51 protein-coding genes, 5 pseudogenes and 1 riboswitch (1 of these 57 running past the window's edge) are annotated in these 57,671 nt (G+C 61.5%); of the genes and pseudogenes, 14 read left to right on the top strand and 42 right to left on the bottom strand.

Features of this window, described 5'->3' with window-relative positions; all coding sequences use genetic code 11:
- The 4 genes from PH551_RS27665 to PH551_RS27680 form a co-directional block, all read right to left on the bottom strand.
- A partial coding sequence (locus PH551_RS27665) for a porin (RefSeq protein WP_285195876.1) occupies positions 1-439 on the bottom strand: 439 nt, incomplete at its 3' end.
- 682 nt (positions 440-1,121) lie between these two features.
- Entirely contained in the window at positions 1,122-1,610 is a 489-nt protein-coding gene (locus PH551_RS27670) for an Lrp/AsnC family transcriptional regulator (RefSeq protein ID WP_097599945.1), read from the bottom strand.
- A gap of 69 nt (positions 1,611-1,679) precedes the next feature.
- Positions 1,680-2,312 (bottom strand): uracil-DNA glycosylase family protein, encoded by a 633-nt coding sequence (locus PH551_RS27675; protein WP_285195877.1) that lies wholly within the window; start codon positions 2,310-2,312, stop codon positions 1,680-1,682.
- Positions 2,313-2,316: 4 nt separating this feature from the next.
- Positions 2,317-2,874 (bottom strand): thermonuclease family protein, encoded by a 558-nt coding sequence (locus PH551_RS27680; RefSeq protein ID WP_285195878.1) that lies wholly within the window; start codon positions 2,872-2,874, stop codon positions 2,317-2,319.
- Positions 2,875-2,980: 106 nt separating this feature from the next.
- Between PH551_RS27680 and PH551_RS27685 the strand changes: the two genes are divergently transcribed.
- Positions 2,981-4,516, top strand: coding sequence for a sensor histidine kinase (locus tag PH551_RS27685; protein WP_183704324.1), 1,536 nt, complete (start codon positions 2,981-2,983; stop codon positions 4,514-4,516).
- Between the two features lie 15 nt (positions 4,517-4,531).
- Here PH551_RS27685 and PH551_RS27690 read toward each other — a convergent pair.
- Both PH551_RS27690 and cobT read right to left on the bottom strand, forming a co-directional pair.
- Positions 4,532-4,920, bottom strand: a pseudogene (locus tag PH551_RS27690) (diacylglycerol kinase).
- 134 nt (positions 4,921-5,054) lie between these two features.
- Positions 5,055-6,071 carry a nicotinate-nucleotide--dimethylbenzimidazole phosphoribosyltransferase gene (gene cobT / locus PH551_RS27695; RefSeq protein ID WP_285195879.1) on the bottom strand — a complete coding sequence of 339 codons (1,017 nt, stop codon included), beginning with the start codon at positions 6,069-6,071 and terminating at the stop codon, positions 5,055-5,057.
- A 136-nt stretch (positions 6,072-6,207) separates the two neighbouring features.
- Between cobT and PH551_RS27700 the strand changes: the two genes are divergently transcribed.
- Genes PH551_RS27700 through PH551_RS27710 form a run of 3 tightly spaced genes read left to right on the top strand, consistent with a single transcriptional unit; the run spans position 6,208 to position 7,916 of the window.
- Positions 6,208-6,990 (top strand): adenosylcobinamide-GDP ribazoletransferase, encoded by a 783-nt coding sequence (locus tag PH551_RS27700; protein ID WP_097599951.1) that lies wholly within the window; start codon positions 6,208-6,210, stop codon positions 6,988-6,990.
- Positions 6,991-7,008: 18 nt separating this feature from the next.
- The gene (locus tag PH551_RS27705) at positions 7,009-7,224 is read left to right on the top strand and encodes a DUF1289 domain-containing protein (protein ID WP_285195880.1); all 216 of its coding nucleotides are present in this window, start codon (positions 7,009-7,011) and stop codon (positions 7,222-7,224) included.
- On the top strand, positions 7,221-7,916 hold the full coding sequence (locus PH551_RS27710; protein ID WP_285195881.1) for a TIGR02281 family clan AA aspartic protease: 696 nt from the start codon (positions 7,221-7,223) through the stop codon (positions 7,914-7,916). The genes PH551_RS27705 and PH551_RS27710 overlap by 4 nt, the downstream gene beginning before the upstream one ends.
- A gap of 14 nt (positions 7,917-7,930) precedes the next feature.
- Here the strand turns inward: PH551_RS27710 and PH551_RS27715 are convergent.
- Positions 7,931-9,212: pseudogene (locus tag PH551_RS27715) on the bottom strand (MFS transporter).
- Between the two features lie 467 nt (positions 9,213-9,679).
- Between PH551_RS27715 and PH551_RS27720 the strand changes: the two are divergent.
- On the top strand, positions 9,680-10,603 hold the full coding sequence (locus PH551_RS27720; RefSeq protein ID WP_285195882.1) for a LysR family transcriptional regulator: 924 nt from the start codon (positions 9,680-9,682) through the stop codon (positions 10,601-10,603).
- Here the strand turns inward: PH551_RS27720 and PH551_RS27725 are convergent.
- The 12 genes from PH551_RS27725 to PH551_RS27780 form a co-directional block, all read right to left on the bottom strand.
- Positions 10,566-11,294 (bottom strand): SDR family oxidoreductase, encoded by a 729-nt coding sequence (locus PH551_RS27725; RefSeq protein ID WP_285195883.1) that lies wholly within the window; start codon positions 11,292-11,294, stop codon positions 10,566-10,568. The genes PH551_RS27720 and PH551_RS27725 overlap by 38 nt on opposite strands.
- Before the next feature lie 117 nt (positions 11,295-11,411).
- Positions 11,412-12,173: an ABC transporter permease gene (locus tag PH551_RS27730; protein WP_285195884.1), complete on the bottom strand. Its 762-nt coding sequence runs from the start codon at positions 12,171-12,173 to the stop codon at positions 11,412-11,414.
- Complete coding sequence (locus tag PH551_RS27735) at positions 12,170-13,096, bottom strand: ABC transporter ATP-binding protein (RefSeq protein WP_085778446.1); 927 nt, start codon at positions 13,094-13,096, stop codon at positions 12,170-12,172. The genes PH551_RS27730 and PH551_RS27735 overlap by 4 nt, the downstream gene beginning before the upstream one ends.
- 557 nt (positions 13,097-13,653) lie before the next feature.
- Positions 13,654-15,267: a glycoside hydrolase family 43 protein gene (locus tag PH551_RS27740; RefSeq protein WP_285195885.1), complete on the bottom strand. Its 1,614-nt coding sequence runs from the start codon at positions 15,265-15,267 to the stop codon at positions 13,654-13,656.
- A gap of 113 nt (positions 15,268-15,380) precedes the next feature.
- Complete coding sequence (gene mgrA / locus PH551_RS27745) at positions 15,381-16,412, bottom strand: L-glyceraldehyde 3-phosphate reductase (RefSeq protein ID WP_285195886.1); 1,032 nt, start codon at positions 16,410-16,412, stop codon at positions 15,381-15,383.
- A gap of 298 nt (positions 16,413-16,710) precedes the next feature.
- Positions 16,711-17,844, bottom strand: a complete 1,134-nt coding sequence (locus PH551_RS27750; RefSeq protein ID WP_285195887.1) for a Gfo/Idh/MocA family protein — start codon at positions 17,842-17,844, stop codon at positions 16,711-16,713.
- A gap of 8 nt (positions 17,845-17,852) precedes the next feature.
- Positions 17,853-18,614 (bottom strand): sugar phosphate isomerase/epimerase family protein, encoded by a 762-nt coding sequence (locus PH551_RS27755; protein ID WP_085778451.1) that lies wholly within the window; start codon positions 18,612-18,614, stop codon positions 17,853-17,855.
- 39 nt (positions 18,615-18,653) lie between these two features.
- Positions 18,654-21,113, bottom strand: a complete 2,460-nt coding sequence (locus PH551_RS27760; protein ID WP_285195888.1) for a beta-mannosidase — start codon at positions 21,111-21,113, stop codon at positions 18,654-18,656.
- A 333-nt stretch (positions 21,114-21,446) separates the two neighbouring features.
- Complete coding sequence (locus tag PH551_RS27765) at positions 21,447-22,553, bottom strand: ABC transporter ATP-binding protein (protein ID WP_285195889.1); 1,107 nt, start codon at positions 22,551-22,553, stop codon at positions 21,447-21,449.
- Between the two features lie 4 nt (positions 22,554-22,557).
- Entirely contained in the window at positions 22,558-23,502 is a 945-nt protein-coding gene (locus PH551_RS27770; RefSeq protein ID WP_183704355.1) for a carbohydrate ABC transporter permease, read from the bottom strand.
- The gene (locus PH551_RS27775; RefSeq protein ID WP_097599962.1) at positions 23,495-24,400 is read right to left on the bottom strand and encodes a carbohydrate ABC transporter permease; all 906 of its coding nucleotides are present in this window, start codon (positions 24,398-24,400) and stop codon (positions 23,495-23,497) included. The genes PH551_RS27770 and PH551_RS27775 overlap by 8 nt, the downstream gene beginning before the upstream one ends.
- Before the next feature lie 151 nt (positions 24,401-24,551).
- Positions 24,552-25,784 carry an ABC transporter substrate-binding protein gene (locus PH551_RS27780; RefSeq protein WP_085778455.1) on the bottom strand — a complete coding sequence of 411 codons (1,233 nt, stop codon included), beginning with the start codon at positions 25,782-25,784 and terminating at the stop codon, positions 24,552-24,554.
- 453 nt (positions 25,785-26,237) lie between these two features.
- On the opposite strand from PH551_RS27780, the gene PH551_RS27785 reads away from it, so the two are divergent.
- The 4 genes and pseudogenes from PH551_RS27785 (at position 26,238) to PH551_RS27800 (ending at position 30,283) form a co-directional block, all read left to right on the top strand.
- Positions 26,238-27,281 (top strand): LacI family transcriptional regulator, encoded by a 1,044-nt coding sequence (locus tag PH551_RS27785; protein ID WP_285195890.1) that lies wholly within the window; start codon positions 26,238-26,240, stop codon positions 27,279-27,281.
- A 732-nt stretch (positions 27,282-28,013) separates the two neighbouring features.
- Positions 28,014-28,628 (top strand): C39 family peptidase, encoded by a 615-nt coding sequence (locus tag PH551_RS27790; RefSeq protein WP_085778457.1) that lies wholly within the window; start codon positions 28,014-28,016, stop codon positions 28,626-28,628.
- Positions 28,629-28,661: 33 nt separating this feature from the next.
- Positions 28,662-29,738, top strand: a pseudogene (locus PH551_RS27795) (D-alanine--D-alanine ligase family protein).
- Positions 29,738-30,283, top strand: a pseudogene (locus PH551_RS27800) (AAA family ATPase). The pseudogenes PH551_RS27795 and PH551_RS27800 overlap by 1 nt, the downstream one beginning before the upstream one ends.
- A gap of 339 nt (positions 30,284-30,622) precedes the next feature.
- On the opposite strand, the gene PH551_RS27805 reads toward PH551_RS27800, so the two are convergent.
- From PH551_RS27805 to gndA, 4 genes and pseudogenes are all read right to left on the bottom strand, one after another.
- Positions 30,623-31,240, bottom strand: coding sequence for a class I SAM-dependent methyltransferase (locus PH551_RS27805; RefSeq protein WP_285195891.1), 618 nt, complete (start codon positions 31,238-31,240; stop codon positions 30,623-30,625).
- Between the two features lie 71 nt (positions 31,241-31,311).
- Positions 31,312-31,832 (bottom strand): annotated as a pseudogene (locus PH551_RS27810) (GNAT family N-acetyltransferase).
- Positions 31,833-31,846: 14 nt separating this feature from the next.
- On the bottom strand, positions 31,847-32,341 hold the full coding sequence (locus tag PH551_RS27815) for a GNAT family N-acetyltransferase (RefSeq protein WP_285195892.1): 495 nt from the start codon (positions 32,339-32,341) through the stop codon (positions 31,847-31,849).
- A 167-nt stretch (positions 32,342-32,508) separates the two neighbouring features.
- On the bottom strand, positions 32,509-33,960 hold the full coding sequence (gene gndA, locus PH551_RS27820) for an NADP-dependent phosphogluconate dehydrogenase (protein ID WP_176536316.1): 1,452 nt from the start codon (positions 33,958-33,960) through the stop codon (positions 32,509-32,511).
- Between the two features lie 206 nt (positions 33,961-34,166).
- Between gndA and PH551_RS27825 the strand changes: the two genes are divergently transcribed.
- The 3 genes from PH551_RS27825 (at position 34,167) to PH551_RS27835 (ending at position 35,785) form a co-directional block, all read left to right on the top strand.
- Complete coding sequence (locus tag PH551_RS27825) at positions 34,167-34,958, top strand: helix-turn-helix domain-containing protein (protein WP_085778462.1); 792 nt, start codon at positions 34,167-34,169, stop codon at positions 34,956-34,958.
- Positions 34,959-35,026: 68 nt separating this feature from the next.
- Positions 35,027-35,425 (top strand): polyketide cyclase, encoded by a 399-nt coding sequence (locus PH551_RS27830; protein ID WP_097599969.1) that lies wholly within the window; start codon positions 35,027-35,029, stop codon positions 35,423-35,425.
- The gene (locus PH551_RS27835; RefSeq protein WP_085778464.1) at positions 35,426-35,785 is read left to right on the top strand and encodes a VOC family protein; all 360 of its coding nucleotides are present in this window, start codon (positions 35,426-35,428) and stop codon (positions 35,783-35,785) included.
- Positions 35,786-35,893: 108 nt separating this feature from the next.
- Here the strand turns inward: PH551_RS27835 and PH551_RS27840 are convergent, their stop codons facing one another.
- The 15 genes from PH551_RS27840 to PH551_RS27910 form a co-directional block, all read right to left on the bottom strand.
- Entirely contained in the window at positions 35,894-36,586 is a 693-nt protein-coding gene (locus PH551_RS27840; RefSeq protein ID WP_198175447.1) for a PAS domain-containing protein, read from the bottom strand.
- A 179-nt stretch (positions 36,587-36,765) separates the two neighbouring features.
- Positions 36,766-37,701 (bottom strand): lipid A biosynthesis lauroyl acyltransferase, encoded by a 936-nt coding sequence (locus PH551_RS27845; RefSeq protein ID WP_285195893.1) that lies wholly within the window; start codon positions 37,699-37,701, stop codon positions 36,766-36,768.
- 6 nt (positions 37,702-37,707) lie between these two features.
- The gene (locus PH551_RS27850) at positions 37,708-38,736 is read right to left on the bottom strand and encodes a zinc-binding dehydrogenase (protein ID WP_285195894.1); all 1,029 of its coding nucleotides are present in this window, start codon (positions 38,734-38,736) and stop codon (positions 37,708-37,710) included.
- A gap of 56 nt (positions 38,737-38,792) precedes the next feature.
- Entirely contained in the window at positions 38,793-40,079 is a 1,287-nt protein-coding gene (locus tag PH551_RS27855; protein WP_285195895.1) for a beta-ketoacyl-ACP synthase, read from the bottom strand.
- A gap of 10 nt (positions 40,080-40,089) precedes the next feature.
- A complete protein-coding gene (locus PH551_RS27860) occupies positions 40,090-41,295 on the bottom strand; it encodes a beta-ketoacyl-ACP synthase (protein ID WP_285195896.1) in 1,206 nt (401 codons plus the stop codon).
- The gene (locus PH551_RS27865) at positions 41,292-41,774 is read right to left on the bottom strand and encodes a 3-hydroxyacyl-ACP dehydratase FabZ family protein (protein WP_085778471.1); all 483 of its coding nucleotides are present in this window, start codon (positions 41,772-41,774) and stop codon (positions 41,292-41,294) included. Before PH551_RS27865 ends, PH551_RS27860 begins: the two co-directional genes overlap by 4 nt.
- Before the next feature lie 117 nt (positions 41,775-41,891).
- A complete protein-coding gene (locus PH551_RS27870) occupies positions 41,892-42,170 on the bottom strand; it encodes an acyl carrier protein (protein ID WP_003540486.1) in 279 nt (92 codons plus the stop codon).
- Positions 42,171-42,581: 411 nt separating this feature from the next.
- Positions 42,582-43,010, bottom strand: coding sequence for a L,D-transpeptidase (locus PH551_RS27875; RefSeq protein WP_085778472.1), 429 nt, complete (start codon positions 43,008-43,010; stop codon positions 42,582-42,584).
- Between the two features lie 150 nt (positions 43,011-43,160).
- On the bottom strand, positions 43,161-43,361 hold the full coding sequence (locus tag PH551_RS27880; RefSeq protein WP_085778473.1) for an ECs_2282 family putative zinc-binding protein: 201 nt from the start codon (positions 43,359-43,361) through the stop codon (positions 43,161-43,163).
- 94 nt (positions 43,362-43,455) lie between these two features.
- Positions 43,456-44,436 (bottom strand): adenosylcobinamide-phosphate synthase CbiB, encoded by a 981-nt coding sequence (gene cbiB / locus PH551_RS27885; RefSeq protein WP_285195898.1) that lies wholly within the window; start codon positions 44,434-44,436, stop codon positions 43,456-43,458.
- Entirely contained in the window at positions 44,433-45,440 is a 1,008-nt protein-coding gene (cobD, locus tag PH551_RS27890; protein ID WP_285195899.1) for a threonine-phosphate decarboxylase CobD, read from the bottom strand. The genes cbiB and cobD overlap by 4 nt, the downstream gene beginning before the upstream one ends.
- A complete protein-coding gene (locus PH551_RS27895; protein ID WP_285195900.1) occupies positions 45,437-46,744 on the bottom strand; it encodes a cobyrinic acid a,c-diamide synthase CobB in 1,308 nt (435 codons plus the stop codon). The genes cobD and PH551_RS27895 overlap by 4 nt, the downstream gene beginning before the upstream one ends.
- Positions 46,741-47,580 carry a uroporphyrinogen-III C-methyltransferase gene (gene cobA / locus PH551_RS27900; protein ID WP_285195901.1) on the bottom strand — a complete coding sequence of 280 codons (840 nt, stop codon included), beginning with the start codon at positions 47,578-47,580 and terminating at the stop codon, positions 46,741-46,743. The genes PH551_RS27895 and cobA overlap by 4 nt, the downstream gene beginning before the upstream one ends.
- Before the next feature lie 230 nt (positions 47,581-47,810).
- Positions 47,811-48,761 (bottom strand): nucleoside hydrolase, encoded by a 951-nt coding sequence (locus PH551_RS27905; protein ID WP_285195902.1) that lies wholly within the window; start codon positions 48,759-48,761, stop codon positions 47,811-47,813.
- Positions 48,762-48,831: 70 nt separating this feature from the next.
- A complete protein-coding gene (locus PH551_RS27910; RefSeq protein WP_285195903.1) occupies positions 48,832-49,251 on the bottom strand; it encodes a cobalamin biosynthesis protein in 420 nt (139 codons plus the stop codon).
- A gap of 99 nt (positions 49,252-49,350) precedes the next feature.
- Between PH551_RS27910 and PH551_RS27915 the strand changes: the two genes are divergently transcribed.
- Positions 49,351-50,136 carry a TSUP family transporter gene (locus PH551_RS27915; RefSeq protein ID WP_285195904.1) on the top strand — a complete coding sequence of 262 codons (786 nt, stop codon included), beginning with the start codon at positions 49,351-49,353 and terminating at the stop codon, positions 50,134-50,136.
- A 17-nt stretch (positions 50,137-50,153) separates the two neighbouring features.
- On the opposite strand, the gene cobO is transcribed toward PH551_RS27915, so the two are convergent.
- Genes cobO through cobU form a run of 4 tightly spaced genes read right to left on the bottom strand, consistent with a single transcriptional unit; the run spans position 50,154 to position 56,344 of the window.
- The gene (gene cobO, locus PH551_RS27920; RefSeq protein WP_285195905.1) at positions 50,154-50,789 is read right to left on the bottom strand and encodes a cob(I)yrinic acid a,c-diamide adenosyltransferase; all 636 of its coding nucleotides are present in this window, start codon (positions 50,787-50,789) and stop codon (positions 50,154-50,156) included.
- Positions 50,789-54,769: a cobaltochelatase subunit CobN gene (cobN, locus tag PH551_RS27925; protein ID WP_285195906.1), complete on the bottom strand. Its 3,981-nt coding sequence runs from the start codon at positions 54,767-54,769 to the stop codon at positions 50,789-50,791. Before cobN ends, cobO begins: the two co-directional genes overlap by 1 nt.
- 3 nt (positions 54,770-54,772) lie before the next feature.
- Positions 54,773-55,828, bottom strand: a complete 1,056-nt coding sequence (gene cobW, locus PH551_RS27930) for a cobalamin biosynthesis protein CobW (protein WP_285195907.1) — start codon at positions 55,826-55,828, stop codon at positions 54,773-54,775.
- Positions 55,829-55,834: 6 nt separating this feature from the next.
- Positions 55,835-56,344 carry a bifunctional adenosylcobinamide kinase/adenosylcobinamide-phosphate guanylyltransferase gene (cobU, locus tag PH551_RS27935; protein ID WP_285195908.1) on the bottom strand — a complete coding sequence of 170 codons (510 nt, stop codon included), beginning with the start codon at positions 56,342-56,344 and terminating at the stop codon, positions 55,835-55,837.
- 640 nt (positions 56,345-56,984) lie between these two features.
- Positions 56,985-57,133: riboswitch (cobalamin riboswitch) on the bottom strand.
- 226 nt (positions 57,134-57,359) lie between these two features.
- Between cobU and PH551_RS27940 the strand changes: the two genes are divergently transcribed.
- Positions 57,360-57,671 carry the 5' end (the start) of a chloride channel protein gene (locus tag PH551_RS27940; protein WP_285195909.1) on the top strand. Its footprint extends 1,479 nt past the window's final position, so only the first 312 of its 1,791 coding nucleotides appear in the window; it begins with the start codon at positions 57,360-57,362; the stop codon falls past the right edge of the window.

Raw genomic sequence — 57,671 nt, forward strand, 5'->3', positions numbered from 1 at the left:
TTTCACCCGAGAGACCATCGTCCCACCAGCTGTAGAACAGACCGGCGCGGAAGCCCGCGACGTCGAGGTAAGCGGAGTCGAGCTTGGCTTCCTGGTCGGTGGCATTGTCAGCATTGAACTGCATGACGATGACGCCGGTCAGCGGACCATATTCGGTGTCGCTCTTGGCGGTGAACTGAACCTGACCGCGGGTGACTGCATCCCAGTCAGAGTCGCCGCCGACGTCTTCGCCAACGTTAACCTGGAAACGGATGTAGCCTTCGATCTTGAGGCAGGTTTCGGTGCCCGGGATGTAGAAGTAGCCGGTGCCGTAAGCGTCGCAGACGCGAACATATTCAACCGGTTCCGGCTCAGCAGCAACAATAGCGTCAGCAGCAAGAACCGGCGTCGATGCAGCAAATGCTGCTGCTGATGCGAGCAAAACCATTCTGATGTTCATTTACCAATCCATTCCTTTGTCGATCGGGGCTGACGTCTCATCGGGTAGTCAATTTGAAGCCGGCCCAGTTTGAACAGCCATCTCGGCGTGCGGATCGATCGAACCGCCGAACCGTCATCACACAGAAGGCGCATTCAAGCAATTCTCGATATATCTGAGAGGGGTTCACTGGAGCAACTTTCGCCAGCAACGTGATTTTTATACAACAATTCAAATAATTAGATGACAAACGCACAAAACGGCCCCGCAATGGAAACCTCCATCGCAAGCCGCAAACGCTATGCCGCATTCTCAAATCTCCATCGTTCGACCCCGCCGAACACAATGGTGAAGCACATAACTCTACCGCCAACTAATGAACCTATACAAGGTAGCGGTGTAGAAAATGGTGTTCTGATTTCGACACCAACGAGTCAAAATGATGACAGGATGCTCATTGATGCCACACATCATAGCCGTGCAATCGTTACCAGGCTATATATTTTTCTAGCATTTTGGTGAAACTGAAGCTTTTTTTCGCGATTTTTCCCGCTAACTTTTGCCGCTAGAGCCACATTCTTCGAAAGCCGCTTCCAGGCGCCGCATTCCTGCGTGCGGGCGAATCGCCTCAGAGACCCGGAGGCGAACCCCACGCGGTATATGCGACTGCCGGCCAGCGGTCCGTCGCAACCTATTGGCGACTTCAATCTTCGTTGGATTTGGCGTTCTCAAGAATCATGTAGTCGAGCGGAAGCTGCGTCGAATACTTGATCTGCTCCATCGCAAAGGCGGAGGAGACGTCGCGAATCTCGATCTTGGCGATCATCCGCTTATAAAAGGCGTCGTAGGCGGCGATATCGGGCACGACGACTCGCAGGAGATAGTCGACATCACCGCTCATCCGGTAGAATTCGACAACTTCGGGGAATTCGGCGACTACCTCGGAAAAGCGGCGCAACCACTCGATCGAATGGGTGGCCGTGCGAATCGATACGAAAACCGTGACCTTGGTGTTGACCTTCTCCGGATCGAGGATGGCGACCCGACGCCTGATGACGCCATCTTCCTCCATTTTCTGAATGCGTCGCCAGCAGGGCGTCGTCGAAAGCCCCACCTTCTTGGCGAGGTCAGCAACGGCAAGGGTCGAATCTTCTTGCAGCAGACGCAGTATTTTTCGGTCGAGGCGGTCCATGCGCACGTCAGTCCTTTCGAATTATTTTCTTTGTATAACCCGATTCCGCGCGAGGAAAAGAATTTTGTTTCAGGAAAGCAGCATTTTCACCCGCTCCTGCAACACAGGAAGCAATTCTTGCTCGAACCAGGAATTGCGTCTCAGCCAGCCGCTGTTGCGCCAGCTCGGATGCGGCAGCGGCAGCACCGCCGGCGACCGGCCGGACACGAGGCTGTCACGCCAAGCCCGCACGGTCTCCGTCATATTGCCTCGTCTCTCGTCAGCCATATGCCAAGCCTGCGCATATTGGCCGACGGTCAGCACCAGCTCGATCTGCGGCATTGCCGCGATCGCCCTTTGCCGCCAGACCGGAGCGCATTCGCGGCGGGGCGGCAGGTCCGCGCCCTTGTCGTCGTAGCCAGGAAAGCAGAAGCCCATCGGCACGATGGCGAATCGGCTGCGGTCGTAAAAGCTTGCTCTGTCGACGCCGAGCCATGACCGCAGCCGGTCGCCCGATGCATCGTCAAACGGCAGACCGCTCTCATGCACCCGAAGGCCGGGCGCCTGGCCCGCGATCAGGATGCGTGCACACGAAGAGATCACCGCCACCGGCCGCGGCTCGTGCGGCAGCCGGTGCTGAGGTCCGCTTGCCGGGGCGTCGCGACAGACGCGACAGGCGGCAATTTCCCGCCGCAGAGTTTCCAGCTTGGCTTCATCTGTCATCACCTTACTCCCATCCGACGATCCGCCTGAGGAAGCGCAGCGCGTCGCCGTAACCGGATTCGTGACGGGCATGATCGCGCACATCGCGCGGCCGCTCGAAAGTCCCGGCCCACAGCCCCGCCTTCGCTCCCCTCGCCTCGGCCTCCTCCTTGCCGTAGCCACCATAGGAAACGGCCATGCCTCGGCGCACCATGCCGGCATTGATGTCGCCGCCCGTCCCGCTTCGGCAGACGACAAGCAGCCTGTCGTAGCGGTCGCGCCGATCGCCCTGGCAAAGCGTTTCCGATGCCAGAACCATCTCCTGCAACACCTCCCGCGCCACGCGCCCGCAAGCCCAGGCCTTTCCCGCCCGTTCACAGCTTTGGTTGAGCTCCGGCGCGTCAATGCCTTCGAGACGGAAGCGCTCCCCGCCCAATGTCAGACTGTCGCCATCAGCAGCATGAAAGGCGCCTGCACGCTTGATTGTTGCTCGGTCGTTGATCTTGGCGGCAATCAGCGCCAGGAGCACCAGCAGGGCAAAAGCGGTCACGCCGTCACGAATCGGGCGCAGGCCACGTGTCACGCTTTCGCCTCCTTAAAAAACAAATCCTTGGCAAAGATGGCAAACATCTTCTTAAGAATTGCCGGTTAAGCTCTTATCCACCCAGGGGTGAAGTTTCAACGTGCACATGAGTACCGGCGTAAGCACATCGACCGACAAGATTATCGTCGACAGGTCGCGCAGCCACCGCAACAAGGCCGTTTCCAAGGCTGTGCGGCAGACGCGCGAGCGCCTGCAGTCCGGTCATGCGTCCAATTCCGCCTTCGACCGTGACGTACTCAAGATGTATATAGCGTCGATGATGCAGGGCGCGACGATCATGCCGCTCTTCGTCGTCATCATCACCGCCCTCGGCGTCTATTTCACTCAAGATACCCAATTGCTCTTCTGGGCGCTGCTGACACTCACCTGTCACACCGGCAACATCCTGCTCGCCCGGCGCGCGCGCCGACAGGAGATCACCTCCGAGAGCGCCCGCAAATGGCGCCGCCTGCTGCTCGCCGGCCAATTCCTGGTCGGCTGCTGCTGGGCCGTCTTTGCGCTGCAGGGGTGCGACACCTGCGAGCCGTCGAGCTTCATTCTCTACAAGGGCGCAACATTGCTCATTGCGCTTTCCGTCACCGCGATGTCGAACTTCATGCTGACGCCAGCCGTGCTGGTGGCCTTCGCGCCGACGGTCCTGGCGCTTGGCGCCAAGAGCGGCCTGTCACGCGACCTCCTCGAAATCAGCCTGACCGGGCTCTTCACCACCACGCTCGTCTTCTTCAACTACATCAGCGACCGGCTCTTCAAATCGAACCTCAGGATCCTCTCCTACCAGTCGGAGAAGGACGACCTGATCGCCGAGCTGGAAGTGGCGAAATCGATGTCTGATGAGGCGCGCCGCCGCGCCGAAGAGGCAAACCTCGCCAAGTCCCGCTTCCTTGCCTCGATGTCTCACGAACTCAGGACGCCGCTCAATGCCATTCTCGGCTTCTCCGAAGTGATGTCGGCCGAAGTCATGGGACCACTCGCCAATCCGACCTACAAGGAATATGCCGGCGATATCCATCGCTCCGGCCAGCATCTGCTCGATCTCATCAACGAGATCCTCGACCTGTCGCGCATCGAAGCCGGCAAATACGAGCTGAGCGAGGAGGCGATCTCGCTGCTCGATATCACCGAGGATTGCATCGGCATGGTCCAGCTGCGCGCCCGCGCCAAGAACATTGCCATTTCGGATCAATTCGAGCGGCAGCTGCCGGCTATCTGGGCGGACGAGAAGTCGATGCGCCAGGTGGTGCTCAACCTCCTCTCCAATGCCGTCAAATTCACGCCGCAGGGAGGTGAAATCCACGTCAAGGTCGGCTGGACGGCCGGCGGCGGACAATACATCTCGATCAAGGACAACGGCCCCGGCATTCCGGAAGAAGAGATTCCCGTCGTCCTCTCGGCCTTCGGCCAGGGTTCGATCGCCATCAAGAGCGCCGAACAGGGCACCGGCCTCGGCCTGCCGATCGTCCAGGCGATCCTTGCCAAGCATGACGGACAGTTCCTGCTGAAATCGAAGCTGCGTGAAGGCACGGAGGTTATCGCCATCCTGCCGGCCAAGCGCGTGCTCCAGAGCCTGCCGGCCGTCGAAGAGGCTCAGGCCGTCGCGCGTAAGCGCAAGAGTTTTGCCTGATTCAGCTCGGGAATGTCACGCGGCGCCGAAGAAGAGGTGCTTGGCGATGACGAAGCCGAGATAAATAGAGCAGGCGGCGATCATGCAGGTCACCGCAAAGGAGCCGAGATCTTTGGCATGTTTGCCGACAATCGAAATCTCCGGCGAAATCCTATCGATCACCTCTTCGACGGCGGTATTCATGGCTTCCATCGAAAAAAGCCCAAGAAACAACAGCGCCGCGACGACGATCTCGCCGATGCTCGCCCCTACCAGCGCCAGCGCTGCCATTGAAATGACGAAGAAGCCGAGTTCCTGGCGGAAGGCCGCTTCTTTCAGCACGCGCAGAAAGCCTGCCCAAGAATAGCTGGCGGCGGCGATGAAATGCCGAGCCCGGTCTCTTTCGTCACCGCAGGCTTCGTCAAGACGCCCCCTCCTCTTCCCGTTGCACCACGGAGCGGGGAAAAACTGTACCATCTCCCCTTATTGACCAGCCAATAGCGAATCCACCCGGACGGCGCAAGCAAAGCCCGGTGGGTCGGCTGCGCCGGCCGCGGCCTTAATGTTTGTTGCTCACACCCGCTTGGGCAAAGGTCGCCATGCCGGAATGGCAGGCAGCAGCAGCCTTGACGATGCCGGCGGCAAGCGCCGCACCAGTGCCCTCACCGAGCCGCATACCGAGCGCCAGAAGCGGCGTCTTGCCAAGCATCTCGACCGCGCGCAGATGGCCGGGCTCGCTGGAGACATGGCCGATCAGGCAATGATCGAGCGCGGAGGGATTGGCGGCTTTCAGGATCGCCGCCGCGGCAGTCGCGACATAGCCGTCGATCAGCACCGGGATGCGCTCCATGCGGGCGGCCAGGATGGCGCCTGCCATTGCGGCAATCTCGCGTCCGCCGAGCCGGCGCATGATCTCCAGGCGATCGTCGAGATGGTCGCTATGCAGCTCGACCGCTTTTTCCACCGCCGCAATCTTGCGCTCCAGCATCTCGCCTTCCGAGCCGGTGCCGGGGCCTACCCAGTCGCGCGCCGATCCGCCGTAGAGCGCATAGTTGATCGCTGCTGCAATCGTCGTGTTGCCGATGCCCATCTCGCCAATGCAGAGCAGGTCGGTGCCGCCGGCGATCGCCTCCATGCCGAAGGCCATGGTTGCGGCGCAGTCGCGCTCGGAAAGCGCGGCTTCCTCGGTGATGTCGCCCGTGGGGTAATCGAGCGCCAGATCGAAGACTTTCAGCCCGAGATCATAAGCGACACAGATCTGGTTGATCGCAGCTCCACCGGCTGCAAAATTCTCGACCATCTGCTGCGTCACCGCGGGCGGAAAGGGTGTGATGCCCTGTCTGGTGACACCGTGATTGCCGGCGAAGATCGCCACCAGCGGCCGGTTGACGGCCGGTTGACGGCCCGTCCAGGCGGCAAGCCAGAAAGCAATCTCCTCGAGCCGTCCGAGCGCGCCCGGCGGCTTGGTCAGCTGCGCGTCGCGTTCGCGTGCGGCCACCAGCGCGCGGGCATCCGGCCCCGGCAGGTCCCGGAGCAGGGTACGGAAATCGTCGAAAGGCAGGCCTGAAACGCTCATCGGTGCGTATTCCTATGAATGGCTATTCTTGTTTTTTTGACGCAAATCAGCTTCTTTGCGGTGGCTCTCTCTTAAAGCCGGCGGGCGAAGCGAACAACACCTAAAGCGCCGTAGCCCTCCGGCAGAACGAAACAGAATGAAGATCAAGGACTATGCGGTCGACACCGCCCGCGCCGTCGCCTTTCTTAGCCGCCTTCCGATGCCGCCAGCGCTGTTCGAAGGCTATGACGGAAGGCTCGGCCGCCTGGTGCGCGCCTTTCCCCTCGCCGGTCTTGTCATCGGCTTTGTCCCGGCGCTCGCCCTCCTCCTTCTTTCAGGCCTGCGCGCCGATCCCCTGATGGCGGCCCTGCTTGCGCTCTCGATCCAAGCTCTTGCCACCGGCGCGCTGCACGAAGATGGCTTGGCTGATACGGCCGACGGCATCGGCGGCGGCAAGAACCGCGAACAAAGCCTCATCATCATGAAGGACAGCCGGATCGGCACCTATGGCGCGATAGCGCTAATCCTCTCCTTCGCGATCCGTGCGGCCGCACTCGCCGCCATTGTCCGCCAGTCCTCACCGCTCGCCGCAGCGCTTGCCGTTGCCGCCGTCGCAGCACTCAGCCGTGGCGCTATCGCCTGGCATTGGCAACGGCTGCCGGCCGCAAAGGCCGATGGCGTGGCCGCCTCGACCGGCCAGCCGAATGAGGCGGCGATGCATTTTGCGCTCGTCTCGGCCGGTCTGCTCGCAGCACTTCTGATCTGGCCGGCATTCGGCCTGCGGCCGCTCGTCGCCAGCCTGCTCGCCACCGGTGTCGCAGGATTCGCCTTCACCGCCGTCATCCGCCGCAAGCTTGCCGGCCACACCGGCGACACACTGGGCGCGACGCAGCAGATTTGCGAAATCGCCACCCTTTGCGCCCTTGCCACCACTCTTTGAAACTCCGATATATCAGCCATGCAAACACCCTGCATTCACGTCTGCTCCATGGTTTCAACCACCGGTTTTTGCGCCGGTTGCGGCCGCACTCTTCAGGAAATCGGTGGCTGGATGAACTATACCGATGCCAAAAGGCGCGGGATCATGGCGCAACTGCCGGCGAGGCTCGCAACCGCCGCGACGATGGGCCGGATGAAAACAAGCCTCGCCGAGCGGCCGGGGCGGCCTTCATGATCCGATTCACCGTCATTCTCGTCGTGATCGGCATCGGCCTTGCCGTGCTGATCCTCAACGGCGACAGCGGCCGCATTCTCGGCTTGCAAAGTGACGAGTTCGGCCGCTTCGTTTACCTGCTGCCGATCGCACTGATGTTGTCGGCCGGGATCTGGGCGCGCAGCGTCGGTGAAACCATGCGCCAGATGATGATCTGGTTGGTCATCATCCTGGCGCTCGTGACCGTCTATCTCTATCGTCAGGAAGCGATCGGCGTCGGCAACCGGGTGCTCGCTGGTCTCATTCCCGGCCGCGCTGTCGTCGTCACAACGAGCGAAGGTGGCGCGGAAATCATCCTGCACAAGCTGTTGAACGGCCATTTCGAAGCGGACGTCAATGTGAATGGCCGGACTGTCGATATGCTCGTCGACACCGGCTCCAGCATGGTCGCGCTCTCACACGAGGATGCTGAACGCATCGGCATCGATCTCACGGGCCTTACCTACTCGATGACGGTCATGACCGCCAACGGCCGCAGCCGCGCGGCCCCCATTACGCTCGACCAGGTGGCGATCGGTCCGATCGTCCGCAACAATGTTGCAGCCAGCGTCGCCGAGGACGGCCGGCTTGACCAGAGCTTGCTCGGCATGAGCTTCCTGGAGACGCTGGGCTCCTTGCAGATGCAGACGAACGAATTGCGCATGCGGGATTGATCCGACAGAACAAATCATGCCGCCGATCCGCTCTCGACCGGCTCTCCATTGGGCATACGGACCGCAAGTCGCCGGTCGATAAAAGCTGCAAAAAACGCTGCCGACAAGGCAAGTGACGCCGATGTCAGCAACATCGCGAACAGCGTCGACACTGCTCCTGCCTCTCGGAGAAACAGCCCGGCGATCGAAGCGATCAGCGCGGCGCCGGCGATCGACATGGCTGCGGCAAGGCCTGCAGCGGTGCCGGCGAGATGGGCGAACCGACATCACGCCCAGATTGGCGGCCGGAAAGGTCAAGCCATTGCCGATGCCGATGAACATACAGGGTCCGAAAAATGCCAGGACATGCGTGACGCCCGAGATCGACAAGATCAGCCCCAAAAGCAGACCCATGCACGTCGATAAACGCGCAATGACGAGCGTGGTGCTGAGCGATTTCCTCGTCAATCGGGCAGCGAGATAACTGCCCAGAATGAATCCCGCGGGAACCATTCCCATGAAGAAGCCCAGTTTCGCGCTCGACCCACCGAGTGAGGAACTGACTGCCAAGGAAGCGCCTCCGAGGAAGATATAGAGAGTGCCGGTGGAGCAGGCCATGCACAGCGTATAGGCCCAGAACCGCGCCGAACCGAGAATCTGCCTGTAGGAAGCAAGGTAATTGCCTGTTGATCTCGACGCGGGTCCGGCTGTTTCCTTCATCTCGCGCATGGAAACGGCGAGGATGGCTGCGCCTATCAGCGCAAGAGCGATGAAGATCGCCCGCCATCCGAACGCTTCGTCGAGAATGCCGCCGACGCTCGGGCCGAGCATCGGCGCGATAGCCCATCCCATGGCGGCGTAGCCGATCCTGTTGGTGGCCCCGCGTTCGCCCGCCGTCTCCTTGATGGCAACGAGAGCGACGCAGAAGCAGGCGGCGATCGACGCCTGCATCACGCGAAACAACAGGAAGATGCCGATATTGGGCGCCAGCGCGCAGCCGATCGACGCGACAATGAAAATGGAAACGGCGATCAGCGCGACCGGCCGGCGCCCATAACGATCCGACATCGCGCCGGCGACGATTTCCGTAAGGGCATTGATGATCGCGTAGCCCGCAATGGAAAGATTGACGATCGCGAAATCGGCCTGGAACGTGGCGGCGATATTTGGCAGCGCCGGCAGATATATATTGACCGGCAACACCGAGAGCGCCGTCAGCAGGAGAAGGATCGTACGTCGGGGCGCCGCAGTCGAAGTCGCCGCCGCCTTCTCGGTCAGGCGGTTGCCGGAAGTCTGCGCAGAATTGTCGCGTGACATGGTCTTGTCCATGGTGTCAGGGAGATTGTGGGAATCCGACGAGGCGCAGCGCAAATTGAGAGCACAAAAAAAGCCCCGTCAGGAGCTTGATTTACCGCGCATGGGGCTGATCGCCGGATAGTTACACCATCCTGCCCATGCGCCCTATCACCATGACAAGAACCATTGCGATCTTCATGACCGTACAGCTAGACAGAAATTTCCATCTCGTCAACGTGCGGTTTCAATGCTCGCAGAAAATGCCGCTCTCGAAACTCGCCCCGATCTGAGCGCTGCAACGTGCTGGTGACCCTAGCGATAGGCGCAGTCTTTCTCGGCGAAGCCTCCGAGCTGAACATGGCGCGGCTCGCAGCCGGCACCCTTTTCATCTGTTGCGCCCTGCTCGTCAGAAGTGCCTGACAGCCCCCGCATTGCGGCTGGATCGCCTTTGTTGATATCCTGCATTCGCGCAAATGGCGGAGCCTGACATGACCCCACGACAACTGAAGACTTTCCTGGCCGTCATCCGGCACGGAAACCTCACGCGCGCCGCTGCCGAGGTCAACCTCGCTCAGTCGAGCCTCAGTGATCAAATCCAGGCACTCGAAGAGGAGATGGGCGTTGAACTCTTCCTCCGCTCCCGGCAGGGCGTCGCTCCCACACCGGCAGGCATGACACTGAAGACCTATGCGGAAGAGATACTGGCGCTGAGCGATGAGGCGCAGACCGCCGTCCGTGTTGCCGCCGGCATTTCCGGATCCTCTATCACCCTGGGCACGCTCGAAACGATTGCCGCTGAAAGGCTGGCGCCCTGGCTCTCCCTCCTCCGCAGGCAAAATCCCGATCTCGGTCTCAAACTCAAGGTCGGTGGCAGTGGCGAATTGCATGCGAAATTGCAGCATGGCTCGGTTGATGTCGTCTTCACGTTCGATCGCGGCCAGCAGGACGAGCGCTTTGTGACACGCCGCGTCGCCAGCGAGCCGCTGGTGCTGATTGCCGCCGGCAGCTCGCAAATCTCGCCGCCGGAAAGCCTCGCAGCCCTGCACACCGCCCCGTTCATCGCAACCGCGGCCGGCTGCGTCTATCGCCACCTGCTCGATACCGCCTTTGCCGAAGCGGGTTTTGCTCCGCCGGCCGTCGCCACGGAGGCGGACAGCATCGCAACAATCATCCGTCTCGTGGCATCAGGCGCCGGCTACGGCCTGGTCCCAAGTCTTGCGGTGGGGCCGTCCATTGCGCGCGGCGATCTCGTCGAACTGCCATGGCCCGGCCGACCACTTGCTACCTCGCTGGTGATGATGTGGCGACGTCGGCGCGTCCAGCCGCCGCACATCGCTTTCCTTCTGCAATCGGCCAGCGAAAATCTTTCGCCAGTCAGACCAGCCGATGCCCGCCTTCGACATGCAGGGTAATGCCCGTGGTGAAACCGTTGCCGATCAGGAAACGGATCGCATCGGCTATATCCTCGGGCTGCCCAACCCGCCCAACCGGCAGGCGCTGCGACATCGCATCCAGCCTCGCCTGCTTGGCATCACCGGCAACGAAGCTCCAGATCGGCGTGTCAACCCAGCCCGGCGAGACCGCGTTGACGCGGATGGGCGCCAGTTCAACGGCAAGCGCCCTGACCAAGCCTTCGAGTGCCGCATTGACGGCCGCGACCATCGATCCGCGCGCGAGCGGCCGATAGGCCGCAATACCTGAAGTGTAAGTGATCGAACCTGACGACGGCAGTCGGGAGGCGCCATATTTCGCCAGCAGCAGCGGCCCGTATAACTTGCTCTGGACCACCTTTTCTGCCGCCGCCAGCTCGAGCGACGACAGCAGCTGATAGGCTCCTTCGATTTCCGCCGCCGTGCTGACGATATGATCGACCGGTCCGCACTCCCGGAACAGCGCCGCGACCTCCTCCTCCCGGCCTATATCGATGACATGGGTTCGGAGTTTCGGGTGGTCGCCGAGATGACGGCAAGCTGTCGCAAGCTTCTCCTGACCGCGCCCGGCAATCGTCACCGACGCCCCCTCCTCGAGCAGACGCCCGGCAAGTGCCAGCCCCATGCCCGAACTGCCGCCGACAATTATCACCTTCTGACCTTCGATGCTCATAACAGCTGTCTCGCCACTTCATTGGAATGAGACAGCAGATGCCTCCGCCGGACGCGAAAGAAAAACGGAAGAAGCCGATAGCACTATCGGCTTCTCCGATCATCGACGTTCAAGCGGTCAGTTGCGCAGCCGATACCCCGTCTTGAAGATCCAGCCGAGCGTTCCCAGGCAGATTGCCAGGAACATGGTGATCATCGCCAAGCTGATCGCCGGGTTGACATCGGCGATCCCGTAAAAACTCCAGCGGAAGCCGCTGACGAGGTAGAGCACCGGGTTGAAGTGGCTGACCGCCTGCCAGAATGGCGGCAGCATGCTGACGGAATAGAAACTGCCGCCGAGAAAGGTCAGCGGCGGCACCACAAGCATGGGAATGAGGTTCAGCTGCTCGAAATTCCCGGCCCAGATACCGATCATAAAGCCGAACAGGCTGAAAGTGATCGCGGTCAGCAGGAAGAACAGGATCATCATGAAGGGATGTTGGATCCTGACATCGACGAAGAGATTGGCGGTCAAGAGAATGATGACCCCGATAATCAGGCCCTTGGTGGCCGCCGCCCCGACATAACCGAGCAGTATCTCCGTCATCGCCACCGGCGCCGACAGCACCTCATAGATCGTGCCGGTGAACTTCGGGAAGTAGATCCCGAAGGAGCCGTTGCTGATACACTGGCCGAGCAGCGTCAGCATGATGAGGCCCGGCGTGATGAAAGCACCGTAGGATACACCCTCCACTTCCTGAATACGCGAACCGACTGCCGCTCCGAAGACGATGAAATAAAGTGAGGTCGAGATGACCGGCGAGATGACGCTCTGCAGCAGCGTGCGGCGCGTGCGCGCCATCTCGAAGAAGTAGATCGATTTGACCGCTTCGAAGTTCATTTGCCCGCTCCCACCAGCGCTACGAAGATATCTTCGAGCGAACTCTGCCGCGTCGAGAGATCCTTGAAATGGATATTGTTCTCGCCGAGCCGGGTTAGCAGCGTCGCGATGCTATCCTGCTCGTTATCGGCGTCGAAATCATAAGTCAGGCGGCTTCCGTCGGCTTCGAGAGTGAGGCCATTGCCTGCAAAGCAGTCTGGCAGCCGGCTTAGCGGTTCCGCCAAATCGAGGATGAGCTGCTTGCGGCCGAGCTTGGCCATCAACGCCGCCTTTTCCTCGACGAGCAGCAGCTCGCCGCCATTGATGACGCCGACACGGTCGGCGATTTCCTCGGCCTCTTCGATATAATGGGTAGTCAGTATGATGGTGACGCCCGAAGCCCGGAGTTCTTCGACGACATGCCACATGTCCTTGCGCAGAGTCACGTCGACGCCAGCGGTCGGCTCGTCAAGGAAAAGAATATCCGGCTCGTGGGAAAGCGCCTTGGCGATCAGCACCCGTCGTTTCATGCCGCCGGAGAGCTGACGCAGCGTATTGTCCTTCTTGTCCCAAAGCGAGAGCGCCCGCAGCACCTTCTCAATATGCGCTGGATTGGCCTTCTTGCCATGCAGCCCGCGCGAAAAGCTCACCGTGTTGAACACCGTCTCGAACTGGTCGGTCGTCAACTCCTGCGGCACCAGCCCGATCATCGAGCGGGTCGCGCGGAAATCCTTTACGACATCCTGGCCGGCCACCAGCACGCGACCGCCGCTCGGATTGGCGATGCCGCAGATGATCGAGATCAGGGTCGTCTTGCCGGCGCCGTTTGGCCCGAGCAGAGCCAGGATCTCGCCCTTCTCGACATCGAGGTTGATGCCCTTCAGGGCCTCGAACCCGTTGGCATAAGTCTTCGTCAGGTTCTGAACGGAAATAATGGGGGTCATGCAGGACTCTTGCAGATGCTCGAAGTATTTCGGCCCGCTATATAGTCACTCTGTGACGCTTTGACATCCTTCGGGAACATGAACACTGAATTCACGCCTCGCCAACACCCTCGCCTTCGTGAAGCCGATCATCCATCGGCGACAAGCCGGCGATAGCCGGCTTCCGATTGCCGTCGCCCGCCGGCAATTCTCCCTGAAAGAAAGGCATCGGTCCGCTCCGGATGTCATCATCCGGTGATATTCATGCTTGATAAGAGAGCCGAGGCAAGCACCGGCATCCGCCCCGCCGCCCATTCCTTTGCGGAGCCGTCTTACCGGCGTTCTCGTTGCGCCCTTTTCCGCTGCCTCGGCATGTAATGAAAGTTATTGTTCAGTCACCAAGCGTTTGGAACCGGCCAGTATCCCTGTGCAGCCGCGTTCGTCTCAGCCGGCCTCTGCGCCGGCTTTTCTTTTTGATGTGTCGTTGCAGCAGGTGGCCGCCCTCGTGCTTCGAGGCGTCGGCCAAAACCCGAAGCCTCGAAGCACGAGGGCGGTCGGGAGGCAGTAGATGCTAACCCTCACAATTCATCATAATTGAACCAATCGAAATCCGCCGTCTTCCCTCGCCCCGACGTATCGAAGGCGAACACGCCGGCAAAGGCGCCTGTGAAGGAGCCGTGCTCGCCGCGTCCGCCCTCGTCGGAAATCACGCCGGCGTCGAGGACAGGGCCGATCGGCTGCCAGGCGCCCTTGCCTTCCGTCTGCCAGAAGAATTGCAGGTCATTCTCGCGGATTTCCATCGCAAGCTGGACACGGCCCTCGGCCGGGATCGCTACACCGCTTTCAGCGGGAAAGCTCAGGCGACCGTTCGGATAGTCGCCATTGCAGGAGAGGATCGTCACGCAGCGGCCGAGCGTTTCGTGCAGCGTCACGGCAATCGCGTGGAACTTATGGCGATTGTAGTACTGCGTCAGCCCCGCAACCTGCTGATAGGTGTCGGGCGAAAATTCGATCACAGTCTCAGCGCGGAAACTATGATGCTCCTGCCGGCGCGCGACCAGCGACTGCTCGAACCAGGAGCCGATGCTCTCGCGTCCGATCAGCCTGAGATGGCCGGGTCGATCCGTCAGGCTGAAGATGCGCCCGGGCTCGGGCGTGCGCAGCCACTGGAAATCAGCCGGCAGCTTGCCTCCATCGAAACTGTACTCGCTGCGCATCGGCTTCTCCACCGGCACAGCACCGAAGGGAGCCGGCACATCGACATCGGGCACTGAGGTGCCGTTTTCCAAATAGAGCCAATCGTCGTCGCGCCAGACGCATTTCTGCAGGGACGTTTCGCGCCCCAGCGTGCATCGCCGTTTCGGCGGCAGCGGCCGGCCGCTGAGATGAGTGTGATAGGCCTGACCATTGGGCGTCTCGACATATTGGCCGTGCCCTGCCCGCTGCAGCACCGCACCCGGATGATCCTTCGAGGTGATCAGATGCATGTTTGGATGCATCTCATAGGGCCCGTCGATGAGGCGCGAACGCGCCATGGTGACGGCGTGGTCATAGCCTGTGCCGCCCTCGGCGGTCGTCAGGTAATACCAGCCGTTCTTTTTGAAGAGATGCGGGCCTTCGACGAGGCCGAGCGGGCTCCCGGCGAAGATGTTGCGGATCGGGCCTTTCAGCACCTTCGCCTCCGGATCCCATTCCTGCAGCAGGATGCCGTCGAAGGCCGGCGATTTCGGCGAGCCACCGAAGCTTTCGGTACGGTGGTTCCACTGCATGTTGACGAACCATTTGCGGCCGTCATCGTCGTGGAAGAGCGAGGGATCGAAGCCGGAAGAATTTACATAGACCGGCTCGGACCATTCTCCCTCGATCGAGGGAGAGGTCACGATGTAATTATGCGCATCCTTGAAATTGCCGTCGAAACGCTTAACGTCGGTATAGACCAGCCAGAACTGCCCGTCGGCATAGGAAAGGCACGGGGCCCAGATGCCGCAGCTATCGGGATTTCCGCGCATGTCGAGCTGCGAGGCGCGCTCCAGCGGCCGGCGCACCAGAGTCCAGTTCACCAGGTCTCGCGAATGATGAATCTGCACACCCGGATACCATTCGAAAGTCGAGGTGGCGATGTAATAATCGTCGCCGACACGGCAGATCGACGGATCCGGATTGAACCCGGGCAGGATGGGATTGCGGATCATGGCGGCTCCTCCGAAATAAAATGTGGTACGTACGTCAGATTGGCGTGGCTATCTCGCCTTCCCCTTCTCCCCAGCGGGGGGAAGAGGGAGCAAGCAGCACTCCCATCTCTCTCTTAGTCCCGCTCCGCTGACTTCGCCCAGAGATTGATATCGGCCTCCTTGGCATAGACATCAATCTCCTTCAGTTCCTCAGCCGAGAACTCGATATTATCCAGCGCCTTGACGCAATCGACGATCTGCGAGGAGCGGCTGGCGCCAATTAGCGCCGAAGTCACGCGTCCGCCGCGCAGCACCCAGGAAATCGCCATCTGCGCCAGCGTCTGGCCGCGCCGTTCGGCGATCTCGTTCAGCTTCCTGATATTGTCGATGATCGAGGGACGGATGAAATCGCGCTTGAGGAAATGATTCTGCGCCGCTCGGCTGTCGTCGGGAATGCCGGCGAGATATTTGGTCGTCAGCATGCCCTGGGCGAGCGGCGAGAATACGATCGAACCCATGCCGACGTCATCGAGCGTATTGAGCAGCTTGTCATCCTCGACCCAGCGGTTGAGCATCGAATAGCTCGGCTGGTGGATCAGGCAGGGCGTGCCGAGGCTCTTGAGGATCGCGGCGGCTTCGCGGGTGCGCTGCGAATTGTAGGAGGAGATGCCGACATAGAGCGCCCGGCCGGAGCGGACGATATGATCGAGCGCGCCGCAGGTTTCCTCGAGCGGCGTCTCCGGATCGAAGCGATGCGAATAGAAGATATCGACATAATCAAGGCCCATGCGCTTCAGGCTCTGGTCGCAGGAAGCGATCAGGTACTTGCGGCTGCCCCACTCGCCGTAGGGACCCGGCCACATATCGTAGCCGGCCTTCGAGGAGATAATCAGCTCGTCGCGAAGCCCGGAAAATTCGGTGCGCAGTATCTCGCCGAAAGCGGTCTCCGCGCTTCCAGGAGGCGGCCCATAATTGTTGGCGAGGTCAAAATGGGTGATGCCGAGGTCGAAGGCCGTGCGGCACATATCGATCTTGCGGTCATGCGGCGTATCGCCGCCGAAATTGTGCCAGAGGCCGAGGGAGACGGCCGGCAGCTTCAGGCCGGAACGGCCTGTGCGGTTATATTTCATCTTCGAATAACGGTCTGCGGCCGGTTGCCAGCTCATGGGATTTTCCTTCGTGCGATATCATTAATTGTCATGCGACAGCCTCGGCCCAAAGAGAACGCCCGACATCTGCCCCTCATCCGCCCGCCGGCACCTTTCTCCCCGCAAGCGGGGCGAAGGGACATGCCGCACCGTTTCCACTTTCTCAAGCACTCGTTTGGCCAGTACCCTCTCCCCGCATGCGGGAAGAGGGTTAGGGTGCGGGGCAGCCATGAAACGAACCGATCACAGCGGCATATGCCCCGCCGGATTATTGAGACAACCGCGCCGATCCGGCAAGCGCCAAGGCGCACGCGCTCTACCTCAACAGCGCCTGCGCCTCTTCGATACCAAGCGCGGCCGGCTGCGTGCAGGTCGTCGTGAGCTCGATGAAACGGCCCTCCTCGCCCGATTTCAGGATCGAAGTCATGACGTCGACCCCGTGCAGCGTGCGGTCGAGCGAGCAGCGCGCGTCGCGTCCCTCGATCAGCGCCATCGCCATATCGGCAAGGCCGGCCGTGCGATAGTTAGCGCGCGCCCCGTTCGGGTTTTCCTGGTTGATCTTGCCAAAGGGATGATCCCAGTTTTCCAGCGGTTTGATGTCCTTGTCGCGGCCGCTGGCTTCGACGGTGCCGCCGAAAAAGTTCGGGTCCGGCACGTAAAGCGAGCCGTCGGTGCCGTAGAGCTCCATATTGGCATGGCGGTGCGACCACACATCCCAGCTCGCCGACAGCGTCACGGTGGCGCCGCTGACGAATTCAAGCAGCGCCTGGATCGTTGTCGGCGTCTTCACCGGGATGATCTCACCATAGCGCGGCTGGCTGGTGATCGTGCGGGTTTCCGATGCCATCGAGGTCATCGCGCCGACGCGCTTCACAGGGCCGATCAGGTTGATCAGATTGGCAATGTAATAGGGGCCGAGATCGAGGATCGGACCGCCGCCCGGCAGGAAGAAGAAATCAGGGTTCGGATGCCACATCTCCATGCCGGGGCTCATGACATAGCAGGCGCCCGAAGTAACCCGGCCGATGCCGCCGTCATCGATGAACTTGCGGGCAAGCTGGTGGGCGCCGCCGAGGAAAGTGTCCGGCGCGCAGCCGATGGCTAGATTCTTCGCCTTGGCGATGCGGCGAAGCTCCTCGCCCTGCTCGAGCGAAAGCACCAGCGGCTTTTCCGAATAGACGTGTTTGCCGGCCTCGAGGATCGCCTTCGATACCGGAAAATGCGCATCCGGAATCGTCAGGTTGACGACGACGTCAATCTCGTCATTGGCGAGCAGTTCGTCGATCGTCTGCGCTTTGACGTCGTATTCCTTGGCGCGCGCCTCGGCAGCCTGAATATTGATATCGGCGCAGGCCAGCACCTTCAGCCCCTTGAAGAGCGGTGCCAGCGAGAAGTAGGTGGTGGAGATGTTGCCGCATCCGATGATGCCGACGCCAAGTTCCCTGGTCATGATGTACCTCAATAAGTCTGGAAGGATGCAATCGAACGGCTGATGTTGCGGTCGATGTCTTTCGGATTGTCATGTTCGACGACGAAGTGCTTCGCCTTGGTGCCACGAAGTGCGGCAATCAGCTTGGCCCACTCGACCCTGCCATGGCCGACATCGGCCCAGCCATCTTCATCTGTCGCCTCGCCGGCCGGCGCGATGTCCTTGACGTGAACTGCGGTGATGCGCGAGCCGAGCTTGTCGATCCAGGCGAAGGGATCGGCGCCGCCGCGGATGACCCAGGCGATATCGGCTTCCCAGGAGATGTCCGGCGCGCCTTCGAAGATGCGCTCAATCGGCAGCGAGCCGTCAGCCAGCTTGACGAATTCGAAATCGTGATTGTGCCAGCCGAACTCGTAGCCGGCATCTTTATAGGGCTTGCTCATTTCCTGCAGACGCTTGCCAAAGGCCAGCCAACCGGCTCCGTCCGAGGGGCGCTGGTCTGCCGCCAGATGCGGGGCATAGATCGAATCCATGCCAAGTATTCTGGCGATGTTGAGCGACTTCTGAACTTCCTTATCCAGGAAGTCGGGGCTGAAATGGCCGCTCGCCATCACGAGGCCGTTCTTGTCGAGATCGGCGCGAAGGCTCTTCAGTCCCGCATCGTCGAGATCGGCGTAGATGCCGCCGAAGCCTTCGACTTCGGCATAGCCTGATTTGCCGAGCTTTTCGAAAATCACAGAATAGGGCTGGAAGTTGCGCGCGCTGTAGAGCTGGTAGCTGAGTTTCGTCATCTTATTCTCCTTGGGCGTCGTACCCGTTTCTTGGAAGGATCAATCCGCCGATTGGCAGGAATGCAGGTCGTAGAAGCGGAATTCCGGCAGCTTGCCGCGTTCGAGTTGACGTGCCGGGGTGAAGGTGATGCGGCGGCTCTCGCCTGCCGCCAGATCGAACGCATTGTCGGAATATTTGCCGTCCGTCTCGCTCTCGATCATCACGAAGAGCGCAAGTCCCTTAGCGGTGATGTTGATGTCGACGACGCCGCTCTTCTCGACATATTCATGGGTAACGGTCAGGCCCGACGGATCCAGCTCCAGCGCCTTATAGGTGCCGTTGACATAGTGCCCCTCGCCGCCCATGCCGTTCGACGCGGTGAAATGCCAGGCAAGCAATGTTCCCTCGGCAATCTCGGACACATCGATTGTCGCAGCCGTCACCGCCGCATCCGGCGAACACATGGCCTGCACGTCTTTCAAATGCTTCCGCTCGCCTTTCATCGTCAGAAGCGATATCGACAGATCGATGCTGACATCTGAAAGCGTGTCGTTAACGAGCGAGAAGCGGATCGTCTTGCCGTCCTCGGCGGGAATGGCGGCGACCGCGACCGGCTGGAAGAAACGTTTGACGAGATAATGCATCGCCTTCCAGCGGCCGCCATAATCGAGGCTCGACCAGGAGGCGACCGGCCAGGTGTCGTTGAGCTGCCAATAGATCGTGCCCATGCAATGGGGCTTCAGCGATCGCCAATATTCCACCGCCGTCTTGATCGCCAACCCCTGCTGGATCTGGGAGAGGTAGACGAAATTCGGGAAATCTTTGGGAAAGCGGAAATAGCGGAACATCGTGCCGGCGATGCGCTCGTTGCCGCCAGCATTCTTCTGGTGCAGCTCCATGACGGGAGAAGCTATATTCATATCCTTCTCCTCGGCATAAGTCCTGATGACAGGCAGCGAGGTATAGGACTGGAAGCCGAATTCCGAGCAGAAGCGCGGTCGTACCGACCGGTAATTATCGAATGACTTGTTCTCGTGCCAGACCGACCAGTAGTGCATGTCGCCGGACCCGTCCGCATGCCAGGCATCGCCGAAATCGAGATAGCCGGAAGCCGGGCTCGAAGGCCACCACAGCGCACCGGGCAGCGCCTTCTTCACCGCCTGCTCGATCGTCCGGTTGAGGCGGTCGTAGGAGACGAGGTAGCGGTCGCGGTCTTTCCGTGATTCCTCGAACCAGGTCAGCGCGCCGACAAGCTCATTGTCGCCGCACCATAGCGCGATGGAAGGATGCGAGGAGAGCCGCCGCACCTGGTAATCCACCTCGAACGCCACATTGTCGAGGAAGTCGTCGGTCGAGGGATAGAGATTGCAGGCGAACATAAAGTCCTGCCAGACCAGGAGGCCGAGCCGGTCGCAGAGATCGTAGAAATAATCCTGCTCGTAGAAACCGCCACCCCAGACACGGATCATGTTCATGTTGGCGGCTTTTGCCGATTGCAGCAGATCTTCAGTCTTCTCGGGCGAAGACAGCGAATAGAGCGCATCGGCCGGAATCCAGTTGGCGCCGCGGCAAAAGATCTCGCGGCCGTTGATCCTGAAGGCGAAGCGGGCGCCTGCTGCATCCGGCGTAGTGACCAGCTCGATGGTGCGAAGGCCGATTTGCCTGGTCACCACCTCGTCGGACACTTCCACCGACAGCGTGTAGAGCGCCTGCTCGCCACTGCCGGAAGGCCACCAGAGCCGCGGCTCGTCGATATGGAAGAGATAATTGACATCAGTGTCGCCCTTGACGCCGACGTCGAGGCGCACCCGTTCGCCGTCGAACTCGAAATAGATCTGGGCGACGCCGGCGTGCTTGGAATAGAGGCTCGCGGTGACCGTCAGGTCGACCGAGCCGTCATTATTGTGGACCTGGCGGGTGACGACATGTTCGATGCGCGCAGTTTCGAGCTTCTTCAGAGCAACCGTGCCGTAGAGGCCGAGCGGCGCAATGGCGATATTCCAGTCCCAGCCGAAATGGCATTGCGGCTTGCGCAGCATGTTGCCATCGGGGATCGGCGAATTGCCGGTGCTGTAGGGAATGTAGAAGGGCTGCTTTTTCTGCCGTTCGGCGCCGACGCCGGGGTTGGAGGCGAAGACGATGCGGATGGAGTTGTCGCCCGCTTTCAGCATGCTCGAGACATCCGGCCGGTAGCGGCGGAAGCTATTGTCAGCTTCGAGCACCAGAAAGCCGTTGACGTGGACGCTGGCGACCGTGTCGAGATAGTCGATATCGAGATACCAGTCGCCTTCGACCTCCTGCAGCGTAAAACTGCGCTCGACCGCCCATTCACGCTGGGCAACCCACTGCACCTTCTCCTCGTTGCGACCGAAATAGGGATCGGGGATCAGGCCGGCCCGATGCAGCGCCGTGTGCACGTCGCCTGGTAGGGTGATGAGGCTTTTGATCTCGCCATCAACGGAGGTGAGCTGCCACGAACCGGAAAGGTCGATGCTGGAAGGAGTCGATTGTTGCGTCACGATTTCATTTCCGAATTGCAGTTTTTGAAGAGGACGGCGCATGATCGCCATCCGTTAGCTGTCGTTCGTCAGTGGCCGGCTTGGCGCCCTTTTCTCGCCGCTGGGGAGAAGTGAGGTGTAAGCAGCGCCTTGGTCTCCTTCCGTCCACCGCACACTCCGTCTTCCTCGGGCTTAACCCGAGGATCCAAACTGCATCCATCAGCAGCAGCGGGCATAGATCCTCGGGTCAAGCCCGAGGAAGACGGAGTGTGGTTGGGCTTCTCGCCATACTCGCCCCGGCCTATTGGCCTCACATCGAGCAGGCGCACCATCTCCGGCCCGCCGCAGAACTCGTTAGAGACGCAGCTCGCTCTCCGCATCGAACACCGAAGCCAGCGCCATGTCGAAGCTCAGCTTCACCTTGGCGCCGACATCAAAGCGGCGTGCGCCGTTGACGCGGACCGACATCGTGTGGCCCGCATGTTTCAGCCACAGAAGATTGTCCGCCCCCATCGGTTCCTCGATATCGACGGTAGCGTCATGTTCTTCGCCGCCGGCATTCTCGTTGACCTTGATGTGTTCGGGGCGGACGCCGAGCACCACCTTGTGGCCGGGCTGCAGCGTCTCGTTGGCGTCGTAGGCCGCGAGCGAGAAGTTGACGCCGTTTGCGGTAAAAGCGATGCCGTCACCTGTTTTGACCAGTTCGCCGCGCAGAAAATTCATCGACGGCGAGCCGATGAAGCCGGCGACGAAGAGGTTGCGCGGCCGGTTGTAGATCGTCGTCGGATCATCGAGCTGCTGGATGATGCCGCTCTTCATAATGGCGATGCGGTCGGCCAGCGTCAGCGCCTCGATCTGGTCGTGCGTCACGTAGATCATCGTGTTCTGCAGCGACTGGTGCAGGCGTTTGATTTCGACACGCAGTTCTGAACGCAGCTTGGCGTCGAGGTTGGACAGCGGCTCGTCGAACAGGAAGACGTCGACATCGCGCACCAGCGCCCGGCCGATTGCCACGCGCTGGCGCTGGCCGCCGGATAGTTCGGCGGGCTTGCGCTTCAGAAGCGGCTGGATCTGCAGGATCTCGGCCGCACGCGCCACGCGTTTGTCGATCTCGGCCTGCGGCACCTTGGCGACGCGAAGGCCGAAGGAGAGGTTCTTCTCGACGGTCATCTGCGGATAGAGCGCATAGGACTGGAAGACCATGCCGATGCCGCGATCCTTCGGCTCTTCCCAGGTGACGTTCTTGCCCTTGATGAAGATCTGCCCTTCCGAGGCGTCGAGCAGGCCGGCGATGCAGTTGAGCAAGGTCGACTTGCCGCAGCCGGACGATCCGAGCAGCACTAAGAATTCGCCGTCGTTGATCTCAAGGTTGAGATCCTTGAGCACGCTGACTGATCCGAAGTTCAGCGACAGATCTTTGATCGAGACGCTGGAATTGGAGACAGTTGAATTCATGTTCATGTGATCACCCCTTCACTGCGCCAGCGGCGATGCCGCGAACGAAAAGCCGCCCGGAGACGAAATAGACGATCAGCGGCACCAGACCGGTGAGGATCGTCGCTGCCATGTTGACGTTGTATTCCTTCACACCCTGGACGGAATTGACGATGTTGTTGAGCTGCACGGTCATCGGATAGGTATCCGGCCGGGTGAAAACCACGCCGAACAGGAAGTCGTTCCAGATGCCGGTGACCTGCAGGATCATGGCGACAACGAAGATCGGCAGCGACATCGGCAGCATGATCTTCAGGAATATCTGCCAGAAGCCCGCCCCGTCGACGCGCGCCGCCTTGAACAGCTCCTCCGGCAGCGACACGAAGTAGTTGCGGAAGAGCAGCGTCAGGATCGGCATCCCGAAGATCGAATGCACGATGACGAGGCCGGTCAGCGTGCCGTAGATGCCGATTTCACGCAGGATGATGACGATCGGATAGATCATCACCTGATAGGGAATGAACGCTCCGATGATCAGGATCGAGAAGAAGAGCTCCGAACCCTTGAATCGCCAGTTTGCCAGCGCATAGCCGTTCACCGAAGCGATGGCGATCGAGATGATGACAGACGGCACCGTGATGCGCACCGAGTTCCAGAAACCGCGCGAAAGGCCGTCGCAGTTGAGGCCCGTGCAGGCCTCCGCCCAGGCCTTGACCCAAGGTTGGAAGGTGATCTCCACCGGCGGCGAGAAAATGTTGCCGAGACGGATCTCCGGCATGCCCTTCAGTGAAGTCACGACCATCACATAGAGCGGCAGCAGATAATAGAGCGCTGCAACCGTCAACGTTCCGTAGAGCATGATGTTGCGCGCTGACAGCGTCGGGCGCGGCTTCGGACCGCTCGGCCCGTCGCCGAGCCTCCGTGAGACGGCGTCGAGGCCGACAGCCGTGGTGTTGAGAGTTTCGATATCAGCCACGCTTGCGCCCTCCTCCGAACTCCAGATAGGCCCACGGAACGATGATGATCGCGACTGTGACCAGCATCATCGTCGATGCGGCGAAGCCCTGACCGAGATTCTGCGCCTGGAACATGTAATCGTAGACGTATTTGGCCGGCACTTCCGATGATATGCCGGGACCGCCCGAAGTCTGCGCCACCACGAGGTCGTAGACCTTGACGATGCCGGAGGCGATGATGACGATCGTCGTGATGAACACGGGCCGCATCATCGGAATGACGACGAGCAGGTAGGTCTTCCACATCGGGATGCCGTCGACGCGGGCCGCTTTCCAGATATCCTCGTCGATGCCCCGCAGACCGGCAAGCATCAGGCACATGACGAGGCCCGTTCCCTGCCAAAGCGCCGCGATCAGAATCCCGTAGATGACGATTTCGGGCGTATAGAGCGGATTGAAGGTGAAGCTTGTCCAGCCGAGCGAACGCACCACCGACTGGACGCCGAAATCCGGGTTCAGAACCCATTGCCAGACGAGACCGGTCACGATGAAGGACAGCGCGAAGGGGTAGAGAAAGATGGTGCGAAAAGTGTTTTCGAAACGGATCTTCTGATCCATGAGTGCGGCGAGCACAAATCCGATGACAAGGCTGAAGATCAGCGAGAGGACGCCGTAGAGCGCCAGATTTTCGATCGCAGTAACCCAGCGGGGTGCCGCCCAGAGACGGTGATACTGGTCAAAGCCGACGAAGCTCAACCGCGGGAGGAGCTTGGAATTGGTGAAAGAATAAAAGACCGTCCAGAACGTGCCGCCGACAAAGATCACCAGCGCTGTCAGGATCATTGGGATGGACGCAATCTTGGCGTTCAGATTGCGCAGTAACTTGTTTGGCCGGCCTGCTTGCGCTTGACCCGTCATGAACACTTCTCCTCAAATCGCAGCTGCGGCCGGTGACGGCCGTCTCTCACCCCTGCCCGCTGGATCGGCCGGATGGGCCGGCAAGACCATCGAAACTTGCGGGAGGATCCGGCTCCGCGGAGCCGGATCGCAAGGGCAGTGATTCTGCCGATCAGTCAGCCGAGGCGATGATTTCGGCGAAACGCTTCTGCGCGGCCTCCGGCGTCATCGACGGGTTGGCGAAGAATTCGGAGAAGAGGTCCTCCTTCTGCTTCTGGCTGTCGGCCGAAAGCAGCTGGTCGGTGCCCTGGATCACATTGCCCTTCGCCAGGATGTCGAGACCCTTCTTCATGCAATCGTTGGCGGCGGCAAGATCGACGTCGCCACGAACCGGCAGCGAACCCTTCTTCAGGTTGAAGGCAACCTGGGTCTTGGGATCGAGCAGGGTTTTGGCGAGCACGGCCTGTGCCTTGGACTTTTCCTCATCCTTCAGCAGCGGGAAATAGAAGGCGTCGCCGCCGGTCGAGATGATCTCGTTGACGCCGAGGCCCGGAAGGCAGGTATAGTCGGTGCCGGCCTTCTGACCGGCGAGTGCGAATTCGCCCTGCGCCCAGTCACCCATGATCTGGCCGCCGGCCTTGCCCGTGATGACGAGATTGGTTGCCTGGTTCCAATCCTGGACATTGCTGCCCTTGGACATGCGGCGGGCGTCATCGGCAGCCTTGAAGACCTTGGCGATCTCGGGTCCGGCGGCGACCTCTGCATCCTTGTCCTTGAAGACCTTGTTGAACACGTCCTTGCCGGCGACCGCGACCATAAGCACGTCGAAGGCGCCTGTCGCCTGCCATGGCTGACCGCCGACAGCGAGCGGAATGATACCCGCCTTTTCGAGAGCCGGAGCGGCAGCGACGAATTCGTCCCAGTTCTTCGGAACCTCGACACCGGCCTTCTTGAAGGCAGCGTTCGAAAGCCACAGCCACTGCCAGGAGTGGATGTTGACCGGAGCGCAGTAGATCTTGCCGTCGATCGTGCAGGAATCGAGCAGGCTAGACGGACGAATAATGTCCTTCCAGTGCTCCGCGGTCGCGACATCGGTCAGGTCGCGCATCAGGCCCGCCTGGACAAGCTCTTCCGCCTGGCGGCCATGGTTGAACTGGGTGGCGCCCATCGGGTCGCCGCCGGTGATGCGGCTGATCATGATCGGGCGCGCAGTTCCGCCGGAACCGGCGATAGCGCCGTCAACCCAGTGGTTGCCGGTGGCGTCGAATGCCTTTGCCAGCTCGGCGACAGCAGCGGACTCGCCGCCGGACGTCCACCAATGGGTGACTTCAAGGTCGGTGGCGCTGGCGCTGATCGGAAGTGCTGCTGAAGCGGCGAGCATAGCCGCCATCATACGGATTTTCATGAGTTCTCCTCCCTCACTGAAACGTTGCCGGAAAAACTTAGATCAATCGATTTCCCCACGCAACTGCCCGCCCGTAAATTTTTCTTTAAAGATCCTGATTGCTACGTCTGACTGTTTCGGAAGGCGGCTTCACACCCGTTGAAACGGCGGACGAGCAGACTTTTCCGCAGGCGCTGTGTCTAACCAGTGCGATGAAATTTAACATTAATTTTTATAAATCAATCTCGAGATCCCCATTACCTTTTTCGCAGCTGCAGAAAAATCCTATAGGAATCACCGATTCAACCTGTGCGAATAATGTTGCGACGCACACAAGAAAAACCACTCGACATTTCTACTGTATCGTTACAGATTGAATTCCTCAGGGAGGCGCGATTTTGGCAGGCGGCGGGCTTACGGCGCCTGAAAAAGCCTCTATAAGCGAGACCAATTCGCGCAAGGCGGCCTACAGGGATGGAAAACAAGGGAAATTTCGGACAGGCGACATCGACGGCGGTGACGCGCGAGCGCCCGACATTGAAGACGATCGCCTTCATGACCGGCCTCGGCGTAACCACGGTATCGCGTGCGCTGAAGGACGCGCCGGATATCGGTGCCGAAACCAAGGAGCGGGTGCGCATGGTCGCCCGCCAGCTCGGCTACCAGCCGAACCGGGCGGGCGTGCGCCTGCGCACTGGCAAGACCAACGTCATCGCCCTCGTTCTCAGCATCGACGAGGAGATCATGGGCTTCTCCAGCCAGATGGTCTTCGGCATATCCGAAGTGTTGTCTGGCACGCCTTATCATATCGTCGTGACACCGCATTCGCACAGCAAGGACCCGATGCTGCCGGTGCGCTATATTATTGAAACCGGCTCGGCCGACGGCGTTATCATCTCGCGCATCGAACCGGACGACCCGCGCGTGCGGCTCTTGTCCGAACGTGGCATGCCCTTTGCCACGCATGGGCGCACCGATGCAGGACTCGTCCACCCCTTCCACGATTTCGACAACGAGGCCTTCGCCCATCAGGCGGTGGAACGCCTCGTCCAACGAGACCGGCGCCGCATCGCCCTGCTGCAGCCGCCGAGCAAGCTCACCTATTACGCCCATATTCGCATCGGCTTTCAGACCGGCCTGCACGACTACGGCGCGGAGGAAGTGCCGCTGCGCGTCAACACCGACGCGCCGCTCGCCGACATTCGTGACGCCGTCGAATTGATGATGCGTTCGGCCAATGCACCTGACGGCATCGTCTGCTCGGCCGGCAGCGCCGCGATCGCCGTCAATGCGGGCATAGAGGCCGCCGGCAAGGCGCTCGGCCGCGATCTCGACATGGTCTCCAAGCAGTCGGTACCGATCCTCAACTGGATCCGCCCCGAAATCATCACCGCCCAGGAGGACGTGCGCCAGGCCGGCCGCGAAATGGCCAAGGCCGTCATCGCCCGCATCGACGGCGTCGAACCGGAACTGCTCCAGAGCATCAGCCAGCCGATCTGGCCGGAAAACACCAGATAGGGCGATGGCGGAATAAGAGCGGAGAAAAGCCGCGGCGCGGTTGACTGGCGGCTGCGGTGTAGTTCACCGGCCGTTAGTGGTAAAACCCGCCTGTGGCTACTCTCGGCCCGAGGCGGACTGCTCAGTCCGAATGAGACGGAAATTTAAACCCTGCCCATTCAACCCGTTCCTGCCAGTCCGGAAGACCAGCAGTTCGGATACGGTCAATCTGTCTGTGCTTCCGAGCAATTTGGCGTGGGTCACCACCATCCCTTTTCATGTGACGTAGCTGCTCACGGGCGACCCAGAGTGCGTCACGCCAAACTTCTTCTGAAATCCATTTGCCACCCATGGCTTTCTACCTGTTATTTTCATCCCTGTATCGATGCACCAGACCACACTGTCCGCTACTGGCGCAAACGGACCATCGCCAGATCGCAATGATCGGCTTTCATCGACGTCAAGGCCGACCTGGAAACCCTATATCAACCTCGCCTGCATCCCTCGATCCGCTCCTCGCCAATTGCTCCTGCACAGCCTTGATCTTCGGATTGCAGCCCTCGCCGCGGCGTCGCGTGATCGAGTGGATGCCGCGATAAGCAGGTGGGGCAAGCGGTTTGACGATCACCCTGCCGCGGAAATCGCGAAGCGCCAGGCCCGGCACCACCAAAATCGAGCAGCCGGCTTCGACAAGCGCGAAAAAAGCCTTGATTGCCAGCCATCCCGCATACGAGCCACGGGGAAATCGACAGAATGCATGAAAGCAGCGTGCCCTATTTCAGCCAATGGGAAACACCCGGCATGACGCTGCCGGTGCTTGCCGAGGGATCGCAAGCGCTGCTCAGCGACCCGCTCTGGCGCCATTCGGGAGCCGTGACCATCGAGGAATATGCGTGCTGGGCGGTGAATATCTGCGGCATGGCCTGCCTGAAGATGATCCTTGCTGCGCGCGGTGAGATCCATCCTACTCTTGAGCTTGCCCGCGCCTGCACGGTTTACGGCGGCTATGTCGTCAACGAGATCGACGCCTCGATCAAGGGACTGATCTACGCTCCCTTCGTCCGCTTCGTGAGCGAACGTTTCGGCCTCGGCGCCGAGACGATGACCAATGTCGAGACGTCAGCCATCCCGGAACTTTTGTCGAAACGCCGCTTCTTCATCGCCTCGGTGCATTCGGCCATCCGCTGGCCGGAGCAGGAGCCGCCGGCAAAGGGCGGTCATCTCGTGCTGGTGACATCAGCCTCGCAGGAGACGATCCGATTCCACAATCCGTCCGGCCATGACGCGGCGAGCCAGGCCGATGTCACGCTGCCGCTTGCCGTCTTCGATCGTTTCTTTGCCAAGCGCGGCATATCGATCGAGGCCTGATCTCTCAGACATCCCATCGCTTCGGAGGCTTTCATGACCCCTTCTCCCAACAGGCTGCGCATCGCCGTGCTCTTCGGCGGGCGTTCGGCCGAGCACGAAGTTTCCATCCTCTCGGCGACCAACGTGATGGCCGCCCTGGAGCCTGAGAAATACGATGCCTTTCCCGTCTTCGTCACCCGCCAGGGACAATGGCTGCTGAGCAGTTTCAAGGACGGTAGGCTCGCCACGCCCTCGTCAGGCACGGAAATCTGCCTCATGCCGGGCGGCCGCGGGCGTATGCTGGCCACCCCCTCTCATGGCGCGCCGCATGAATTGCCAAAAATCGATGTCCTGTTTCCCGTGCTGCACGGCCCGCATGGTGAGGACGGATCGGTGCAGGGCGCAGCTGAAGTGGCGCGCGTGCCGCTCGCCGGCTGCGGCATTCTCGGTTCGGCCACGGCCCTTGACAAGGATATCGCCAAGCGCCTGCTGCGGGCGGCAGGCCTGCCGGTGGCGCGCGCCGTGACGATCCACGAGGGTGCGGCCCCTTGATTCTCCGCGCTCGAAGGCGAACTCGGCCTGCCGCTCTTCATCAAGCCGGCACGGCAGGGATCGTCGGTCGGCGTCGCCAAGGTCCATGCCAGCCAGGAATTCGCCGCAGCGCTCGAGCAGGCCTTCCGCCACGACCGCACTCTGCTCGCCGAGGAATTCGTCGCCGGTCGCGAAATCGAATTCAGCGTGCTCGAGGATACCGACGGCAAGCTCTTCGTCTCCCGCCCGGGCGAGATTGTGCCGGCCGAAAGCCATGGCTTCTACAATTACAACGCCAAATATATCGATGAGAACGGCGCCGCCTTGAAAGTGCCGGCCGACCTGCCGGCGGAGATCGAGGCCGCCATGCGCGACGTGGCCGCAAGGGCTTTCCGGGCCGTCGGCTGCGACGGCATGGCACGCGTCGATTTCTTCCTGACATCGGACATGCGCTTCGTCATCAACGAGCTCAACACCATTCCCGGTTTCACCGATATCAGTATGTATTCCAAGGCGATGGCGGCAAGCGGCGTCAGCTATGCCGAGATCATCGACCGGCTGGTGGACCATGGAATGGCGCGCGCCCACAGGGAAGGCTAGTGTCGGTTCTGATTTCCGGATGTTCCGGCGGCGGAAAATCGACGCTGCTTGCTGAGCTTGGCCGTCGCGGTCATAGGATCGTCGAAAAGCCTGGCCGGCGGATCGTCAAGCAGGAGCTCGAGAGTAGTGGAACCGCCCTGCCCTGGATCGACGCGATTGCCTTTGCCCGCCGCGCGATCGAGATGGCGATGGCCGACTACACGGCAGCGTGCGAATGGACGGGCTGGAGGTTTTTCGACCGCGGGCTGATCGATGCCGCCTCGGCCTGCAGCACATGACCGGCGAACCGGTCCTGGAACGAATGACCGCCGCCCATCGATATAACGGAAGCGCTTTTCTGACGCCGCCATGGCCCGAGATCTACACGACCGACCCCGAGCGCCGCCGTGGCTTCGAAGAGCCGTCGCAGAATATGATCGGCTCGCCGCGACCTATCCGACACTCGGTTACGAGGTCGTCATACTGCAAAAATCGGGGTTGCCGAACGGGCCGATTTCATCCTCGATTGCCTTGGGGCGAATCAGAGCTTTTCCGGGTTAGATTGAAGCATTCTGTTGGCTCAAACGGAGTCGGATGGTCGACCGGCAGGCGCGTGTCGTAGCCCAGTTCTACGGCCAAGCCGGCCGGTCGATCAGCCGGCCCGTTTCAGCCAGCCCTCCCGCAGATTTGCCTGGCAAATCTGCAAGACTTCAGAATCGCCGGATGCACTTATCGCTTCGCCACGGCGAAGCGGTGCGGCCGGTGGGTCGGGCATCTCTAGCCAGGATCAAAGGCGATCGGCTCGGACGTACCTCGGGGGTATGCCCGTCGCCAATCGCCTTTACCCTGACGAAAACCTGCTCCGGCAGAATGCTTCAATCTAGCCCGGAAAGGCTCTAGTCGCCTTAACGCCGACGAAAGACGCACCACTGAAACGACTGCCGGCCCCCGGCAGGCGTCCTATGCTCCTCACGCCACTCGCTTTCCAGGACGAATGCGGAAGAGAATTCCGACGCGAGCGCCGCCGCATCGTAACGCTGAACCGGCAGACCGCTGCACCGCTCCGGCCCGTCAGGTGCGAAGGTGGCGATGATCACGACGCTGCCCGGCGCCGTGCCGGTTTCCAGGGCGCGGCGATAGGCGATCCGCTGCTCCGGCTCGGTGAGGAAATGAAAGACGGCGCGGTCGTGCCATATGTCGTAGCACCGCCCTGGTCGCCATTCGGTGACATCGGCCATGAGCCAGGCGACCCGGGCGGCGTCACCATGCAGCCGTGCCTTGGCGACATCCAACGCCGGCGCAGCGATATCGAGAACCGTGAGGTCGGACCAGCCGCGCTCGAGGAGACGGTCGACAAGGCTCGACGCGCCGCCGCCGACATCGATCAGCGCGGCCGTAACCGGCACATGCAGCTCGTCAAGCGCCCTGAGCGAAGGCACGGGCGTCGGCTGATACCAGCTGACTTTGTCAGCTGCTTTCGTGCGGTGAACCTCGTCCCAATGTTCCTGTTTTGCGGCCGTCATCCGCTATTCCCATTTCTTGCAGCACCGATCCTGACCTATCAAGATGTAAGGATTGAGACATGCCTCATCGCTTACCGCCCGGTCTTAGGAAGTAGGTGACGATAGACGAGATCGGCAGGATCAGTTCGAGGCGCTGCCGGATCAAGACGCGCCCCCAGCCGTTCGGCAACGGCAACGGATGCAGAATTGTCAGGCGCGATATAACTGACGAGCGACTACAGTTTGAGCGTCTGGAAGGCCCTCCCGCAGCGCCGAAGCCTCCTCGGTCGCATAGCCGCGGCCCTCGAACCCGTCATAAGCGAACCAGCCCAGCTCCTTTTCCGGAAAGAGCGGCCCATGGTTGATCCCCACCTGGCCGATGCATTGGCCGGTTTCGCTGAGGTCGATCATCATCGCGCCGTGCCCGAAAAGCTGCCAGAGAGCGACGTCGTGACAGAACATCCCCCACGCCGCCCGCAGATCAAAGGGGCCGCCCATCCCGGCGGACCGTGGCGAGGCCCATTATCGGGGCGTAGGCATCGAAGTCGTCGATGTCAGGCATACGAAGCTTCAGACGCTTGGTTCGGAGGCTAATAGCGCCCGCCTCTGACATGTCTCGCCCTTTCGCTAGTTTTCGAACGCCGGAGCGAACCGAAGCACCCCGCTTGGCGGCGGTCCGTGAAAAACAATCCGCTGCACAAGCCGCGTATCGAGATCCTGATATGTTAATTGGCCGTCGCTGCTGAAGCCCGCACCGCTGTAGACCTCGGGATTGCCGATCAGCGCGCACCCCCTCGCGCCCATCTCCTTCAGCAATTCGAGCCCCTTCGCCGTAAGCGCCCTTCCGATGCCCTGCCGCTGTCTCTCCGGCGTGACCGCTATCGGCCCCAGCCCGAACCAGCCGTCATGTACTCCGTTGACCGTCACCGGCGAGAACGCGACGTGCCCCAGGATCTCGCCATCCTCCTCGGCAATCAGCGATATCGCCAGATCGCCGCTCAAGCGAAGCCTCCGGATGATCTCCGCTTCCGTACCCTCGCTATAGGGCATCGGCTTGAAGGCGGCCGAGGTCAAATTCTGAATCGCTTCGATATCTGCCGGCGTCTCGTATCGGATGAGCATTCCTTTAGTTCTCCGGAACGGTCTTCCGCAAATGCTATGAAGGGAAAGTCGGAAATCAACAAGCCAGTTTGCACAGGCAGAAACAACACAGTTGTCGGGTCAGGCAGCGATCTCACAAGAAAGCCCGGCGCAACGCCGGGCTTCCTCGATGTCTTTCTCCGCAAACCTCAGAAGGTCGCAGCACCGCTGCCCCAGGGGCCGTGGTGGAAGTCCTTGCCATCGAGGCGGTCGAAGCCGTGAGCGCCGAAGAAGTCGCGCTGGGCCTGGATGAGGTTGGCCGTCCCCCTGCCCTGGCGGTAGGCGTCGAAATAGCTGAGCGCCGAGGTCAGCGCCGGCACCGGCAGGCCGGCGGCGAGAGCGGCGGTCACGACGCGGCGAAGCGCCGGGATCGATTCCTTGACCATGGATGAGAAGGCCGGCGTGACGATGAGGTTCGCCGCATCGGGCGCATCGGTGAAAGCCTTGGTGATCTCATCGAGGAACTGCGAGCGGATGATGCAGCCGGCACGCCAGATCTTCGCGATAACAGGCATCGGCAGCGACCAGTTGAACTCCTTGGAAGCTTCCGCCATCACGGCGAAGCCCTGCGCATAGGCGCCGATCTTGCCGGCAAACAGTGCCAGTTCCAGATCCTTGTTGAGCTCGGGCCCGTAGGCGGTCGGGAAGACGCTGCCGAGATTACCGAAGATCTTTTCGGCGGCTTCGCGCTCAGACTTCATTGAGGAGAGGCTGCGGGCGGCAACCGCGGCCTCGATCGCCGTTGCCGGAATGCCCATGTTCTGCGCCTCGATCGCCGACCACTTGCCGGTGCCCTTCTGGCCTGCCTTGTCGAGGATCATGTCGACCATCGGCCCCCCGGAGACGGGATCGCTCGCCGCAAGCACCTTCTCGGAGATCTCGATCAGATAGGAGTTCAGCCGGCCCTTGTTCCACTCGCCGAAGATGCCGGAGATTTCGGAGGCACTCTTGCCGAGACCGTCTCGCAGGATGCCGTAGATCTCGGCGATCATCTGCATGTCGGCATATTCGATGCCGTTATGGATGGTCTTGACGAAATGGCCGGCGCCGTCATTGCCGAGCCAGGCGACGCAGGGCTCGTCATTGTAGCGGGCGGCAATCGACGTCAGCACCTTCTCGACGCGCTTCCAGGACTCTTCGGTACCGCCGACCATGATCGACGGGCCGTGGCGCGCACCCTCTTCGCCGCCGGAAACCCCCATGCCGATGAATGTCAGTTCAGTATCCTTGAGACGGCCGAAGCGGGCGACGGTGTCGCGGAAATTGGCGTTGCCGGCATCGATCATGATGTCGCCCTTGGCAAGATGCGGGCGCAACGCCTCCATCTGCTGGTCGACAGCGTCACCGGCCTTGATCATGATAATGATCGGACGCGGCGGCCGGATTGCATCGACGAACTCCTCGATGGTCTTGCAGGGAATGATCTGCTTCTTCAGATCGCCGGCGCTTTCGTAGAATTCGTCGGTTTTCTCAGGCGTGCGGTTGAAGACCGCGATTTTATTGCCTTTCTCCGCGATGTTGAGCGCCAGGTTGGAGCCCATGACCGCAAGGCCGATCAGTCCGATTTCTGCCTTTTCCACGACAAACCTCCGATGTGTCATTTGGACCGGTGTTGTGGCACTGTCTCGCTCAAACGGCAAGTCTCGCGAGGGTCTAATCGGTTCGCAAAAGCCATTGAAATGCAGCTTTGATCGTCTGACTTGTCCGACAACTTTTCATCTGCAGCCCGATCCGGAAGCCGCAAAATATTCGCGATCGCCCGTACTGCCCTATCTCATGTTATCATGCGGACCTCGGGAGATATCGTTTGGTTTCGAAAAGACGAAAAGACATGGCGATGCTTGCGCCCCGCGCCGGCCGCTACCGCGAATATGCGCCGCCGCCAGCGCTACGGCGCCATTTCAGCTGCCTCTGGTCGCATACACTTAGGGACGGGGCGGCGGCCACGGTGGCGATCGTGCCGGATGGCTATTGTGATCTCCTCTGGATGGACGGACGGCTTGTCGTCGCCGGTCCTGACCGGATCGCGGCCTTCCCGATCATAAGGCCGGGCGCGACCGTCATCGGCGCGCGCTTTGCGCCGGGCGCCGCAGCATCCTGGCTGAAGACGCCGCTCTCGGCGCTGGTCGGCCTGTCGGTGCCGCTTGCCGATATCGGACGGAAGGATACCAGCGAATTCGAGGCGCGGCTGCGGGATTGCCCGGACCCCGCGGCCGCCGCGACGCTGTTCGGCCGTCTGCTTGAAGGGGCCGCGCGCGATGAGGAGGAGCCCGCCCAAGACGCCGCCGTGATCTTCGCCGCCGCCGACAGCGGCCGCCCAACCTCCGGCCTGCCCGACCAGCTCGGCATGAGCGAAAGGCAACTGCGCCGCCGCTGCCACCATCATTTCGGCTATGGCGCAAAGACACTGGAACGCATCCGCCGGTTCCAGCGTTTCCTCGACCTCTGCCGCAGGGTGGACACGATGCCACTCGCCCGCATCGCGCTCGAAGCGGGCTTTGCCGACCAGGCCCACATGACACGCGAGGTCGCAGAACTCTCGACTCTCACCCCTGCGATCATTCTTAACCAACTCGGCACGCGGGAAGGATCCGGCTGACCGTTTTGTTCAAGACACCGCCGGCCGGCCTTATTATTCAGGGAAACCCAAATACAAGGACCTGCACCATGGCGACAATGCCTGCAAAAGTCATCCACCAGTCGATAGAGCGCGACTGGCGGGATGTCTACGACTTCGCCCGCAAGCCGGAGAACATGCCGCTCTGGGCCTCCGGCCTTGCCACCGGTTTCGAGCCCGACGGCGCCGACTGGATCGCCCACGGTCCCCTCGGCACCATCAAAGTCAGCTTCGTTCCCGCCAATGAATTCGGCGTGATCGATCATACGGTGACGATCGAATCCGGGCTCCGGGTTTATAATGCCCTGCGCATCGTACCGAACGGCGATGGCTGCGAGGTCATGTTCACGCTGCTGCGTCTGCCCGGCATGACAGATGCGCAATTTGCCGCTGATGCCGCGCATATCGAGAAGGATCTCGTCATGCTGAAAGCCCTGATGGAGAGATAGATGTCTGAAAACTCCGAACACAACGACCGCCGCATCGACTATGTTGAATTCAACGTCTCCGACATCGCCGCCGCCAAAGCCTTTTACGGCTCGGCCTTCGGCTGGCGTTTCACCGATTACGGCCCGAATTACTGCGAATTTGACGACGGCCGGCTGAAAGGCGGCTTCACCGATTTCGGTCCCGTCCGGCCGGGCGGACCGCTCGTCGTCGTCTATGCCAGGGATCTGGAAGAAGTGCTGACTTCGGTCGAAAGGGCCGGCGGCACGATCTGCCGGCCGATCACCGATTTTCCCGGCGGCCGCCGCTTCCATTTCCTCGACCGCGACGGCTACGAGCTCGCCGTCTGGGCGACGGCGTAAATTAGAGCAATTCCAGCAAAAGTGTGCAGCGGTTTTGCGTCCGGAGTTGCGTTAAAACAAAGAGATAGAACAATTCCGTGGTTCGAAGAAAAACGGAATTGCTGTAGACTACCGATCCATCACGATCAGAGCGCCGATGACAATGCCGCCCGCATCGCGCAGCGGCGACATGCGACAGCGCACCTGGCGGGATACGCCGCCGCCGGTCCGGCGCTCATAAGTGTAGTCGACCTCCCCGCCGGCAAAACAGACGTCCAGCTTATGCTTGGCGCATTCGGCGAATCGCTCCTCGCCGATGAATTCGGAAAGGTGACGCCCGATCAGTTCCATCGGCTTCCTGTCCAGATGGGCACTGTTGGCCGCGTTGGAATAGAGGTAGCGGTAGTCCCTGGTCAGCACCGCCACCCGATCCGGCAGGCTTTCGAGGATCGCGGCGTTGAGGAAGTGGCCATTGTCGGTGTCGGGCACATAGGCTGCCGGCGGCTCGATGCGCACATCCTGCGGCGAAGGCACCCGCCAATCCGGCGCATGCGTGCCGAAATAACAGTCGAGCAGATAGGAAAGCACCGCCGCATGTTCTCTGACACTGGCGCTGTCGTCCGCGTCCCGGGCGACAAGATGGCTGACGAACTGCAATTGCATGTAGACTTCGAGCAGATTGGCCGCCCGGCAGGCCAGGATGGCCTCGACCAGCGGCTCGACATGACGGTCGAGCAACATGACGCGCTGATCGTCGCCTTGGCGTATGGCTTCCTCTATTTGCGCGCAGCGCAAGGAAAAGGCTCGAAAAAGCTCCAGCAAGACGCCTCCCACTCCCATTGTCCCAAGTGGCGTGTCCAAAGTGTGTGGCTGCATTTCCCAAATGCGCCCTGAGGTGGATATTATTCTCGCCTTGGTAGTGACGGCTAACATGAAGTTTACTCGTTTTCAATCCGAGAGCACCTGCCGCTTTTCATCGCTGATAAATCAGGGTTTGATTTTCAAGGCGCGAGCGTCTTCTTGATCTGCCAGCGGTCGTGATACCAAAGCCACTGTTCCGGATATTCCCGCACCCAACTTTCCACCTTGTCATTGAGTAGCTGGGCGGCGGCAGGCAGGTCGAGATTGCCTTTGGCGTCGCGCGGCATCTCCAGCCGCGGCTCAATTTCCAGCCGGTAGCGATTCTCCGGAAGGCGGATGCAGCGCGCCGGATAGACCTCGCAATCGAACTGGCGCACCAGCTTCGGCAACAACGGATTGGTCTTCACCTCTCGCCCGAAGAAGGTGCCTTTCAGCCCCTTGCCGAATTTCTGGTCGACGAGCACGCCCACCCCCTGACCCGCTTCCAGCTGGCGCGCGAGCGCGAAGGAGGAGCCGGCATGCGAGGGCACCAGCTTGCCCATGCGTGCACTGCGGAAGTCGAACACCTTCTTGGCGACATAGGGATTGTTCGGCGGCCGGAAAAGTACGGTGACGGTGAGCCCGAAGGCCGCGCCCGCCACCGGCAGTAGCTCGAAATTGGCGGTATGCCCCGTAAAGACGATGAAGGGGCGCGGATTGTCGCGCAGGTCGAGGAAGATGGAAACGCCAGACACCTCTACCCTGCCTGGCTCCGGCCGTTCGGGATCATAGTCGAACAACTCGTCGAGGAAGACGTATTCGGCCGCGAGCCGGCCCATATTGCCCCAGCTGCCGAGTGCGATCTCCTCGATCTCGGCCTCGCTCTTCTCCGGAAAGGCGTTGCGCAGATTGACGAGCATCAGTCTGTGGCGGCGGGTCCGCCGACCGAGGCGGCGCATCACCTTGTCGGCAAAGCGGATCGCGCCATCGGCCGGAAGCAGTTTCAGCACATTTAGGAAGCCGAACATCGCCTGCGCCACCAGCCATTGCTGGAAATTCCTGAGCGCCAGAACGACCCGGGTAATGAACAGCTTCACGTGAGGTCAGTCCATCTTCAGAATGATTTTGCCGAAGATCTGGCGCGATTCCATCCGCTCCAGCGCCCGGTCGATATCGTCGAATCCGACTTCGGTGTCGATGACGGGATGGACGAGCCCGCGACCCATCTTCTGCATCGCATCGGCCATGTTCTCCATGCGGCAGCCGAAGGAGCCAAGCAGCTTCAATTGCTGCTGGAACAGCATCATCAGGTTCATCTCTGTCGAGACGCCCGAGGTCGAGCCGCAGGTAACGAGGCGCCCGCCGCGCTTCATGCAGAGCATCGAGCCTGCCCAGGTGTCCTTGCCGACATGTTCGAAGACGACGTCGACGCCCTTCTTCTTGGTCAGCTTGCGCACCACGCCTTCGAAGCGGTCGGTGCGGTAGTTGATGACGTGATCGGCGCCGAGAGCCTTGGCCCTCTCGATCTTGTCATCGGAACCGACCGTGGTAATCACGGTGCAGCCGATCTTCTTGGCAAGCTGGATCGCCGCAGTGCCAATGCCGGAGCCGCCGGCATGAACGAGGATCGTTTCGCCGGGCTCGAGCTTGGCATTATCGAACAGCATATGCTCGACCGTGCCGAAGGTGACGGGTGCCAATGCTGCGCCGATCGCATCGACACCGGGAGGTGCGGGAACGAGCAGACGCGCCGGCAGGTTCACCTTTTCCTGCGCGAAACCATCGAGATGGAAACCATGCACGCCGGAGACATGTTCGCAGAGATTGTCTCGGCCTTCGCGGCAGGGTCGGCAGAGGCCGCAGGTGCGCGCGCCATAGATCGAAACCAGTTGACCCGGCAGAACATTGGCCACACCCGGCCCGATCGCTTCCACGACGCCTGAGGCTTCCGCGCCGATGACCAGCGGCATCTTGCGCTTGGCGAAAGCCATGCCGCGCCAGCCCCAGACGTCGATATGGTTGAGGGCCACCGCCTTGACGCGCAGCGTCACCTCACCTGAAGCGGGTGCGTCCGGTTCCGGCAGGTCGGTGATCTCAAGCTTGCGGTCATCGATCAGTTGCAAAGCGCGCATGGCAAAATCCCTCGCCTCGAAGGCGTTCGTCTCGTCTTAAATTTGTCGGGAACCGCTTAAGCCGGTTCGAGCGCCATGACAAGGCTGGCATTCTGCCCGCCGAAGCCGAAGGAGTTGGAAAGCACGGCCGAAACCTGGGCTTCCCGCTTCTTGTTCGGCACGACATCAAGCACGATCGACGGATCGGGATTGGTGTAGTTGATCGTCGGCGGCAACGTGCCCGTCAGCATCGTCTGCAGCGAGAACACCGCTTCGACCGCACCCGCTGCCGTCAGCGTATGGCCGATCATCGATTTGTTCGACGAGACGGGAATGCCGACGAGTCGTTCGCCGAAGACAGCCGACATCGCGCCGTATTCCATCTTGTCGTTTTCGGGCGTCGAGGTGCCGTGCGCATTGATGTAGCCGATGCCGCTCTCGTCGATGCCGGCGTCGGCAAGGGCCGCGCGGATCGTCGAGATAGCCGGTCCGCCGTCGGGCGAGGAGCGAGTGCGGTGGAAGCTATCGGCCTTGTCGCCGGCGCCCTTCATGATGCCGAGCACCCTGGCACCGCGGGCGACCGCCGCTTCCAGCGATTCCAGCACCAGCGTCGCCGCACCCTCGGCGATGACGAAGCCGTCGCGGTCCTTGCTGAACGGCTTGGAGGCCTTGGTCGGCGGATCGTTCTGCGTCGAAAGAGCCGACAGAAGCGAGAAGCGGATCAGCGCTTCGGCGCTGAGCGACCCATCGGTCGCAACCGTCAACGCGCGATCGGTGCGCCCCTGACGAATCGCCTCGATGCCGAGCTGGATCGCGGTGACGCCGGAAGCGCAGGCCGTCGACAGCGTCACGGGAAGGCCGCGTGTGCCGAACCGGTCGGCCAGACGCTCGGAAATCGCACCGAACAGCGCCGCCTCGTGGAAGGCCGGGTCGGGCCGCTGGCGCAGCGCGGTCAGGAAGCGCTCATAGGCGTCGCCTGGATGATCGGCGGCCGGCGAACGGTCTGCAAGTTCGAAGCGGGCGCTCCATTCCGGCTCGATCGGCGGCGCGGCAAGGAACAGCGGACCGTTGAAATCGCCTGAAAGACCTGCGTCGGCCAATGCTTCGATGGTGGTCTCGCGGGCAAAGGCATAGGAACGCTCGACGGCGTTCGGCACCGGAATTTCGATGAAATCGACGGTGCCGGCGATGCGTGTCGACAGGCCTTCGGTCGGAAAGCGGTTGATTGCGTGGATACCAGAGGTGCCCGAGGAAAGGGCCGCCCAGTTGTCCTTCAGGCCCTGGCCGAGCGAGGTGATGATGCCCATGCCGGTCACTGCGACGATCGGTCGGCCGAGATGATCTCTGTAAGCGGAAGCTGTCATATCTCTCTCCTCACGCCTCTGCGGAAAGAACGGCGACGCCCTCGCCGCGCTGATGTCCGACCGTAGTTACGACGGCCGCCTTCGTTCCCGCCTTCATCGGCGCTTCATGGGCGACGTCGAAGGGCGGAACCTTGGCCTCGGCATCGATTGCAAGGGCTGCGAGCGCCAGCCCTAGCGGGAATTGCGCTTCGATCGTGTGACCGGAAACGCCGCCGAAGCCGCGGATCGCCGCACCCGGAAGCTGATGTTCCAGCACCGCCTTTTCGCGGGCGGCGATGTCATGCATGCCGGTCGAACCGGAGAAGATCGCCATGCTCTCTGCCGGCAGCTCGGCGGCAGGCTTCAGCAGCCGTTCCATCCGCACTTCGAAATTGCCGGCAGCGCGGTTGCCGCGATCGCCTTCAACGGCGCTGATCGTCGCATAGATGTGCGCGCCGCGCTCTTCCGCGTGCTTGCGCGATTCCAGCACCAGGAAAGCGCCGGCCGAACCGGTGATCATGCCGCCGCCCTCGAGGTCCGAGCGCGACCAGAGCGGCGCCCATTCGCCGCGCGTATGCGCGCCGATTGCTTCAGTGAGCAGGATCATGTCCGGACGCTCGGCAGCAAAGGCGCCGCCGACCAGCGCATGGGTGGATTCGCCGGAGCGAATGCGCCAGAACGCCGTCTCGACGGCGGAAACACCCGACGCTTCTTCGCCCATGAAGGTCCGCGAGGAGCCAGTGACCTTGTGAACGATGGAGATATTGCCGGCAAGCAGATTGGAAAGCTGCGCCAGGAACAGCGTCGGCCTCAGCTCCGTCGTCAGCTTCTCATTGAGCAGCAGTTCGCGGTCGTTGCGCTTCAAGCCCTCGTCGACGATCAGCGTGTCGACGTTGATGTCGCGCTCGCCGCCGCCGGCCGCTACGATCATGTCCATCGTGCCGCAGGCCTCGATATTGTCCTTGAATCCGGCATCGTCGAGCGCAAGACCCGCGGCGAAGACGCCGATGCGCTGCCAGTTTTCCATCTGGCGCTGGTCGCCGCGCTTGGCAATCTGCTGCGACCAGTCGATCTCAGGCAGCGGATGCACCGGATAGGGTTTGAATTTCTCTGTCTCGACGATCGCCCTCGGCGTGCTGTCGGCCGAAAGCAGCGCGACATGCGCCTCCTTGCCGACGCCCTGACAGGTAACGATACCGACGCCTGAAATGACGACGTCGTTTGCGGCCTTGCTCATCCAACCACTCCCTGCGCTGCGATCGCTTCGAGAAGCCCGACCTCGCCGGCGCGTTTTTTCACGATATCGCCGAGCGGAACTTCGCTGAAGGGCATGGTACGCAGTTTCAGCTGCGCATCGCAGACCTTCTTGCCGCCGCTGGTGATCTTGGCTTTGGTGACCGCAAAACCCGACCCGTCATGCTCCAACACCGCCTCGATATCGAGCACGGCTTCCGGCTCGACAAAAGTGCGCATCTTGGCGCCGTCGACGGACATCAGGAAGGGCATGGCGGCAAAGTCGGAGGCGGCAAGCACCAGCATGCCGGAAGCCTGCGCCATGGTTTCGATCAGGAGCACGCCGGGAACGAGCGGCATACCGGGAAAATGGCCTTCGAAAACGGGGCTCTTGGCCGGCACGACGGATCGCGCCGTCAGCGTAGCCTTCTTCAGGTCCACCGCTTCGACGCGGTCAATCATCTGGAAATATTCCAGCAGCATTCGGATCCTCCGGCCCGGAAGGCCAAATCCGCCCGCCGGTGACGCCTAATTAGGAACGAAACCGCCCGGCCGCCATAGTCAGGGCGGCAGGGCGTTCGAAAAAGACTGATGTGTCGCTCAGGCCTTGGCCGCTTTGAGCTCGTCGATCTTGGCACAGAGGTTCTTCAGCACGAAATATTCTTCGGTGGAAACCTTGCCTTCGTTGACCTCCTGCGTCCACTTTTCGAGCGGAATCTTGATGCCGAATTCCTTGTCGATCGCAAAGACGATATCGAGGAAATCGAGGCTGTCGATACCGAGGTCGTCGATCGTATGGCTCTCCGGCGTGATCGTGGCGCGATCGATCTCGCTGGTTTCTGCAATAATGTCGGCAACTTTGTCGAATGTAGCGGTCACGCGCTGTACCTCATGAAATGACGATTTAAACCTCCTCATAGGCAAATCCTTTTCAAAAGCCAATGCTTTCGTCCGGGCGTCGCGGCAATTTGACAATAAGGTGTTGCCTAAACAGCAATGGAACGCCGGCGAGTGCTGGCGCCGAAAACAGGATGCGGCTGTCCAACATCCGCACCGGTCTTTGATCTGAATCAAATTATGCGCGCCGGCATTTGATAATCATCAAGCTGGGCTGGAAGGAATTGCGATCGCGTTCCAGCATGTCCGGCTATTTGAAGGATCGCGACGATCGACGTTGCCAACATTGAGATTTTTGAAACAGGCACGCCCGTTGCACGTCCTTCCCGCCAGGCGCGGCACGGCGTCGTCTGCGGTCCGACGCCAAATTCAGGTTCACGCGCTGATCCGGGATCAACGCGTGATGACGACGCGGGTATTGGCAAGACCTGCCTGCCGCGCCAGTGAGAAGAACTCGGCCGCATTGTCGGGATGCAAGCGAACGCAGCCATGCGAGGCCGGTGTGCCGAGACGCTTCAGATCGAAGGTGGCATGAACGGCGTAACCGCCGTTGAAAAATACAGCATACGGCATCGGCGCATTGTCGTATTTGCGCGAACGGTGATCGCGCGATAGCCATTTGGCGCTCCAGGAGCCGGTGGGCGTGACATAACCATTGCGCGCGGTCGAAACCTTCCAGCGATATTTGACAAAGCCGTCCTCGGTGACGGTCATGGTCTGTTTGCCGATGCTGATATTGGCAACCAGCGTTGCTGCTTCAGCGGCAACCGGAGAAAACTGCAGCAATAAGCTTACCGCCGCGGCGGCAAAAATCGTCTTCATGATAATCCCTCTTCGCACCCGCGCATTTGATTGCGCCCTCACGCCAGAGAGACTACGACGATACTTGATTATATAGCTTTAACCCGAATGGTAATCACAATTCTAACAGGGCAATGACGGATTTGAGCGACGCAGGACGGCCGCTCCGCCTCACTGAAGCTTGCGCGCCGCCGGCCTCTGCTTGAGCTGCTGATAGGCCTTGTTCATCCTTTCGCGGATGGAGGCCATGGTGCCGAGATTATGGCCGCAAGCCGCGCAGCTTATGATATCCGTCTCCCGGATCTCCGGACGCTCGAATTTCATCTTGGTGCTTTTGCACTTCGGGCACGGTAGTTCAATCTGAACTGTCATCGCTCTGCTTCCGGTCTGATGGAGATATGAGGCGTTTCGCATAAACGTTTGGCACGGGACTGTCCACTGGGGCGTGAGCTCTACCGCAAGCCCCTCACAGAAAGCACAAAAACAATCCGAACGTCACGCCGGCAAGCACCACGCAGCTCGCCTGATACACTGAGACCCCGTCTTCGATGTCGCCGGATGTCGCGACATCGCGTCCGGGATTGTTGATCATCGGCTCGGTAACGAGCACACCGCCATAGATGCGCGGTCCTGCGAGCTGGACATTCAGCGCACCAGCCATTGCCGCTTCCGGCCGGCCGGAATTCGGCGAACGGTGCAAGCCGCCGTCGCGCATAGCCACCCGGATCGCCTCGCGGCAGGCGCTGGTGCCGCGCCGGATCCAGGCGCCTGCAGCAATCAGCAGGATCGAAAGGCGCGCGGCCGGCCAGTTGGCGAGATCGTCGAGCCGAGCGGCCGCCCAGCCGAAATCGATATATTTTTCCGATTTATGGCCGATCATCGAGTCCGCCGTGTTCAGCATCTTGTAAGCGAAAAGCCCTGGCAGGCCGAAGATAGCGTACCAAATCGCCGGCGCAACGACGCCATCGGAGAAGTTCTCGGCAAGGCTTTCGATCGCAGCACGGCAGACGGCCGGCTCATCCAGCGTCTCGGGATCGCGCCCGACAATGCGGGAGACGGCGGCCCGTCCACCGGCAAGCCCCTCTTCGCGCAGGGCGACGGCAACGGCAGCGACATGGTCGGCAAGGCTCTTCTGCGCCAGAAAGACCGCCACCAGTCCGGTCTCCAGCAGGATGCCGCCGAGGCCGAACAGCGCGAAAAACCGGTTGAACACGAAGCCGGCCGCCACAGCGAGCAGCAGCAGCGCCAGTATGGCGGCAACGCCGTTCATCCGCCGTTGATGCCCCGTAAGGCTTGAAGGATTGAGCTGCTGGTCGGCATAGGAGATCACCGCTCCAAAAATCGCGACAGGATGCGGCACGCGCGACCAGAGCCATTGCGGATCGCCGACAATCCGGTCGAGCAGCAGCGCCAGAAGCAGCACGAGAAGGTTTAGGTCGATCGTCATCGCTCAAATCTCTGAAGGACTTCGCCAAGCCGCCGGTCCGCCGCCGGATCGGGCGCCAGCCCGAAACGCAGCCATTCGGGCGCATAGTCGAACTTGCGGACGAGAATATGATGCCGGCAGAGATGCGTGTAAATGTCGCTCGCCCTGGCATCGTCGACAAGGGCAAACAACCCTGTTCCCCCTGCGATCCGGAGGCCGACCCCGCCCAGCACCGCACGAAGCCCGGCGCTGCGTTCATCGATAAGCCGGCGGATGGAAGAAACGTCCGAACGCAGAAGCGAGCCTGCTATCGAAAGCGCCGGCCCGGAAACCGCCCAGGGCCCGAGCCACTCCTCGAAACGCTTGAGAATGTCGTCACGTGCAATCACGAAACCGAGCCGCAGGCCGGCGAGCCCAAAAAACTTGCCGAAAGAGCGAAAGATCACCAGGTTTGAGAGCCTCTGCGCGACGCCCGCAAGACTCAGCGCTGGATCGGCATCGCCGAACGCCTCGTCAACAACGAGAAAGCCATTGACCGCCTTCATCCTCTCGTGCAGTCCGATCAGCGTCTCGTTCGGCCATGTCAGCCCATCGGGATTGTTCGGATTGACGACGACGGCAAGCCGATGCTCGGTTCCGATCGCAGCGACATCATCGACGGTCTCGACGGCAAAACCGGCCGAAATAAAGGCGCGCGCATACTCGCCATAGGTCGGCGCCACGACGGCGACCCTGGCGCCCTCACCCTTTGTCAGCAACCGCGGCAGAAGCTGGATCACCGATTGCGTTCCGGGCACCGGCAGCGGCAGGATCTGGCCGCTCCCATAGTAATCGCGCGCCGCCCGCCTTGCCTCATCGACCAGATAACTGTCCGGCAAGCGGTGCCAGGCCCTTGTCGGGATTTCTGGCAGGGCAGCCGGGCACGGGTTAATGCCGGTGGAAAGGTCGAGCCAGTCCTCCGGCCTGCCGCCAAAGGCGGCAGCAGCGGCGGTAACTTCGCCACCATGGACGATCGGCGCGCTCACGCGGCAATCCCGGCGAGATCGATCAGATGCATGTAGGAACCCGCAACCTGCCCGCGCCGGAGCCCCGCCCGGCCGAGATCGGTTCCGATCGCATCCCGAACCTGAAACAGCCGTTCGCCCTCGCCTTCGGAAATGAGGGTCGAATAGTGGAACTCATGCGCCGTCATCGCCCGCTGAAAGATTGCACCGTCGAGCGGCATGACGTGGCGATAACCGAGATGGCGTTTGCGCGCGGCATAGCTGGTGACGACGGGCAGCAGGCCGAGCATCTCGTGACGCTTCCCCTCTGCGTCAATCAGCCCTTCGCCGAGCACCATATAGCCGCCGCACTCGCCATAGATCCGGATGCCGCGCGCCGCCGCATCGAGGAGGGCGGCGCGGAAATTGGGCGCTTGGGAGAGCGTTCCGGCATGCAGCTCGGGATAACCCCCGGGCAGATAGATCGCATCGGCGTCGGCAGCAGGCGCCTCGTCGGCAAGCGGCGAGAAGAAGGAAATCGAAGCCCCCCGCCGCCGCCAGCCAAGCAGCATATGTTCATAGGAGAAGGCGAAAGCGATATCGCGGGCCACTGCAATGCGACTGCCGAGCGGCGGCAGACGATCGATATTGGCAGCCGACGGTCGGTTGAGGCCCTGCCTCGCGATGCGCAGCAGAAACTCGAAATTGCATTCCTCGGAGACGGCATCCGCCGCATGCTCGATGAAACCTTCGAGGCTCGGATGTTCACAGGCCTGAACAAGGCCGAGATGGCGATCCGGCAAGGCAAGCGCCTTGTCGCTGCCGATCACGGCGATCACCGGCATCCGGATCACCTCGAGCGCCTGACGCAGCATCGCCTCGTGCCGTTCGCTGCCGACCTTGTTGAGGATGACGCCGGCAACGCGGACATCGGCGCGGAAACCGGCAAAACCCGCCACCAGCGGCGCTATCGATTGCGACATGCGCGAAGCGTCGACGACCAGCACCACGGAAAGGCCGAGCTGGGCCGCCAGATCCGCTGCCGTCCCCTTGCCGTCGGCCGCCCCATCGAACAGTCCCATCATCGCCTCGACGACGAGAATGCGGTCGCCGGAGCGATGCAGCGTCGCATTGGCCGAGATCAGCTCCGGCCGCATCGCCCAGGGGTCGAAGTTCAGGCAAGGCGTGCCGCTTGCCGCCGCATGGAAGGCGGGATCGATATAGTCGGGGCCGGCCTTGCCCGGCGCGACCACGATGCCGCGCCGGCGAAGCGCCCTCAGGAGCCCAAGCGTCACCGTCGTCTTGCCGGCACCGGAGGAAGGAGCTGCGATCAGGAGGCCGCTCATGCCCGCACCTGGCCGGACTGGCGGAACGGATCAGGCTGCAAGCGTCGTCCGGCGAGAGCGCCGACCCAGTCGAGCGAGGCCCGCAGCCGCACCACCTCCCCGACGACGACCACCGCCGGCGGCTCGAGACCGGAGGCGGTAACAGCCTCGGTCGCCTGCCCGAGCGTCGTCTCCAGCACCTGCTGCGCGCCGGTCGCCGCATTGCAGACGAAAGCTACAGCCTCGGACGGCGAGCGGCCCGACGCAATGAGATTGGCGCTGATCTGGGCGATATGCTTCATCGCCATATACATGACGATCACGGGCGAACCCTTGCCGATCGCTTCCCAGTCGATTGTGTCGGGCACGATGCCGGAGGAATCATGGCCGGTGAGAAACGTCACCGCATGATTGATCTCGCGATGGGTCACCGGAATGCCGGCATAGGCAAGCCCGCCGATACCGGCGGTGATCCCCGGCACGATGCGGAAAGGGATATTGTGCTCGACCAGCGTCAGCGCCTCCTCGCCGCCGCGCCCGAAGACGAAGGGATCGCCACCCTTCAGCCGCAGCACCCGCTTGCCGGTGTGCGCCAATTCCACCAGGCGCAACGAAATATCCCGCTGCTTGGCCGAGGGTTTGCCGCCGCGTTTGCCGGCATATTCGAGTTCTGCGCCGGGGTGCGCGAGCCTCAGACAGTCCTCATTGACCAACGCATCATGGACGATCACATCGGCCTCGGCGAGCCCCTTGGCGGCCAAGAGCGTCAGCAGACCCGGATCACCCGGACCGGCCCCGACGAGCCAGACGCTGCCCGGCTCCAACGCCGGCAAATGGGAGAAAGCGCTATTCGACATTTTGTTGATCTAGGCCCAGCGAGGCCCAAGGTCAACGCCGCCCGCGCCACCTCACTGGAAGTTGCTGAGATGACGATGACTCACTTTGCAAACAAGCTGATTCAATATCGCAAGAAAGCGACACAACAGCGTGAATATATTATAATATACCCAAACGAGACCGCCCGCTGCACCGACTGCTGACAAAGTCGTCCAACTCCTCTTCCTGCTGCAATCAGCCTTCAAGGCCCTCAGCCGCGAAGCAGCGTATCGCGGATCAGCTTTAGGACCTTTTCCGACTCGATCCCTATGGTGACGATTTGGCTGGGCCGATCATCCCAATCGCCGGGCGGGAAGCGGCGGCCATCCGGCTTGACGATCGTCTGACCGTCGGCAATGCCGCCGCAGACGACGCGCACCGCCCCCGATATCGACGAGAACAGTTCCGGCGCCACGACGTAGACTGCGGCGCAGCTGTCATGCACCATCATGCCGTCCTCGACCGCATGCTTGTAGAAGTCGATATAGGACTGCGAGAGTGCATCGAGCAATTTCACGGCACTATCTCCCTCGGCCGCCATCCTGCCGAGATAGCTGCGGCTCATGGTGGTGATCGAGGTGACATCAAGGCCGATGACTGCGACTTTCCACGGCGCTGTCATGACAATGTCGGCGGCCTCAGGATCGCCGTGAATATTGGCCTCGGCGACCGGCGAAACATTGCCGGGCACATAGAAGTTGCCACCCATGATGACGACGTCCTTGACAAGGGTCGCAATCTCGGAATCCTCCTTCAGCGCCATCGCCAGATTGGTCATCCGTCCGACCGCGACCAGACGCACCTCGCCAGGATTGGCACGCACAGTGTCGATGATGAAGCGATGCGCCGGGCGCGGATCGAGCGGCAGGTCGATCGCTGCGGGCACCTCGATATCGCCGAGGCCGTTGTCGCCATGCACCATGGAAGGCCATTCCCGCTCGGCGCGCGAGGCATCGATGGTGACGCTGGCGCCTTTGGCGACCGGCGCGGGAATATTCCACTCACGCTTGAGGAAGAGCGCATTGCGCGTCGTCGTCTCCACCGATGCATTGCCAAAGACCGTGGTGATGCCGATCAGATCGATTTCGGGATGGCGATGTAGGAAGAGAAGTGCCATGGCGTCGTCAACGCCCGGGTCAGTGTCATAAATGACCTTGTGCATAATATATCCTCTAAATGTGAATCGCGAGCCTGCCGGTTGGCGCCGCGAATTGCCGCCACCATAGCGACCGTCAGGCTTTCTGCAACCCGCCTCGGGCGACTGCCGCCGTCGCCTGCGCCGACTTGATTTTGCCAAGCACCAGTTCGGCATCGTCGCCGATCGCAGCAAGCGCCGCCGATTCCGCAACGCCATGGCAGCCGACGCGAGCAAAGACGACGGCCGATGGATTTCTGAGCCGCGGCGTTTCCCGCTCCAGCCGAGGAGCGTCGAAGAATAGGGCCGGCACGGCAAAATGCCTGGCGACTGACCAGATTGCCGCCTCCTGCCGGCGGCTGCCTATGGAAGCGATGGCGGCGAGTTCATCCGCGCCGATACCCGCAGCCTTAAGCGCCTCAAAGGCGAGCGCCAACACCTCCGCAGGCTGTGCCCCACGCTCGCAGCCAAGACCGAGCACATGGCGCCTTGCGGGATTGAAAGAAATGTCGCTCATGGAAGCAGCCGATTGTGCCGTTGCTGTGTCCTTGCAGCCATTGCAGCTTGGAGAGGGAAATGCAACAAGGCGGGCTGAAAGCCCTTCTGGAATAGCATCTTGCCTGACATTGCCCTCCATCTGCTTCTGCTGCTCTGCGCGGCTGCCTTCTTTGCCGGTTTCGTCGATGCAATTGCCGGCGGCGGCGGTCTCATCACCGTTCCCGCCATGTTGATCGCCGGCATCCCGCCGCTGCAGACGCTCGGAACCAACAAGGTGCAATCGATCTTCGGCGCAGCTTCCGCGACGCTCGCCTATGCCCGCAAGGGCCATGTGGAGCTTTCCGAACAGCTGCCGATGGCGCTGATGGCCCTCATGGGCGGGGCACTCGGCGCCGCTCTTGCGACGATCGTACCAGGCCAGGTGCTTCAAGCGATCATGCCTGTGCTGCTGCTGGCAATCGCAATCTTCTTTGCCGTCAAGCCGAACCTCAACGATCTCGACAGACACCGCCTCATCACGCCCTTCGCCTTCGGCCTGACGCTGGTGCCGGCCATCGGCTTCTACGACGGCGTCTTCGGCCCCGGTACCGGTTCTTTCTTCATGCTCGCCTTCGTCACCCTCGCCGGCTTCGGCGTGCTGAAGGCGACGGCCCACACCAAACTTTTGAATTTCGGCTCGAATTTTGGAGCCCTGATCGTCTTCGCAAGCTTCGGCGCGATCCTCTGGAAGATCGGCCTGTTGATGGGCGTCTGCCAGTTCCTCGGCGCGCAGCTCGGCTCCCGGCTCGCCATGCGCATCGGCGCCAAGCTGATCAAGCCGCTGCTCGTCATCGTCTGCGTCGCTTTGGCGGTCAAGCTGCTCGCCGATCCGGCAAATCCCCTGCGGATCTGGCTCGGCGTTTAGTCGCAAAGCACCTGACCTCAGAACTCCACGCCCGGCTGCCCCTTGATGCCGGAACGAAACGGGTGTTTGACGAGTTCCATCTCCGTCACCAGATCGGCGATCTCGATCAGCTCTTCCTTGGCATTGCGTCCTGTCAGCACGACATGCGTCATGGCGGGTTTCTCATTCTTCAGGAAGGCGACGACATCGTTGATGTCGAGATAATCGTAGCGCAGCGCGATGTTGATCTCGTCGAGCAGCACCATGCAATTGCGTTCGTCGCGGATCAGCGCCTTGGCCTTTTCCCAGGCCGCCGAGGCGGCGGCAATGTCGCGGGCCCGGTCCTGCGTTTCCCAGGTGAAGCCCTCGCCCATCGTGTGGAACTGGCAGAGATCGGAAAAATGCTTCTCGATCAGGTCGCGCTCGCCGGTCCACATCGCGCCCTTGATGAACTGCACGACGGCCGACGGCTTGCCGTGGGCGATGTGGCGGAAGATCATGCCGAAGGCGGCTGACGACTTGCCCTTGCCCTTGCCGGTATGGACGATGATCAAGCCCTTGCCGTCCGTCTTGGTCGCCATGATCTTGTCGCGCGCAGCCTTCTTCTTCGCCATCTTCTCGGCGTGGCGCGCATCATCCTTGGCCGCTTCGTTTTCCAGGATCTCGTCGCTCATCAGTGCACCTCATTCAGTTGCGTGGCTGCCAGGTCGAACCGGGCCGAATTGCTGCGCGGCGTCCAGAGCCCGCGATCGATCGCTTCGCGCAGCCGCTCTCGCATCTCGTCGAATGCCGCCGGGTTCTTCTCGATCATGAAGCCACGTACGCCTGGATCGGCGACGAAGGCCCGAAAGACCGCCTCGAAATGATGCACGCCGACCGCGCCCGTCGTCGCCGCGAAGGCGAAGAGATAATCGACGGTGGCGGCGATCTCGGCCGCTCCCTTGTAGCCATGGCGCATGACGCCCGTTATCCATTTTGGATTGACCACGCGCCCGCGCACGACGCGGCCGATTTCCTCTTCGAGCGCGCGGATCACCGGTCGTTCGGGCCTGGAATGATCGTTATGATAGATTGCGGGGCGTTTACCGGCGAGTTCCTCGGCCGCCGCCGCCATGCCGCCTTCGAACTGGTAGTAGTCGTCACTGTCGAGCAGGTCATGCTCGCGATTGTCCTGGTTCTGAATGACGGCTTGCACAGAGCGCAACCGTTCCTCGAAAAGGCCGCGTTCGGCCCTGCCTTCCTCGCCGGCGCCATAGGCATAACTTCCCCAAACGAGATAGGCCTCGGCAAGATCGGCACGCCGCTCCCAGCCCTTTTCATCGATCAGTGCCTGCAACCCCGCGCCATAGGCGCCCGGTTTCGAGCCGAAGATGCGATAGCCCGCCCGCTTCGCCGCCGTCTTCTCATCGAGCCCAGCCGCGGCGAGCCGCGCGGTCTCGCCGCGCATTCGCCCGGCAATCGGATTATCCGCCGCGTCCTCTTCGAGCGCGCCGACAGCGCGGATCGCCTTGTCGAACAGCGCGATCTGCTCGGGGAAGGCGTCGCGGAAGAAACCGGATATGCGCAGCGTCACGTCAACCCGCGGTCGCCGCAGCAGAGCCGGCGGAATGATTTCGTAGCCGGTGACGCGCCGTGAGGCCATGTCCCAGACCGGCTTGACGCCGATCAGCGCTAAGGCCTGAGCAATATCATCGCCGCCGGTGCGCATGTTGGACGTGCCCCAGGCTGTCAGCCCGAAGGAGACAGGCCATTCGCCGTGATCTTGCACGTATCGGCGGATCAGCAGTTCCGCGGATTTCTTGCCGAGTTCGTAAGCAGCCGGTGTCGGCACCGCCCGGCTGTCGACAGAGTAGAAATTCCGCCCGGTTGGCAAGACATCCGGCCGTCCGCGCGTCGGCGCACCGGATGGGCCGGGCGGCACGAAACGGCCGTCGAGGCCCCGGAGCAGGCTGGCGATCTCGGCCGGACCACAGGCAAGGATGGATGGCTTGAGACGCGCTTCGATTTCGTCCAGCACGGCTCTCGTTTGGACCCAGAGCGTTGGGCACGCCATTTCACCGGAAACGAGCTTGGCGGCGAGCAGTTCAATGCGCTCGACGGTGTCACCGTTACTGCGCCAGGGGGCGTCGAGGATATCTGCGAGGACAGCCGGACGCGGGCCAGCCCAAAGAGTTGCCATATCGCAATCGAGTGGGTCGAACGAACGCTGAAGCGCGCGACTCCCCTTCTCCCCGGCGGGGAGAAGGTGGCCCGAAGGGTCGGATGAGGGGACCGCAGACTCCGCCTCGCTTGCGCTCAGCCGCTCGCTCCTACCGTCGCTCGCCCCCTCATCTGTCCTGACGGACATCTTCTCCCCGCTGGGGAGAAGGGGGAAACTCAACCCAGCATCCCCCGCAATCGCCCGCTGCAAACTCGCATCGCCACCCTCTCCCAGCCCGCGCGGTACCCGCGCCAGCGCCACGGTGAGATCCGTCAGCAACCGCCCCTCCGGCGACACGCCGAAGACATGCAGCCCATCACGGATCTGCATCTCCTTCAGATCGCAAAGATAGGCGTCGAGCTTCTTCAGCGCCTCACCTTCGCTCTCGCCTTTCGCAATCCCCGCATCCCGATCCAGCCCGATATCGGTGACGAGATCGAGGATCTGGCGGCTGAGCAGCCGAATGCGGCGGGGATCGCCGCCCGAAGCTTCGTAATATTCATCGACCAGCGCTTCCAGATCCTTGAGCGGCCCGTAGCTTTCGGCCCGCGTCAAAGGCGGTGTCAAGTGGTCGATGATGACCGCCGAACTTCGACGCTTGGCCTGCGTGCCCTCGCCCGGATCATTGACGATGAAGGGATAAAGATGCGGCAGCGGTCCGAGGATCGCTTCCGGGTAGCACGTCTCCGACAGCGCCAGCGCCTTACCCGGCAGCCATTCAAGATTGCCATGCTTGCCCATGTGAATGACGGCATCGGCGCCATATTCGCGCCGCAGGAAAGCATAGAACGCGATATAACCATGCGGCGGTACGAGATCCGGCGAATGGTAGCTGTCCTTTGGATCGATATTGTAGCCGCGCGCCGGCTGGATGCCGATCAGGACACCGCCGAAGCGGGCGAAAGGCAGGGCGAAGACGCCATCGCGAAAATAGGGATCTTTCTCCGGCTCGCCCCAGCGGGCCGTCACCTCCTCTTGAATCTTTTTGGGAAGAGATTCCAGGAAATCTTTGTAGCGACTGAGCGAAAGGGCCTCGCGGATAAGCCGGCCGTCATGTCCCGAATTGGTCGGCCCCTCCATCAGATGTTGGATCAGCGCGTCACCATCGGCCGGAAGATCGGCGACTGGATAACCCGCGGCCGCCATTGCCCGAAGCACCTCGATGCTGCCGGCCGGCGTGTCGAGCCCGACGCCGTTGCCGAGCCGGCCGTCGCGGTTTGGATAATTGGCCATCACGAGAGCGATGCGCCTCCTATTGGCTGGCGTCCCGCGCAGCCGCGCCCAGTTGGCGGCCAGTTCCGCCGTGTAGCGCACCCGACCGGCATCGGGCATGCTGGCGACGATGTTCGCCTCGACAACAGCGTCGTAACGCGCCGCCGTCTTGAAGGACACCGCCCGCGCCAATATTCGCCCATCGACTTCAGGCAGCGCCACATTCATGCCGAGGTCGCGCGCCGACAGACCCTGCGACGAGGCCATCCAGGCCTCCCTCGACGAAGCCGACAGGATTGCCTGCAGCACGACGGCGCCATCCGCCTCCAGCACCGTCGGTTGCCGGTCCGCGCCCGGTGCGGAGACCGCAAAGCCCGTTGTGTTGATGACGACATCCGGTTTCAACGCCGAAAACACGCTCTCGAGAACGCCTGTCGAAACGGGATCCTTTAGGCTGTAGACAAAGACCGGCAGCGGCCGCAGGCCAAGCGCGGCCAGGGCCTCGACCAGCGCCTCGACCGGCCCGGTCTCGCCGCTCTGGACCAGGGCACGGTAGAAGCTGATGGCGACGATGGGGGACGTGGGTTCGAATTCCATCTCTTCTGTCGAGCTTGGTGTCCCACGCTTGACGGACGACGTTGGCGCGACATGCGAACCGACGACCCGCCGCCACTCCTCGACCCCGATCGCCCCTCGCCCCGGCCACCAGATGCCCGCCTTCATCAGCGGCACTGCCGGCGCCGGCTTCTCCGCCCCTGACAGCATCGCCGAAGCATAGGCGAGAAAATCCCGCGCATTGGTGTCGCCGCCTTCGATCAGGTAGGCCCACAGCCCGTTGAGATCGTCGAGGTCAACATTGGAGAAAGGAACCAGCCCGGCATCCGGCTTGGCATCGCCAGGCAATACCGCAATTTTCACGCCATTCCGGGCAGCAACGGCGTGCAGCGCCTCCAGCGCATAATGGAAATAGCTGGCGCCGCCGAGCGCACGCACGACGATCAACTTGGCGTGCCGGGCCGTTCGCTCGACATAGGTATCGACCGACATTGGATGCTTGAGGCTCATCAGATTCGCGAGCCTCAGCGAATGCGGCATCCCTTCACACTCGTGATAGGCGGCAGCAATCGCGGCGAGTTCGGTGTCGGCAGCCGAAAGAAACAGTATATCGCCGGGCGACTGGCCGAGGTCGATCGCCTCCTCGCCGTCGCTGATCGTTCCCTGCTGGGCAAGAAGCAGATGCATCGATTATCCCTGAACGAGCGCTTCGATCGTCTTGCGTACCGCGTCCTCGTTCATTTCATGCAAGCCGATGACGACGAGGCGCGTGCGGCGCGCCTCGTCCGCTGCCCAGGCGCGGTCGAAATACTGGTCGATGCGGCTGCCGACGGCCTGCAGTTGCAGGCGCATGGGCTTGCCCGAGACGTCGATGAAGCCTTTGAGGCGCAGCACATCATGCTCGGCGATGATGCCCTTCAGCTTCTCGACAAAGCCCGTCGGATCGGAAACAGCGCCGAGTTCGACAACGAAGCTTTCGAATTCGTCGTGGTCGTGTGGCGCCCCCTCCTCGTGCTCCAGCTCGTGATGGGACTTGCGGTTGGCGATATCGTCTTCCGTGCCGATGCCGAGGCCGAGCAGCACGCCTGCCGGCACCTCGCCATTCCTGGCTTCGATCATGACCGGCTTGCGGGCAATGCGGGAGGCGACTTCGCTCTTCACGCGGTCAAGGCCATCGCCATCGATCAGGTCGGTCTTGTTGAGCACGATGAGATCGGCGCATGTGAGCTGGTCTTCGAACAGCTCCTCGATCGGGCTCTCATGATCGAGCGAGTCGTCCTCGCTGCGCGCCGCCTCGACTGCATCATGGTCGTCGGCGAAACGGCCGGCGGCAACGGCCGCACTGTCGACGACCGTAATGACGCCGTCGACGGTCACCTGGGTGCGAATATCGGGCCAGTTGAAGGCGGCGACCAGCGGCTGCGGCAGGGCGAGGCCGGAGGTTTCGATGACGATATGGTCGGGCCGCTGTTCGCGCTCCAGGAGCTTCGTCATCGTTGGAATGAAATCGTCGGCGACGGTGCAGCAGATGCAGCCATTGGTGAGCTCGATAATGTCGTCCTCGCTGCAATTCTCCGCGCCGCAGCCCTTCAGGACCTCGCCATCGACACCGAGATCGCCGAACTCGTTGATGATAAGCGCAATCTTTTTGCCGCCGGCATTAGTGAGCAGGTTGCGGATCATCGTCGTCTTGCCGGCGCCGAGGAAGCCGGTGATGACGGTTGCGGGGATTTTCTGCTGGTTCATGGAAGTTCAACCCTTCATTTTCAGCGGCAGACCGGCCGCGATGAAATAGACCTCGTCGGCCTTCGCCGCGATTATTTGGTGCAGCCGTCCGGCATGATCGCGAAAATCGCGCGCCATGCGATTGTCAGGCACGATCCCGAGACCAACCTCGTTGGAAACGAAGACGAGTTGCGCCTTGGCGCCGGGGAGGAAATCGGCGAGCGCGGCAAATTCCACAGCCATCTCGCGCTCCGCCATCATCAGGTTGGTCACCCAGAGCGTCAGGCAATCGACAAGCACAATGCGTCCCTCGCCATCGATGGCGGCAAGCACGCCGAAAAGATCGAGCGGCTCCTCATGCGTCATCCAGGAAGGGCCGCGATCGGTCCTGTGCTGGGCAATACGCGTCTGCATCTCCTCGTCCCAGGCACGGCCGGTGGCGAGATAGTGGCGCTCGAGGCCGCTTGCCATAACGAGATTTTCGGCGAAACGGGATTTGCCGGAGCGTGCCCCGCCGAGGATGAGCGTGGTGGTCATGCCCGAATATTCCTCTGAGGAGGCGTGCCGCTGCAGCTTGTTCTAGTTTTAACTTTATGGGCCACGGTAGCCAAAACTTTGCTTGGGAAAGCCGCGCCGCCCCATTCACTTCCCTCATTCCTGTGCTTGTCACAGGAATCCAGCGTGCCCAAGTCCTTGGGCACGGAAGGCTCATTCGTTGCATAATTAATCACGGCGCGGACGCGCCGTGGCCGGATTCCTGTGACAAGCACAGGAATGAGGGAGGAAAGGAAGGCGCGTAATACGCAGACATAACCTGAAGGCGACGAACCGGCACCTCTCATACGCACCACCAGAGGCGGCGCTGAATTCGTTCTTTCAGCCAAAACAACCTCCGTGCTGGCAGCGGGTCTCTTGCCCAGGTTTGGGCTGTTCGCCCGGCACGGAAGGCAGGTCTCCTGGCTCGCGGTTATCGGCGGCGATCGGGGGCGAACCGGAAGCCCGGGTCGCCCCTGATCGTGCCAGCGGATCTGCCTCGCCTTCCCGGCTGCCTCGGTGAAAAGGTGGACGATTCGTAGAGTTAGAGGCGTCCGACCCCGGTTGATCACCATGCATTTCCAGTGGCTTTTCCGGCATGTCGCCCATCCAGCCCACCTGCACCATTGCGGTTAGGCCGGAAGAGGTCCGATGCCGGATGGAAGACCCTGACCGCTCTACAGTCGCGGGGTCGGCTGTGATGAAGGCGCCCGATGTGGGTCCGCCCCGTCACATTCCCTTTTCATCCGGAAGGCGAAATGCCGATCCGGAACCATCCGTTATTCCTCGGATGGTTAGGCAAGCCGGCGGGTGAAGTCAACCGACCTTCGCCACCGCCTTCCAGCTGGACTGCGCGAAAGGCCGGCCAACACCACTGACCCTACGGGAAATATCGTCTTTTATCAGCGGCTTACGGCATGAATGTTTGATGTGGCCGTCGGCTTTTCGCCGCAATTGCGTTGCAAGGCGACTGCACCTCCGCCCTTGACCCGGCCTCTCCTCGCCTAGTTGTCGAGCCATGCTTATGAAATTGGATCGGCGCCGCCTGAGCGCGCTGCGTGTTTTCTTCGATCCGGGGCGACTGCGCGCCCTGACGCGCCGCAGCGAAGTCGGCCTGTCGCTGGCCGGCGCCATCGTCGGCATCGCCTCGGGCCTTGCCGTGACCGGCATGAGCTATGTCTCCAACCAGCTGCACCAGATTGTTTTCGGCATCGCCGACAGTGAAAGGCTGAGCGCGTCGGTAATCCAGGACAAGATGCTGCTGCTCACCGCCCCTCTCATTGGTGGCGCCCTGCTCGGCCTGCTGCTCCTGGTGCTCGCCAAACGGCGC

This window comes from Rhizobium atlanticum, from assembly GCF_030182485.1.
GTDB lineage: Bacteria > Pseudomonadota > Alphaproteobacteria > Rhizobiales > Rhizobiaceae > Rhizobium.

Bases quoted from the DNA above. Each gene is read 5' to 3' on its own strand.
- PH551_RS27670 (WP_097599945.1), bottom strand. From the start codon at position 1,610: ATGGACCGCCTCGACCGAAAAATACTGCGTCTGCTGCAAGAAGATTCG.
- PH551_RS27675 (WP_285195877.1), bottom strand. From the start codon at position 2,312: ATGACAGATGAAGCCAAGCTGGAAACTCTGCGGCGGGAAATTGCCGCC.
- PH551_RS27685 (WP_183704324.1), top strand. From the start codon at position 2,981: ATGAGTACCGGCGTAAGCACATCGACCGACAAGATTATCGTCGACAGG.
- cobT (WP_285195879.1), bottom strand. From the start codon at position 6,071: ATGAGCGTTTCAGGCCTGCCTTTCGACGATTTCCGTACCCTGCTCCGG.
- PH551_RS27700 (WP_097599951.1), top strand. From the start codon at position 6,208: ATGAAGATCAAGGACTATGCGGTCGACACCGCCCGCGCCGTCGCCTTT.
- PH551_RS27705 (WP_285195880.1), top strand. From the start codon at position 7,009: ATGCAAACACCCTGCATTCACGTCTGCTCCATGGTTTCAACCACCGGT.
- PH551_RS27710 (WP_285195881.1), top strand. From the start codon at position 7,221: ATGATCCGATTCACCGTCATTCTCGTCGTGATCGGCATCGGCCTTGCC.
- PH551_RS27720 (WP_285195882.1), top strand. From the start codon at position 9,680: ATGACCCCACGACAACTGAAGACTTTCCTGGCCGTCATCCGGCACGGA.
- PH551_RS27725 (WP_285195883.1), bottom strand. From the start codon at position 11,294: ATGAGCATCGAAGGTCAGAAGGTGATAATTGTCGGCGGCAGTTCGGGC.
- PH551_RS27730 (WP_285195884.1), bottom strand. From the start codon at position 12,173: ATGAACTTCGAAGCGGTCAAATCGATCTACTTCTTCGAGATGGCGCGC.
- PH551_RS27735 (WP_085778446.1), bottom strand. From the start codon at position 13,096: ATGACCCCCATTATTTCCGTTCAGAACCTGACGAAGACTTATGCCAAC.
- PH551_RS27740 (WP_285195885.1), bottom strand. From the start codon at position 15,267: ATGATCCGCAATCCCATCCTGCCCGGGTTCAATCCGGATCCGTCGATC.
- mgrA (WP_285195886.1), bottom strand. From the start codon at position 16,412: ATGAGCTGGCAACCGGCCGCAGACCGTTATTCGAAGATGAAATATAAC.
- PH551_RS27750 (WP_285195887.1), bottom strand. From the start codon at position 17,844: ATGACCAGGGAACTTGGCGTCGGCATCATCGGATGCGGCAACATCTCC.
- PH551_RS27755 (WP_085778451.1), bottom strand. From the start codon at position 18,614: ATGACGAAACTCAGCTACCAGCTCTACAGCGCGCGCAACTTCCAGCCC.
- PH551_RS27765 (WP_285195889.1), bottom strand. From the start codon at position 22,553: ATGAACATGAATTCAACTGTCTCCAATTCCAGCGTCTCGATCAAAGAT.
- PH551_RS27775 (WP_097599962.1), bottom strand. From the start codon at position 24,400: ATGACGGGTCAAGCGCAAGCAGGCCGGCCAAACAAGTTACTGCGCAAT.
- PH551_RS27780 (WP_085778455.1), bottom strand. From the start codon at position 25,784: ATGAAAATCCGTATGATGGCGGCTATGCTCGCCGCTTCAGCAGCACTT.
- PH551_RS27785 (WP_285195890.1), top strand. From the start codon at position 26,238: ATGGAAAACAAGGGAAATTTCGGACAGGCGACATCGACGGCGGTGACG.
- PH551_RS27790 (WP_085778457.1), top strand. From the start codon at position 28,014: ATGCATGAAAGCAGCGTGCCCTATTTCAGCCAATGGGAAACACCCGGC.
- PH551_RS27805 (WP_285195891.1), bottom strand. From the start codon at position 31,240: ATGACGGCCGCAAAACAGGAACATTGGGACGAGGTTCACCGCACGAAA.
- PH551_RS27815 (WP_285195892.1), bottom strand. From the start codon at position 32,341: ATGCTCATCCGATACGAGACGCCGGCAGATATCGAAGCGATTCAGAAT.
- gndA (WP_176536316.1), bottom strand. From the start codon at position 33,960: ATGACACATCGGAGGTTTGTCGTGGAAAAGGCAGAAATCGGACTGATC.
- PH551_RS27830 (WP_097599969.1), top strand. From the start codon at position 35,027: ATGGCGACAATGCCTGCAAAAGTCATCCACCAGTCGATAGAGCGCGAC.
- PH551_RS27835 (WP_085778464.1), top strand. From the start codon at position 35,426: ATGTCTGAAAACTCCGAACACAACGACCGCCGCATCGACTATGTTGAA.
- PH551_RS27850 (WP_285195894.1), bottom strand. From the start codon at position 38,736: ATGCGCGCTTTGCAACTGATCGATGACCGCAAGCTTGAGATCACCGAC.
- PH551_RS27855 (WP_285195895.1), bottom strand. From the start codon at position 40,079: ATGACAGCTTCCGCTTACAGAGATCATCTCGGCCGACCGATCGTCGCA.
- PH551_RS27860 (WP_285195896.1), bottom strand. From the start codon at position 41,295: ATGAGCAAGGCCGCAAACGACGTCGTCATTTCAGGCGTCGGTATCGTT.
- PH551_RS27865 (WP_085778471.1), bottom strand. From the start codon at position 41,774: ATGCTGCTGGAATATTTCCAGATGATTGACCGCGTCGAAGCGGTGGAC.
- PH551_RS27875 (WP_085778472.1), bottom strand. From the start codon at position 43,010: ATGAAGACGATTTTTGCCGCCGCGGCGGTAAGCTTATTGCTGCAGTTT.
- PH551_RS27880 (WP_085778473.1), bottom strand. From the start codon at position 43,361: ATGACAGTTCAGATTGAACTACCGTGCCCGAAGTGCAAAAGCACCAAG.
- cbiB (WP_285195898.1), bottom strand. From the start codon at position 44,436: ATGACGATCGACCTAAACCTTCTCGTGCTGCTTCTGGCGCTGCTGCTC.
- PH551_RS27895 (WP_285195900.1), bottom strand. From the start codon at position 46,744: ATGAGCGGCCTCCTGATCGCAGCTCCTTCCTCCGGTGCCGGCAAGACG.
- cobA (WP_285195901.1), bottom strand. From the start codon at position 47,580: ATGTCGAATAGCGCTTTCTCCCATTTGCCGGCGTTGGAGCCGGGCAGC.
- PH551_RS27905 (WP_285195902.1), bottom strand. From the start codon at position 48,761: ATGCACAAGGTCATTTATGACACTGACCCGGGCGTTGACGACGCCATG.
- PH551_RS27910 (WP_285195903.1), bottom strand. From the start codon at position 49,251: ATGAGCGACATTTCTTTCAATCCCGCAAGGCGCCATGTGCTCGGTCTT.
- cobO (WP_285195905.1), bottom strand. From the start codon at position 50,789: ATGAGCGACGAGATCCTGGAAAACGAAGCGGCCAAGGATGATGCGCGC.
- cobN (WP_285195906.1), bottom strand. From the start codon at position 54,769: ATGCATCTGCTTCTTGCCCAGCAGGGAACGATCAGCGACGGCGAGGAG.
- cobW (WP_285195907.1), bottom strand. From the start codon at position 55,828: ATGAACCAGCAGAAAATCCCCGCAACCGTCATCACCGGCTTCCTCGGC.
- cobU (WP_285195908.1), bottom strand. From the start codon at position 56,344: ATGACCACCACGCTCATCCTCGGCGGGGCACGCTCCGGCAAATCCCGT.